This is a genomic window from uncultured Sanguibacteroides sp., from assembly GCF_900543425.1.
Lineage (GTDB): Bacteria > Bacteroidota > Bacteroidia > Bacteroidales > Marinifilaceae > Gabonibacter.
The window spans coordinates 1-57671 of sequence record NZ_UQRQ01000001.1; the positions used below are offsets into that span (position 1 = coordinate 1).

At 42.9% G+C, this 57671-nt stretch carries 37 protein-coding genes and 1 riboswitch (1 of these 38 running past the window's edge); of the genes, 29 read left to right on the top strand and 8 right to left on the bottom strand.

Annotated features, from left to right (window positions below; all coding sequences use genetic code 11):
• The 18 genes from QZR76_RS00005 to QZR76_RS00090 all read left to right on the top strand — a co-directional run.
• On the top strand, positions 1-890 hold an 890-nt coding region (locus QZR76_RS00005), incomplete at its 5' end, for a ribonuclease Z (RefSeq protein ID WP_294139265.1).
• 230 nt (positions 891-1120) lie between these two features.
• Positions 1121-2050, top strand: coding sequence for an ABC transporter ATP-binding protein (locus tag QZR76_RS00010; RefSeq protein ID WP_294139275.1), 930 nt, complete (start codon positions 1121-1123; stop codon positions 2048-2050).
• 11 nt (positions 2051-2061) lie between these two features.
• Positions 2062-4350 (top strand): Gldg family protein, encoded by a 2289-nt coding sequence (locus QZR76_RS00015; protein ID WP_294139278.1) that lies wholly within the window; start codon positions 2062-2064, stop codon positions 4348-4350.
• Positions 4351-4389: 39 nt separating this feature from the next.
• Positions 4390-6663, top strand: coding sequence for a Gldg family protein (locus tag QZR76_RS00020; protein ID WP_294139280.1), 2274 nt, complete (start codon positions 4390-4392; stop codon positions 6661-6663).
• A 477-nt stretch (positions 6664-7140) separates the two neighbouring features.
• Complete coding sequence (locus tag QZR76_RS00025; RefSeq protein ID WP_294139282.1) at positions 7141-7695, top strand: sigma-70 family RNA polymerase sigma factor; 555 nt, start codon at positions 7141-7143, stop codon at positions 7693-7695.
• A gap of 54 nt (positions 7696-7749) precedes the next feature.
• Entirely contained in the window at positions 7750-8940 is a 1191-nt protein-coding gene (locus QZR76_RS00030) for a FecR domain-containing protein (RefSeq protein ID WP_294139284.1), read from the top strand.
• A 250-nt stretch (positions 8941-9190) separates the two neighbouring features.
• Complete coding sequence (locus QZR76_RS00035) at positions 9191-12547, top strand: SusC/RagA family TonB-linked outer membrane protein (RefSeq protein WP_294139286.1); 3357 nt, start codon at positions 9191-9193, stop codon at positions 12545-12547.
• 24 nt (positions 12548-12571) lie between these two features.
• Positions 12572-14059: a RagB/SusD family nutrient uptake outer membrane protein gene (locus tag QZR76_RS00040; protein WP_294139288.1), complete on the top strand. Its 1488-nt coding sequence runs from the start codon at positions 12572-12574 to the stop codon at positions 14057-14059.
• A gap of 29 nt (positions 14060-14088) precedes the next feature.
• Positions 14089-14781 carry a DUF4843 domain-containing protein gene (locus QZR76_RS00045; RefSeq protein WP_294139290.1) on the top strand — a complete coding sequence of 231 codons (693 nt, stop codon included), beginning with the start codon at positions 14089-14091 and terminating at the stop codon, positions 14779-14781.
• 17 nt (positions 14782-14798) lie between these two features.
• Positions 14799-16436, top strand: a complete 1638-nt coding sequence (locus QZR76_RS00050) for a PKD-like family lipoprotein (protein WP_294139292.1) — start codon at positions 14799-14801, stop codon at positions 16434-16436.
• A gap of 121 nt (positions 16437-16557) precedes the next feature.
• Positions 16558-19188, top strand: coding sequence for a zinc-dependent metalloprotease (locus tag QZR76_RS00055; protein WP_294139295.1), 2631 nt, complete (start codon positions 16558-16560; stop codon positions 19186-19188).
• Between the two features lie 75 nt (positions 19189-19263).
• Complete coding sequence (locus QZR76_RS00060) at positions 19264-21909, top strand: zinc-dependent metalloprotease (protein WP_294139297.1); 2646 nt, start codon at positions 19264-19266, stop codon at positions 21907-21909.
• A 31-nt stretch (positions 21910-21940) separates the two neighbouring features.
• Positions 21941-24568: a zinc-dependent metalloprotease gene (locus tag QZR76_RS00065; protein ID WP_294139300.1), complete on the top strand. Its 2628-nt coding sequence runs from the start codon at positions 21941-21943 to the stop codon at positions 24566-24568.
• Positions 24569-24586: 18 nt separating this feature from the next.
• Positions 24587-27193, top strand: a complete 2607-nt coding sequence (locus QZR76_RS00070; RefSeq protein WP_294139301.1) for a zinc-dependent metalloprotease — start codon at positions 24587-24589, stop codon at positions 27191-27193.
• A gap of 32 nt (positions 27194-27225) precedes the next feature.
• Positions 27226-29814, top strand: coding sequence for a zinc-dependent metalloprotease (locus QZR76_RS00075; RefSeq protein ID WP_294139303.1), 2589 nt, complete (start codon positions 27226-27228; stop codon positions 29812-29814).
• Positions 29815-29916: 102 nt separating this feature from the next.
• Positions 29917-30837 (top strand): ABC transporter ATP-binding protein, encoded by a 921-nt coding sequence (locus QZR76_RS00080; protein WP_294139305.1) that lies wholly within the window; start codon positions 29917-29919, stop codon positions 30835-30837.
• Between the two features lie 6 nt (positions 30838-30843).
• Positions 30844-33129, top strand: coding sequence for a Gldg family protein (locus tag QZR76_RS00085; protein ID WP_294139307.1), 2286 nt, complete (start codon positions 30844-30846; stop codon positions 33127-33129).
• Positions 33130-33243: 114 nt separating this feature from the next.
• Positions 33244-35529 carry a Gldg family protein gene (locus QZR76_RS00090; protein ID WP_294139309.1) on the top strand — a complete coding sequence of 762 codons (2286 nt, stop codon included), beginning with the start codon at positions 33244-33246 and terminating at the stop codon, positions 35527-35529.
• Positions 35530-35680: 151 nt separating this feature from the next.
• On the opposite strand, the gene thiH is transcribed toward QZR76_RS00090, so the two are convergent.
• From thiH to QZR76_RS00120, 6 genes are all read right to left on the bottom strand, one after another.
• The gene (thiH, locus tag QZR76_RS00095) at positions 35681-36787 is read right to left on the bottom strand and encodes a 2-iminoacetate synthase ThiH (protein ID WP_294139311.1); all 1107 of its coding nucleotides are present in this window, start codon (positions 36785-36787) and stop codon (positions 35681-35683) included.
• Between the two features lie 33 nt (positions 36788-36820).
• Positions 36821-37591: a thiazole synthase gene (locus QZR76_RS00100; RefSeq protein WP_294139313.1), complete on the bottom strand. Its 771-nt coding sequence runs from the start codon at positions 37589-37591 to the stop codon at positions 36821-36823.
• The gene (locus QZR76_RS00105) at positions 37573-39582 is read right to left on the bottom strand and encodes a thiamine phosphate synthase (protein ID WP_294139314.1); all 2010 of its coding nucleotides are present in this window, start codon (positions 39580-39582) and stop codon (positions 37573-37575) included. Before QZR76_RS00105 ends, QZR76_RS00100 begins: the two co-directional genes overlap by 19 nt.
• Before the next feature lie 54 nt (positions 39583-39636).
• Positions 39637-41388 (bottom strand): phosphomethylpyrimidine synthase ThiC, encoded by a 1752-nt coding sequence (thiC, locus tag QZR76_RS00110; RefSeq protein WP_294139318.1) that lies wholly within the window; start codon positions 41386-41388, stop codon positions 39637-39639.
• A 56-nt stretch (positions 41389-41444) separates the two neighbouring features.
• Positions 41445-41645 carry a sulfur carrier protein ThiS gene (gene thiS, locus QZR76_RS00115; RefSeq protein WP_294139319.1) on the bottom strand — a complete coding sequence of 67 codons (201 nt, stop codon included), beginning with the start codon at positions 41643-41645 and terminating at the stop codon, positions 41445-41447.
• Between the two features lie 62 nt (positions 41646-41707).
• Positions 41708-41843: riboswitch (TPP riboswitch) on the bottom strand.
• A 558-nt stretch (positions 41844-42401) separates the two neighbouring features.
• On the bottom strand, positions 42402-42722 hold the full coding sequence (locus tag QZR76_RS00120) for a hypothetical protein (RefSeq protein ID WP_294139320.1): 321 nt from the start codon (positions 42720-42722) through the stop codon (positions 42402-42404).
• Between the two features lie 53 nt (positions 42723-42775).
• Between QZR76_RS00120 and QZR76_RS00125 the strand changes: the two genes are divergently transcribed.
• The 4 genes from QZR76_RS00125 (at position 42776) to QZR76_RS00140 (ending at position 48499) form a co-directional block, all read left to right on the top strand.
• Positions 42776-43861, top strand: a complete 1086-nt coding sequence (locus tag QZR76_RS00125) for a DUF3575 domain-containing protein (protein WP_308572917.1) — start codon at positions 42776-42778, stop codon at positions 43859-43861.
• 18 nt (positions 43862-43879) lie between these two features.
• Positions 43880-44782, top strand: coding sequence for a hypothetical protein (locus tag QZR76_RS00130; protein WP_294139323.1), 903 nt, complete (start codon positions 43880-43882; stop codon positions 44780-44782).
• 48 nt (positions 44783-44830) lie between these two features.
• Positions 44831-46657, top strand: a complete 1827-nt coding sequence (locus tag QZR76_RS00135) for an SUMF1/EgtB/PvdO family nonheme iron enzyme (protein WP_294139325.1) — start codon at positions 44831-44833, stop codon at positions 46655-46657.
• A gap of 144 nt (positions 46658-46801) precedes the next feature.
• Positions 46802-48499, top strand: coding sequence for an SUMF1/EgtB/PvdO family nonheme iron enzyme (locus tag QZR76_RS00140; RefSeq protein ID WP_294139327.1), 1698 nt, complete (start codon positions 46802-46804; stop codon positions 48497-48499).
• A 47-nt stretch (positions 48500-48546) separates the two neighbouring features.
• Here QZR76_RS00140 and QZR76_RS00145 read toward each other — a convergent pair whose 3' ends face one another.
• Entirely contained in the window at positions 48547-48708 is a 162-nt protein-coding gene (locus QZR76_RS00145; protein ID WP_294139329.1) for a hypothetical protein, read from the bottom strand.
• 77 nt (positions 48709-48785) lie between these two features.
• Here QZR76_RS00145 and QZR76_RS00150 point away from each other — a divergent pair, with 77 nt between their 5' ends.
• Complete coding sequence (locus QZR76_RS00150) at positions 48786-49445, top strand: lipocalin family protein (RefSeq protein ID WP_294139331.1); 660 nt, start codon at positions 48786-48788, stop codon at positions 49443-49445.
• A gap of 11 nt (positions 49446-49456) precedes the next feature.
• Positions 49457-50635, top strand: coding sequence for a DUF4468 domain-containing protein (locus QZR76_RS00155; RefSeq protein ID WP_294139332.1), 1179 nt, complete (start codon positions 49457-49459; stop codon positions 50633-50635).
• Here the strand turns inward: QZR76_RS00155 and QZR76_RS00160 are convergent, their stop codons facing one another.
• Positions 50636-51640, bottom strand: coding sequence for an AI-2E family transporter (locus QZR76_RS00160; protein WP_294139333.1), 1005 nt, complete (start codon positions 51638-51640; stop codon positions 50636-50638).
• A gap of 169 nt (positions 51641-51809) precedes the next feature.
• Between QZR76_RS00160 and htpG the strand changes: the two genes are divergently transcribed.
• From htpG to secA, 5 genes are all read left to right on the top strand, one after another.
• On the top strand, positions 51810-53861 hold the full coding sequence (gene htpG / locus QZR76_RS00165) for a molecular chaperone HtpG (protein ID WP_294139335.1): 2052 nt from the start codon (positions 51810-51812) through the stop codon (positions 53859-53861).
• 109 nt (positions 53862-53970) lie between these two features.
• Positions 53971-54594 carry a DUF308 domain-containing protein gene (locus tag QZR76_RS00170; protein ID WP_294139337.1) on the top strand — a complete coding sequence of 208 codons (624 nt, stop codon included), beginning with the start codon at positions 53971-53973 and terminating at the stop codon, positions 54592-54594.
• A gap of 67 nt (positions 54595-54661) precedes the next feature.
• Positions 54662-55315 (top strand): uracil phosphoribosyltransferase, encoded by a 654-nt coding sequence (upp, locus tag QZR76_RS00175; protein WP_294139593.1) that lies wholly within the window; start codon positions 54662-54664, stop codon positions 55313-55315.
• 74 nt (positions 55316-55389) lie between these two features.
• Complete coding sequence (locus QZR76_RS00180) at positions 55390-55716, top strand: hypothetical protein (protein ID WP_294139339.1); 327 nt, start codon at positions 55390-55392, stop codon at positions 55714-55716.
• 101 nt (positions 55717-55817) lie between these two features.
• Positions 55818-57671 carry the 5' portion of a preprotein translocase subunit SecA gene (gene secA, locus QZR76_RS00185; protein ID WP_294139341.1) on the top strand. The gene runs 1431 nt beyond the window's last position, so only the first 1854 of its 3285 coding nucleotides appear in the window; its start codon is at positions 55818-55820; its stop codon lies off the right edge, out of view.

The following is a 57671-nucleotide window of genomic DNA, read 5'->3' on the forward strand; positions in this document are numbered from 1 at the left end:
TTCAAAGAAATGCTGCCGCTCAGGTACTTAATGTACTTGAGCGGTACTTTCTTATAGATTGCGGTGAAGGTACCCAACACCAACTTCGTCGCTTCAAGGTCCCCTATAATAAAATCAATCATATTTTTATTTCTCATTTGCACGGGGATCATTTCTTTGGTCTGATTGGTTTGTTGTCTACTTTTTCCATGCAAAATCGCAGGGGCGAGTTACATATCTATTCGGACAAGCGGTTACAGGAGATAATTGAATTTCAGTTGAAACTCATGAACTCCCGGTTAAATTATCCCCTGATTTTTCATTATTTGGGACGGGATCCGGAATTAATATACGAGGATAAGACGGTTACCGTTCACTCTTTTCCTTTAAAACATCGCTACGAGGCTCCGGTAAATGGTTTTTTGTTTGCCGAAAGAGAGAGAGAGAGAAATATCTGCCGGGAGATGGCAGAGGCTTTTCATGTACCGGTGGCTTTTATGCATCGATTGAAAAAGGGAGAAGATTTTATAACTCCGGAAGGAGAGATCATTTCCAACGAACGTCTTACGGCAGCTCCCCCGGCTCCCCGTTCTTATGCCTATATGACGGATACTCTTTTCCGGGAATCTTTTGCCGAATACGTGCGAGGTGTCGATCTTCTCTATCACGATGCCACGTATGGAGATGAGTATACGGATCTGGCAAAAGAAACTTACCATAGTACGGCTACTCAAGCAGCCCGAATGGCACTGTTGGCCGGGGCCAAACGACTTTTATTAGGACATTTTTCTTCCCGTTACACCGATCCTACTCCTTTGTTGGAACAAGCCCGTTTGGTCTTTCCTAATACTGAACTTTCCAAAGACGGAGCTGTCTTTGAAATTCCTTTGACAAAGCGATCTCGTATCTGAATTTTTGTAATGACTTATTCATACCTGTACAAAAGGACCGTACGGGGAATTTTTACTGCAATTGAATTTGTCTTGTTGATCTTGTTTTTGGCAGGATCGAAGTTTTTAGGGAGAGCATATCTCTGTTACTTCTCTTAAAAATTCTTTAGAAATAATAGTACCAACAACGGTTTTGAGTATTCTATATACGTGGTAAAAAAGATAAAGTCATTTATTCAAAACTATAGTATATGGAAGAATCAATTGTGAAGGTGGAACATTTGTCCCATCGTTATAGTGTGCAATGGGCTATTCGGGACATTAACTTCGAGATAACCCATAACGGTATTTACGGTTTACTGGGTTCTAACGGCGCCGGAAAATCTACCACGATGAATATTATGTGCGGGGTGTTGAAACAGACGGAGGGAGAAATCTATATTAAAGGGATAAGCATGCGGGAAAATCCGGTAGAAGCGAAGAGATATATCGGATTCCTACCTCAGAAACCACCTTTATACAATGATTTGACCGTAGAGGAATTTTTGTCGTTTACGGCTAATATCCGACGAATTCCGGCCAATGAAGTGGCAGTAGCGGTAAAGAACGTAATGGGACGTTGCGGATTATCTCATTTCAGTAAACGTTTGATCCGGAATCTCTCCGGCGGTTACCAGCAGAGAATCGGTATAGCACAGGCTATTATCCATAACCCTGCCTTTGTGGTATTGGACGAACCGACCAATGGGTTGGATCCGAATCAAATCGTGGAGATTCGTCATTTGATAAAAGAGATAGCAGAGGACAGAACAGTCATTCTTTCCACCCATATTTTACCTGAAGTACAGGCTACCTGTGATTATATACGGATGATAGAAGAGGGACAGGTTGTCTTCACCGGAACCGTGGAAGAGTTTGATAATTACATTGTACCCAGCAGTATCTTCGCTTCTTTGGCTTCGATGCCAAGCGTGGAAGATTTAAAATCTCTTCCGGGAGTGATCGATGCGGAACATTTAGGAGGTATCAATTATCGTATTCGATTCGCAGATGCGAGGGAGGCTATATCCCATGTTGTACGGGCGAGTGTGGCTAATGATTGGCAATTATTGGAAATTCGGATGGAAAAGAGTTCGTTAGACAACATTTTTGCCGAATTATCTACCAAGAGTAAAAAATAAAGAGATCGCATATGAAGATGATATTTAAAATAGCCAAGACTGAATTACAGTCTTTGTTTTATTCTCCTGTAGCCTGGTTGATACTGGTTATTTTTACCTTTCAGGTCGGAACGGTAGCTTCTGCCTTGTTTGAAGATATTGTTCGTAATCAATCTATGGGATATACCGGTGGCGGAAAAACTTTTTTATATGGAAGTATATTTGATGTCGTGCAAAGATATCTCTATTTCTATATTCCTTTATTGACGATGGGAGTCGTAAGCCGGGATCTGGGAGGAGGCACGATTAAATTGTTGCAATCTTCTCCTTTGCGTAACAGCCAGATCATATTGGGCAAATACTTAGGTGTCATGGTATTCGGTTTGGCTATGATAGGAGTGTTGGTATTTTATGCCGTTTTGGGTCTTTGTACGATTCATCTGATGGATGTTCCCTATGTGTTGTCCGGACTGCTGGGAGTATTTTTATTGTTGGGCGCTTATGCGGCTATCGGTGTCTTTATGTCCAGTATTACTTCCTATCAGGTGGTGGCGGCATTGGGTACATTAGGTGTATTGTCCGTGTTGAATTACGTGGGTATGGTATGGCAGGATATGGAGTTTGTACGGGATCTCACGTATTGGTTATCCATCAGGGGGCGAGCGGAGGAATTTATCCGGGGATTGATATGTAGTGAAGATGTGATTTACTTTCTGGTTGTTATCGCGTTATTCCTTACTTGGGCTATTCTTCATTTACGTTACCGGGTGCAAAAGAGTCGTTGGTCCGTACGTTGGGGGGCTTATACGGGGGTGTTGGTTTTTGGCGTGCTAATCGGTTATCTTAGCTCACGACCGAAATTGATGTCCTATTACGATGCAACCCGAGCTAAGCGGAATTCTTTGTCTTTGGCCAGTCAGGACATTGTAGCCAGGGCGGAAGGGGGACTCACGATTACGACTTATACCAATATTTTAGATAAGGATTTCTGGTCGACGTTGCCCGGCAATATCAATAATGATAAGCGGGAATTCCGTGAGTTTGTTCGATTTAAACCGGAAATTAAATTGAAGTATGTTTATTTCTATGCTAACGCGAATAATGAGGAGTTGGATCAGCGTTTTCCGGATTTGAACGATAAAGAGAGGGCGGAAAGATTGTGTGATCAGTTGGATCTGAATTTCTCGAGATTTCTTTCTCCGGAAGAGATGCGGGAAAAAGAGGATCTGAGTGAAGAGGGGAACAGAACCGTACGAGTCGTGGAACGGGAAAACGGGCAAAAAACATTTTTGCGTTTTTATGATTTTGGCGGTTTCAGGATGGGCCCCGGAGAGGCTGAGGTTTCTGCCTCTATTAAGCGCTTGATTATGAGATTACCTCATGTCGGATTTCTGAAAGGACATGGCGAACGAGGGATATATAAAGAGGGAGACCGGGAATATAAACGTTTTTCGAGTGATAAGAGTTATATATCGGCTTTGATTAATCAAGGGTTTGATGTGGAAGAGGTAACGTTGGAAAAAGAGATTCCGGACGGGATAGATATTTTGGTTATTTCGGAATTAAGATCGGCTTTGACACCAATGGAAAAGTCCTGCTTGGACCGTTATATCGAAAAAGGAGGAAACTTATTGATTTTGGGAGAACCGACAGCACAGAAACTGATGAATCCTATCGTGGAATCTTTTGGGGTTCAGTTTATGCCCGGAAGATTGGTGCGACCGACCGATGTTTATCAGGCAGATTTAATTCAAAGTACTCCTACGGATGCCGGAGTCGCTTTATGGGAAGGGTTGGCATATATGAAAAAAGTGGAGGGTTGTGTGGCAATGCCCGGAAGTGCAGGATTGACTTACACTCCTGAAAAAGGATATTCCATGATCCCTGTTCTTATTAGTGATACAATAGGGTGTTGGAATGAAACGGGAACAAAAGATTTTATAGAGGAGAAGGTTACGTATGATTCTTTGTCCGGGGATAGGATGGGGCCTTTTGTTACGACGATGGCTTTAACCCGTAAGGTGAATGGTAAAGAGCAACGGGTGGTTATCGTGGGAGATTCCGATTGTATCAGTAACGGAGAGTTTGCTTCCGACAGAAATGGTATACCTGCCATGAATTATACTTTAGTGCGGAGTGCTTTTTATTGGCTTTCCTATGAAGAGGTTCCGGTGAGGATAAGTTATCCGGAGTTAATCGATAATTACCTTTTCGTAAGCGAAGATGCCATGGAGTTTTTGAGCGTACTGTTCATGGGAATATTGCCGGCTTTGTTGGCTATTGTAGGTATTGTTATTTGGATTCGCCGGAAGGGCCGGTAAATTGTTAATTATTTATGTTTTGATGTGATGAAAATGATAATGAAAATCGCAAAAACCGAGTTACAGATGTTGTTTTACTCACCTGTTGCCTGGTTGATTCTTATAATTTTTACCTTTCAATCGGGGTTAGTCTTTTCCGAAGGAGTTTCGCGGATGGTTCTTGAAAAGACAATGGGCTGGGGCTTAATGGGTGTCAGTACGAGTATTTTTTCCCGGGTACTTTACACGATGCAAGAATATCTTTTCCTGTATATTCCTATCCTGACCATGGGGTTGGTGAGCCGTGACCTGTCCGGCGGAACCATGAAGTTATTGCACTCTTCTCCAATGACCAATGCCCAGATTATTTTGGGGAAGTATCTCTCCATGATGATTTTTGCTCTGGTATTGGTAGGTATTTTTTTAGTGTATCTGCTTTTCCTTTTGTGTTTTGTTGAGCATGTCGATGTATTAACCATTCTTACGGGAATTCTCGGAATTTATCTATTGATATGTACTTATGCGGCTGTCGGACTTTTTATGTCGTCCGTTTCTTCCTACCAAATTATCGCTGCTATCAGTACGTTGACGATTTTATCCTTTTTGAATTATATCGATCAGATGTGGCAAGAGATCGAGTTTGTACGGGACGTGACTTTCTGGTTATCTATTCGCGGTCGAACAAGTGGGCTTATCGGAGGATTAATTTGTAGTGAAGATATCATCTATTTTATTATGGTTCCGGCTATGTTTATCACTTTTGCAATCATACATCTCTCTTCCAGGGTAAAACACGTATCGTGGGGAAGAAACGCCATGAGATATGTGGGGGTATTTTTAATTATTGCTTTCGTGGGATATTTGAGTTCCCGTCCTCGCTTGATGGGATTCGTAGATGTCTCCCGGGAGAAGAGCAACACGTTGACGCCCCATAGCCAGGAGATCGTGAAACTTTTGAAAGGAGGTTTAACGATTACCACTTATAATAACTTGATGGATAAAGACTATATGAAGGCATTGCCAAAGTATGTGAATTCCGATAAATATAATTTCTGGAGATACATACGGTTTAAACCGGAGATTAAATTGAAGTACGTGTATTATTACGATACGGTAGCCAATAAACAGTTGGAAAACTTTTATCCGGAACTCTCTTTTGAGGAGCGGGCCAGAAGGTTTGCGGGGATTCATAGATTGAAGTTCTCCCGGTATCTGTCTCCCGAACAGATAAGAAACGTGATAGATTTACGTCCGGAGGGCAACTATTTTGTTCGTCAGATAGAGCGGGAGAACGGGGAAAAGATGTTTTTACGTCTTTACAACGATATGTACCGGGATCCGGGTGAAGCAGAGATTTCTGCCGCTCTCAAACGTATGGTAATGGAATTGCCTACCGTGGGATTTTTAACGGGACACGGGGAGCGGAACATCAATAGGGAAGGAGATCGGGACTATATCCGTTTCGCTCAAGATAAATGGTTTCGTCAAGCCTTGGTTAATCAGGGATTTGATGTACAAGAAGTTGAACTTACCGGGGAAATACCTGCCGTTGTTAAGATTTTGGTGATTGCCGATATGAGAAAAGCGCTGACGGAAGAGGAAAGGGAGAGATTGGATCGTTATGTCGAGAAGGGAGGAAATCTGGTTCTGATTGGGGAAAACGGATACCAGGAGTATATGAATTCATTGGTCGAACCTTTAGGAGTTTCTTTCGTGAAGGGAGTATTGGTACAACCCACGGAGAATTATTCTCCGGATATGGTATTGAGCAGACCTACCCGGGAGTCGTGGGAGTTATCTTATTATTTTAAAGGGATGGCGAGATGGAACTCGTGTGCTACGATGCCGGGGTGTATGGGATTGGAATATGTTACAGATAGAGGATTTACGGTAACTCCTCTTCTGGTGACCGATTCGATAGGCGTGTGGAATGAATTGGAAACGACTAATTTTATAGATGATACGGTAACATTGAATCCGGCGGTAGGGGAGAGAGAGCAACGCTATGTAACGGCTTTGGCTCTGTCCCGGAAAATCGGAGAAAAAGAACAGAAAATTGTCGTGCTGGGAGATGCTGACTGTATCAGTAATATCGAGCTATTTAAAAGGAGAGAGGATATTAATGCTGAAAATTATTATATTATTTTAGGTTCTTTCCATTGGTTGTCGGATGGAGAGGCCCCGGTTGACGTTCGCCGTCCTCTTCCCATAGATAACGATATCTTTTTGGGAAAAGAAGGAGCCAAGGTCACTAAAGTCGCTTTTATCTGGGTAATTCCCGGATTAATATTACTGTTAGCTCTTTTTGTCTGGATCAGAAGAAGGAGTCGATAGGTTTAGTTTCTTATGTTTTTCATGGTGTCGTTTTGCGGCACCATGTTTTTTTTAATTAGTAAAAAAACATAATAAATAAAAATAGAGAATTGAACTTTAAGATATTATGAGTATATTGTTTAATAGTAATAATTATAGGTGGAGGAGACTACGCGTATGAAAAGTATTTAAAAAAATCCGATAATCGGATAATACCAAAAAGGTATTCACGTATTCTATATTTAGAAAGGGGTAAATGAGTGCTGATCTGTTGTTGATTTTGTTATAAAAATAAACGAATAATTTTAATCTATAACCGATATCCATTGCTCTTTTTTAAAAGTGTTTGATTCAGAGAATCAATAATTTATAGCTTTTATAAAGTTTTATTCCGTATCATTAAAATCATGTTTTTTGATAGGGCTGGGGGAGGTATACGCTATTAAAGTTGTTGATGTGTAGTGTACTAATAAAAAAATGAAAGGGTGAATTCCAACAATGATTAGACTCGAAAGCATTTTGGAAGGAATTAATAGAAAAGATGAACAGAGCTGGGAGCAATTGTATGCTGCCTGCTATGCTGCACTATGTACCTATACGGAATCCATCGTATCTGATATGGATACGGCCAAGGATATTGTGCAGGAACTGATGGTGGGCATATGGAATTCCGACGTGTGTTTTTCTACCTCGGCAGAATTATTAAGCTATTTGTATAAGTCTCTATACAATAATTCTTTAATATACGTGAGGAATAAAAAAACACGGGAACGGATTTTAGATAAACTGACGAAGAGTGAAGAGGTGGAGGAAGATCATGATTTTTCGATCAGAGTCGTGCGGGAGGAAATTACGAGATTATTGTATATGCATATAAAAACCTTGCCTCGGATGCGAAGAAAGATTGTAGAGTTAAGTATAAATGGTTTTTCAGGAAAAGAGATTGCGAGTAAGTTGGGTATTAGTATTAATACGGTGAAAGTCCAGAAAAATAGAAGCATAAAGTATTTACGTGATTGTTTAATAAATGTGAAAACAGAGTATGATCTCTGATTTTTTGAAAAAAAGAGTAATACCGAGTAAAGATTTAAGTATTCTATGATTGATATGAAGAAGGAAAAGCGATATATAGAGTTGATTCTTAAGTCCTGGGCAGGAACACTAACGTTAGCGGAAAAACGGGAGTTGGAGAAGTTATTGAAGAGGGAAGAGTGGGCGAAGCTGAAGGGAGAGTTGGAGAATGACCGGGTTTTGATGGGGCGTTTTAAGGAGTATGGAAAATACGATACGACGGGAGATTTTTTATTGTTTTTGGAACGAGTGCGTACGAATAAAAAAATTACGAGAAAACAAAGATCTGTACTCCAAATAGTGACTTATGCTGCTTGCTTTATCTGTTTAATCATGGCTTCGTGGATATTTATGCATCAAGGGTTATTGCCGGTTCACAGTAATATCGCGAAAGTTCCGCCTATGGAATCCATAGACCGGAATAGTATTCGTTTAATTTTAGATAACGATTCCATGATTGCTTTATCGGGCGAGTCGGAAACCAAAAAGTTGGATACGTTAGGAGTTGCATTCGTGACAGGTATACAGACTTTGGATTACACGCGGGTGAAGCGGGATACTTTAATCGATTCCTTGGCGTATCATACTTTAATTGTGCCGAAGGGGTGTGTGTTCAACATTGTTTTGGAAGATAGCACGAAGGTATATTTGAATGCAGAGACGGTAATAAAATACCCGAGGTATTTTGCCGGGAATATGCGGGAAGTTTATGTAGAAGGCGAAGCCTATTTTGAAGTTAATAGGGATGAGGAAAGACCTTTCATTGTAAAAGGAAATAATTTCTTCGTGGAGGTGTTGGGAACTTCATTTGACATAATGAACTATGAGAATGAGCATGAATCGCGGGTAACCCTGTTATCCGGTAGGGTAAAGATGTGTACCGGAGATACCGTTTTACAATTGACACCCGGAGAACAGCTCTCCCTTTCTGTTGCTAACGAAGTAAGCATACAACGTGTAAATGCCAAAAATGTGATATCATGGATGGATCGTAAGTTCAATTTTGAAGGGGAAACGCTGGAAGTGATAATGAAGAAGATTTGTCGATGGTATGACGTGGAAGTGTTGTTTGAAAAACCTTCTTTACGGGAATCGCGTTTTACGGGGACTCCGCCGAATTGTATTTCGTTACAGGAGTTATTGGATGAATTTCTAAACCACACTACGGATATAGAATTTACGTTGCAAAACGGTGTAATAAGTGTAAAGGAGTTAAAGCATATTTAAGTTTATTGATAATTAGTTATTTGATAGAGTCGAGAGATGTCTAAATGGGGATTTACATCTCTGATTGAATGTGATTTAAAGCAAATTTAACATTATGAAAGGAAGATTTATCATGCTTTGTTGAAAAAGTGCAGTACTCAATTTTCAACAAATACTACAAACCAATCTACAAACAGCGGTGAAACCCGCATAAAAGGAGGTAAACGAATGGAATGCGGGTTTCATTTTTAGTAATTTAAAACTAATCTACATGAAAAAAAAGAAGTCAAACTTATTGATGATGGGGAAAAAGATAAGTAGGGTCTTATCTCTTTTTATCTTGCTTCAAGTGTTCGGGTTCGCTATTTGTCGGGCACAGTCTCCGACAGAGCCGAGGTTAACCGTGGAATTCGAGAAGGCGACGTTTATGCAGGTGTTGGATTACATAAAGGAAAACACCGATTACGATTACATGTGTAATAATGAGGAAATGAAAAAAATTCCTTTGATTACGCATTCGTTTAAGAATACGCCGGTATCCGAAATACTCGAAGAGTGTTTAAAAAATACGGAATACACTTTCGTTATTACCCGGAATGTGATCGTTATTCAAAAAAGCCAGCCAAAAGCTGCTGCTTTGGAACGGATCACGATTCGTGGAAAGGTATTTGACGAGAAAGATATTCCTCTGCCTGGAGCGACCGTTCTTGTGAAAGGGACTCGTTTGGGAGTAACTTCCGACGTGGATGGAAATTTTAGTTTACCTCTTCCCAAGATGGATACGATCCGTTTAATGGTGAGTTTTGTGGGAATGATTACCCGGGAAGTAACCGTTACTGATTTTCAAAAAGAGGTTATTGTTAAAATGGAACCAGAGGTAAAACAAGTGGAAGAAGTTATTGTTACCGGATACGGTAATATTCGGAGGTCTTCTTTTACGGGAAATGCGGTGAGTGTGACTCGTGAAGAGCTTTTGAAGGTTTCCAAGACAAATGCCATTGCCGCTTTACAGGTTTTCGATCCCTCTTTCCGGATCATAGATAATAATTTGTGGGGTTCGGACCCGAATGCACTGCCGGAAGTCCGACTTCGCGGACAAGCCAGTATCGGTGTGAAAGATCTGGATCGGAGCAGCGTATCCAAGTCCGTATTACGTAATAACCCGAATCTGCCTCTTTTCATCATGGATGGATTTAAGGTATCGATCGAGCGTGTGTATGATATGGATCCGAACCGTATCGAGAGTATGACAATCTTGAAAGATGCGGCAGCCACGGCTCGGTACGGGGCAGAAGCTGCCAATGGTGTTGTTGTTATTACTACGTTGGCTCCTAAAGCCGGGGAGGTTCAGTTTACCTATAATATGACGGGTATTTTGGAGATGCCTAATTTGCACGGTTATAACCTGATGAACGCCAAGGAAAAAGTCGAGGCCGAAAAAGCCGCAGGTTTGTATGATTTTACAGATCCTTCTTCTCGAGCCTTGTACAATGAAAAAATGAAACTTTTGGCCCGTGGCGTTGATACCTATTGGTTAAGTAAACCTTTGAGAAACAATTTCAACCATACTCATAGTTTGACCGTAGAAGGCGGAACCAAAGAGATGAGGTATGGACTTAATTTTGCTTTTGACGATCAGAAGGGAGCCATGAAGGGGTCTTACAGACAGGGGCTCGATGCCTCTTTTGATTTCCGCTATTTGACGGAGAAGGTACAGGTCTCTAATGTAATCAGGTATGGTGTGGTAAAAAGCCATGAATCTCCTTATGGAAGCTTCTCCGATTATACGACCTTATTACCCTATCTTGAATATAAGGATGCCGACGGAAAGTATTTGAAGTCGTTGAAAGATTTTGATTTACGTTCGGACAGTTTTAATCCGAATCCTCTGTACGAAGCAGAGATTGGAAACTATGACAAGTCGAAATACAATGAATTGACCGAACAATTCAGTATCAGATGGTATATCGTTCCGGAACTTCAGTTGGAAGGAATGTTACAGGTAAATCAGAGAAGGGACAGAAGAGATAAGTTCACCCACCCGGAGTCTTTGTATAGTGAGAGAGAAGCGGGTGATGACATGTCTTTGCAGGGACAATTAAGTCGTTCCGATGGTGATGACGTTTCATGGCAAGGTCGTGTTTCTTTAACTTATAATGAGTTGGTGGGTAATCATAATATAAATCTTGCCGCCGCTATGGATGTCTCGACTTCAAAGCTGGAGAATAGCGGGGCTTTCTATCGGGGATTCCCTTCCGGAGACTTTACCTCTATCAGTTTTGCCAAAGAGGTGGTGGATAAACCGACTTCAAGCGATGAAAAAAAGAGGAAACTTGGCTTTACGTTGATGCTGAATTATTCTTATAATGATATCTATTTGGGAGACGTTTCTGTTAAGATGGACGGTTCTTCCGAATATGGTTCTGATCGTCGTTTTGCTCCTTTCTGGGCATTTGGTGCCGGTATCAATATTCACAATTATTCGTTTATGAAGAATTCCGTAATTTCTAAATTGAAAATTCGCGGATCATACGGAACCGAAGGATCTTTGAACTTCCCTTCATATGCGGCAATTCCGATGCATCAAATTGATATTTCGCGTTGGTATGCAACCGGTCCGGGTGCGTCTTTGATGGAGACGAGAGGAAACACGGACTTGGAGTGGCAAAAAACAAAACTGTTTGATGTCGGACTTGAATTGGGAATTTTGAATGACCTTATCTATATCAATCCTTCTTACTATATAAAGATTACCAATGGATTGGTGGATAATGTTACATTGCCTTCTTCAACCGGTTTTAGTACTTATATCAGTAATGTCGGTAAAACCGAAAATAAAGGTTTCGAGATTGAACTTAGAAGTAACGTCATTAATCGGCAGGATCTCTATTTGGCCGTATTTGCCAACTTAGCTCATACGACGAATAAGATTAAGAAGATTTCGGATGCATTGAAAGCTTATAATGATCAGGTAAACGAATACTATTCGGATGAAGATAACGATGTGACGCGTGTATTGACCAAATACGAAGAGGGGCAATCCACGACTGCCGTTTACGGAATGAAATCCCTGGGTATCGATCCGGCAACGGGAAAGGAGCTCTATATTTATAAAGACGGAACCGTGGGTTATGACTGGAAGGCTACGGAGATGCGGGTTATCGGAGATAAAACACCGAAGGCAGACGGTTCGTTCGGTCTTAATTTCAGGTATAAAGGTTTCTCTTTGTTTACGGCCTTTACTTATAAGTTCGGGGGAGATTTTTACAATACTACTTTGATATCAAAGGTTGAAAATGCCGATTTCAACAAGAATGTGGATAAGCGGGCTATGGAATTACGTTGGCAAAATCCGGGTGACATCACCATGTATAAGGATATAAAAGATCGTGAAGTCGATACGAAACCTACTTCTCGTTTTATGCAACGTGATAATGAATTGAAATGGAATTCTTTGACATTGGAATATGATTTCTCGGGAGAAAAATTGCGGAAATTTGGTATCAATATGTTGCGATTCTCTGTTGGTACGACAGATATCTGGAGACTCACTACGGTGAAGACAGAGCGGGGAACAAATTATCCTTACGCGAATTCAGTGAACTTCACTTTGAATATTGGTTTCTGATCGATGGATTAAAAGTTGCAAAATATGAAAAGAGTAAAATATATATTGTTTTTTTTAAGTATCATCACCTTCATGTCATGTGAAGATTGGTTCGATGTAAAACCTGACAATCAGGTGAGTAGTGATGATCTATATTCGACTGGTACCGGCTATCGGATGCAGTTGAATGGTATCTATATGGGTTTGTCCGAAACCTCTTTGTATGGAGAAAATCTAAGTTGGGGTTTTATGGATATTTTAGGACAGTACTATACGGAAGTATGTTTGACGGAAGATCAAAAGGATATCAATAATTTCCTGTATCGAGGGAACGCTGTAAAAAGTATTGCCCAAGATATATGGAGTAGAATGTATCATGTGATTGCCGATTGTAATGATTTGATAGATCATGTGTCCAAAGAGAGTGCCGCTACGTTTGAATTCGGAGAGATAGAGAAAGCCAAGATTCATGGGGAAGCTTTGGCCATGAGGGCGTTCGTGCACTTCGATTTATTACGTTTGTTTGCTCCTGCTAAAGATGACGGTAACAGGTACATTCCTTATGTGACCGATATTAACAGTACGATAAATATGCCGTTAACCGTGAATCAAACGTTAGAAAGAATCGTGAATGATTTGAAAGAAGCCCAACCTCTATTGGTACAATGGGATTCTTCATATCGTATCGAGGACGACCAACCTGTTATGCGTATTCAAAAGGTTTTAGATGGTAATAGGTTCACGTTGTTTTGGAATGAATATGAAACGAAGGCTGTTTCTTTCTTTGAGAAACGACCGGGATATCGTATGCACTATGCTGCAGCAAGAGCTATTTTAGCCAGGGTTTATTCCTATATGGGATTACAAAAAGAGGCCTATGACGAGGCTTATGCCGTATGTAACCTGAAAGATCCGGAACAATGGTGGTCGACTCCGTTTGAATTTAATTATGAATGGGACATTGAAGGATCGAGTGAGTATGGAAATAAAAAACTCCTGGGTGATGTTATCATGGCATTATATAACGAAAAGAATGCGGATAATTTTAAACCTTACTTGAGTACGACTCCTCTTTATTACAGGAACCTGAATGGATTATTCAGCGGAGATGCTTTGGGTAGCGACGTGCGTTATCTCTATCTGACCATGAATTACCGGGACGGTGGACGTGTTTCCGTAAAGAACAGACAAGGTACTACCGACGTGGAAGCTATTCCGGTTATTCGTAAAGCCGAATTGTATTATATCATGGGAGAATATTTGGCATCGCACGGTGATGTGGAAGGTGCATGTGATTTGTTACGGGAGCTTAAAGAGCGTCGGAACGATATTACCCTTTGGCCGAATATAAACAGCGCCTCCGAATTCATGAATTTTATGTTGATCGATGCCCGGAGAGAATTTATGGGCGAGGGGCAGTCTTTCTTCATGTATAAACGATTGAATCGTTCTTTGTGGGATGGTGCCAGTTCGATAGACCTGACCGGAAGGAGCTATTTGCCGATTCCTGATAGTGAAAACGTATTATTATGACGTTAATTAATAAATTAAAATGTAGTATTATGAGATATATATTCATATTAACAATACTGTTTTCCGTTTTTTATTCATGTAGTGAAGATAAACTGGATACTTATGATGCGGAACGATATGTCTATTTTTCCAATACTTCCGCCGATAGTATTGTAGAATCATTTTTCTTCTATCCCGGGGTAAACAATAAAGAGGTAAAAATCGAACTTGGTTATGCCGGAAAAGAGATTGCGAGTAATTGTAATTATCGGATAGAAGTAGATCAGGATTTGACGACTGCAGCAGCAGGTGATTATGATTTCAGCAATGATCAAGTCTGGGAGGCAGGGAAGAATAAGGATACCCTCGTACTCACCTTAAACAAGACTCCCAATTTGGATAATAAACGCGTGCGTTTGGTTTTGAAAATTGTTGCAAGTAATGATTTTCACGTTGGTCCGCTTGCGAATACAAGGTTAGTCGTCAATTTTACCTCGATGGCCATTACGCCTACCTGGTGGGATGAGCGTGTTGTTTCTTCCTATTTGGGCAAATATACGGAGACCAAATATGCCGAGTTTATCAAGGCAACAGGTATAAGCAGCATGGAAGACATGAGTGCGGGCGACAAGAGGTATTATTCATTGAAGTTTAAATATTACTTGATTAATATCAAAAATGAGACGGGTGTGCCGGTTATGGATGAAGGAAACGTGGAGATGACAGTTCCTGTTTTAGGTTAATTATAAAATGATATAGTATGAAAATAAGAATATTATTAGTCTTATCCCTTTTTATTTTTCTTTATAGTTGTTATGAAGATAAAGGGAGTTATAACTATAAGGCCATCAATGAAGTTCATATAAAGAATTTTATAACGAATGAATTAGAGGACTACCCTGATGGATATATGATAGGTTCTACGGTGAAAGTTTCTCCTGAATTGTCGTTTGAATTGGATGAAGAGAATGTCCGTTTAGGCTTTCAGTGGGTTTTGTGCGGTGAAGTGGTTAGCAGGGAGAGAGATTTGGTATGGATTGCCGATACGGCCGGTATTTTTTCAGGAAGCGATTGCTATCTTATTATTCAGGATAGTGTAAGTGGTTTGGAATACCTGTCCGGTATATATTCTAATGATGCGAATGCCACGTTACAGTTATACATTCGTGCGGATGATTTGACAGGTGGATGGATGGTTGTAACCAAACGTAACGGAGAGTATGTGATCGATTATGTCAATGTCGACTATAGATACGATCCGATAACAGATGAATATGTTCCTGTACCTTATTCTATCGAGAATGTTTTCGCGGAACGCAATCTCGGTTTGGAGTTGGGAGGAGAGATAAAGGATATCGAGTGTTTCTTCGTGGAGAACAGTTGGAGAACGGCTTGTCAGGTATTAATCCTGCAGGAGGGAGGAATCGGACCGGTATATGTTGACGGAGCGACTTTCCAGAAGAGTATATTCCTGGCTGAAGAATTTGTAGGAGGAAGCCTGCCTCAAGGTGTAAACTTTGTCAGAGCTTTTGATAAACCGAAGGGAAGTATTTTACTTACCGACAACGGTCAGGTGTATTTGAAAAGAAAAGAGGATACCGAAGCTTACTTCACCGGAAGATTCCCGGATTATCCTGTCGCTATTGAAAAAGGAATGGATGCCGGTCCTTTCATGACTTATCGCTACGATGAGTTGGTTAACCTGACATTCGATAAGAAAAATAATCGTTTCCTGATGTTACAAGACCGTTTCGATTATTACAGCGGAGCAGTTGACGGAGGAGTAATTTCTCAGGTATATCAAGCTCCGTCCGAGGAGTTCACTATGATGAATAACATGGGTGATGTGGAGATGCTTTATTACGGAGGTTATAAAGACGGAGATGATCTGAGATTTATTACTCTATACAAAAATAACAATCCGGGAAAAGACGGAAAGTATTATTATATGATATTCAGGTATTATGAGGATTGGCAGACAGGCCTTTGGGAGGTAATACCGTTGGTAGAGAAAGTTTTCCCGAGTAGCGAGCTGATAGACGGAAAGAACATATTTGCAATCTCTCCTAAAGATAAGCAGTATTTATTGTTCTCGGGAGGTGCTCAGCATGATAAATTGTACGGTTATATGTACGCCGGAGACGAAGGAGGAGTAGCCAATGCAAGATTGCTTTATGACTTTAAGGGAGCGACGATTAAGAATATCGAGGTAACCGGAGCATCGAGCCGGGGTGTGTATGCGGGAATTGGTTTGTCGAATGGGAAAGTGTGTGAAATAACCGTTTCAGCAGATGCCTTTATTAATGGAGTTACTGAAGATAATATTGATATTTATCCTCAGGATTTTGGAGATATTCAGTTTATTAGAATGTTGAAGACGAGTAGTACTTCTTGGTAAAAATAAGGGGAAGAGCTTTATGCTCTTTCCCTATTTCCATATTGGGTGTGTGTATGTTATGTGAATCGATTTTCCGATAATAGGGTCGGAATTAACTGTTAAAATTATTAAACAAAAAAGTATGAGGAACAAAACGATTTTTTTTCTGATCGTTGCATTTTTGCTGCCCGGTGTCGGAATGGCGGGTAGTAGGAAAGACAAAAAGACTAAAAAAGAGACTCCTTACCAACAGCTTTTTAAGGATAAAAAGTACGAGACGGTAAAGGGGGTGATTACTATTCACAAAATGGATGACAAGGTCTATTTTGAAATTCCTTTACATGTATTTGGGAGAGAGATGTTACTGGGATCCACGATCACGGAGATTACCAGCAATTTATTCGGTAGTGTAGGAGAGAAACCTTTTGATCCGCTCCACGTGGTATTTGTAAAGGATGATTCGGCCACCGTCAGTTTGCGGGAGGTTAATTCCATTCAGACCACTAATACCGAGCGTTACAAAGGGTTGTTAAATGAAGGAAGTATGCCGGCAACCATGGAGAGTTTTGACGTGAAAGCCTATACTCCGGACAGTTCTGCCGTTATTATAGATATGACGCGATTCCTGCTTAGTGATAAGGGGGAGTTAGATCCTTTTACTCCATGGAGCCCGATATTGATGATGAATCGGGATATGAAGATGGAAAAACAGTATAAAAATCAATTATCCTGCGTGGGAGAGATTAAATCTTTTGAAGATAATTTTAGTGTACAGTCTCTGTTGACTTATGAGATGAGTGTGCGGGATAAATGGTTTTATTATTTATATAAGATGCCTTTCTCGGTCGTTATGACCCGTAGTTTTTTACTTTTACCGGAAACTCCGATGCGTCCTCGTTTGGCGGACCCGCGTATCGGTATTTTTGTCGGAGGAAAATATGCTTTTGACGAGGGAGAACAGACCAAAATTAATTATTATGCTACTCGTTGGAGATTAGAGCCTAAAGACAAAGAGGCTTACGAGAGGGGAGAATTGGTAGAGCCGGTTAAACCTATCGTTTTTTATGTGGATAACGCTTTTCCCGAGAAATGGAAAAAGTACGTGAAAAAAGGAGTGGAAGAGTGGCAGGCTGCTTTTGAGAAGATCGGTTTTAAAAATGCTATCGTGGCCAAAGATTTTCCTACAGACGATCCGAGCTTTGATCCGGACAATCTGAAATATTCCTGTGTGCGTTATTCTCCGTCTCCGATAGCTAATGCTATGGGGCCTTCTTGGACTGACCCGAGAAGCGGGGAGATTATCCAAGCTAACATTTCGGTTTACCATAATTTGATTCAGCTGGTTCAGGATTGGCGTTTCTTGCAGACATCTGCAGCTGATCCTTCCGTCAGAAAAGTCGATATGGACGAAGAGACCTTGGGTGACTGCATCCGTTATGTTATCTCTCATGAGGTGGGACATACCTTGGGATTTATGCATAATATGGCTGCTTCGGCTGCTATTCCGACGGACTCTTTGCGTTCTCCGTCTTTTACGCGACAATACGGCACGACTTATTCTATTATGGATTATGCCCGTAATAATTACGTGGCTCAACCGGGTGATGCTGCCCGCGGCGTACGGATGACACCTCCCGTATTGGGACTTTACGATTATTATCTGATTCATTGGTTGTATACTCCTATATATACGGCACAATCTTCAGAAGAGGAGGTACCCGTGTTGGACAGATGGATTTCCGAAAAATCGGGGGATCCTGTTTATCGTTACGGGAAACAACAAATTTTAGCACATTACGATCCGAGTTCTTTTGAAGAAGACTTGGGGGAAGATCCGGTTAAGTCCGCTACTTACGGCGTACAAAATTTGAAGTATGTCTTAAAACACCTGAATGAATGGACGGCTGCCGATGATAAGGATTTCAGTTTCCGGCAAAACATGTACAACGAGTTGTTGTATCAATATATCCGTTATATGAATCACGTGTTGGCCAATATTGGCGGAGTATACCTGAATGAACGTTATGACGGGGATGTACGTCCGAGTTTTGCCATTGTGGCGAAGGATAGACAAAAACAGGCCCTCCGTTTTATGCTTGAACAAGTAAGGGATATGGAATGGATCGACGATAAGGATTTTCAGGCACAGATGCCGATTATGGGAACCTTCGCGCAGACCATTCAGGATATCGTATTGCCCGTCGTTTTGAGGCGTGCTGAAATGGTGGGTTTCGGAACTAAATATACGGAAGAAGCTGTACCGTATACTCCCGAAGAGTATTTCAATGATATTTATGAATTTGTTTTTGCTCCGACTAAAGCAGGTAAAGATTTAACCGGGGCGGAACGGAAACTTCAAATGGCTTTGTTATCGGAACTGATCAAAGGATCCGGTGCGACAAGTGCCCAATTGGGATCCGGTGGTGGCATGGGATTCCGGGATCAGAATCTGATAACCGTTCCGGAAGCAATCCTTGCGAAGAGTAGGGATGTTTATGGATTTACCGGGGAGTATGATTTAGGGTTGCTGCGAAATCGTTTCATGGTAAAAAATGAATTGCAGAATCGATTCGACGGTTCACAAGTGGGAATAAACGGATTCAGTTTCTGGGTTCAATTACCTATAGAGAACTATTCAATGGAACCTCTTTATTTGTCGACTTTGCAACAAACATTAAGTTTATTGAAAGCTAAAGCGAAAACAGGTTCAAAAGAGACCCGGCAACATTATGAGTTATTAATTCATAAGGTAGAACAGGCTTTAGGCAAATAATCACCGAATAGATTCAATAGAGTTTGATTTTTCGGATGAATGCGAAAAATAAAGTGAATAAAATAAGTAGAAATTATGAGAAAAGTTATATATGTCATATCTCTTTTTGCTCTTCTTTTTGCGTTTTCAATGAACGTCGATGCGAGTAACCGCAAAAAGAAAAAAGAGAAGAAAGGTAAAGAGCAGGTAGAGGAATTGACTCCATACCAGAAGTTATTTAAAGATAAAAAGGTAACGACCGTAAAAGGACTGATGACCGTACATCAGGTAGATAAAAAAGTGTACGTGGAATTTCCTCTTCGGTTGTTGGAGAAAGATATGTTATTGGCTTCCACGATAGATAAGATTACGGATAACGGTGAAGGTTCCGTGGGAGAATTTGTAGGAGGAGGTTTTTCCTTGCGTTTTATTCGTCGGGATTCTGTTATTCAGGCCCGGATGGCTATTGAAACGGATTTTTTACCCATAGCTCCTTCCAATAGCAGTAAGGATCCGGCTATAGAAAAAGCCTTGGAACAATCTACCTTACCGGGAGTTTTCGGTACGTATAAGATTGAGGCGTGGACCCCGGACAGTTCGGCCGTAGTGATCGAATTGACCCCTTTGTTCACGAAGCATTCCATTTATACCAATCCGTTTCCTCCTTATGCGCCGAATGCGATGTTCGGTTTTATCGGGCGGAGACATAAATTACAGGAGAACCGTACGCGTTTGAAAGGGATTAAGGCTTATGATAGTAATATCGTGGTAAAATGCGAACAGGGATACGATGTGGATTACCTGGCTTTCTTTGGCGGTTATCTGGCACAGGACGTGAAGGTTTCGGTAATTAGTAACAAGATATTGATGTTGTTACCGGAAGAACCCATGATGCCTCGCCTTTCGGATTCCCGTATCGGCGTGAATTACGTGATGGGTAGTGATTTTGCGAGTCCGATGAAGGGGTTGGAAAAAGTATTTTATACCAGTCGTTGGCGGATTCAACCTTCCGATCCGGAGGCTTACAAAAGAGGCGAGTTGGTAGAACCGACGAAACCGATTGTATTTTATATGGATACCATTATGCCTCAGGCATGGAAGAAATACATTAAAGCCGGCTTAGAAGAGTGGAACGGTGCTTTTGAAAAGATCGGTTTTAAAAACGTGATAGAGGTTCGGGACTTTCCGAAAGATGATCCTGATTTCGATCCGTTTAATATTGAATATTCTGTAATTCGGTATGTTCCTGTTAATTGGTTTTTTGCCATGAATCATGGAGTGGTAGATCCCCGTACGGGAGAAATTTTAAGTATGTCTATTTGTATTCCGGATAATTTTATCGGTAGTTTATACGGAGAGCGGGTTCTTTCCACGATGAATGCGGATCCTTCCGTACGTCGGGCGAAGTTAACCGAGGAACAGCTGGGAGAGATGATTCGTTTGGAAATGGCTTCTACCATGGGATTTAATCTCGGATTAATATACAATTGTGCCGCTTCTGCCGTGTATCCCGTCGACTCTTTACGTTCGGCTTCGTTTACACAAAAATACGGGTTAAGTCCCTCCGTTATGGATATTGTTCCGAGTAATTATATTGCTCAACCGGGAGACGTGGAGAAAGGAGTAAGGATGACGAATAAAGGCATCGGTGAATACGATGAATATGCCATTAAATGGTTGTATAAGCCGATAGAGGGAGCTCAAACGCCGCAGGACGAAAAAGCTACTTTGGATCGTTGGATCAAAGAGTCCAGAAATAATCCGAATTGCCGTTATCGCTTGTTCGAATATTACGGTGCTTTTGATCCTTCCGTATTCCTTTCCGATTTGGGGGACGATCAGATTAAAGCATTTGAATATTTTCTTCAAAACATGAAGGGGGCACTGGCTCATTTTTACGAGTGGTATAAAGAAGATGATAAAGATATGTCGAAGCGGGCAAATATTTACGAAGGTTTGTGTTCTAACCTGGGAGGAAGTCAACTGGTTCAATTATCCAATTATATAGGTGGAATCCGGATGATAGAGGCCAATGCCGATGAAGATGTGAAGAAATACGAAATGCTTCCGAAAGAGGAACAACGAAAAATGGTACATTACTTATTGGATTTCTCCAAAGATCTTTCCTGGTTGGAAGATTTGGATTTGATCCGTCAAATGGGACCGGGACGCGGTTCTATGGTAGATGCTATGCATAGTACGGTTTTTGGTCTTCTCTATTCTAAGATGGGTCGTTTAAAACTGTGTGAAGCCAAGTTTGAGAACGCCTATACTTCGAATGAATTTTTGAAGGATATCTACCAGTTTGTTTGGGAGGGAACCTTGAAGAACCGTCCTTTGACGAAAGAGGAGATGAAATTACAAACCTCTTATCTGGCAATGGCTTTGAAGAATTCTACCTTGGGAGAATCGGCTGCTACCCTGAAGGCTTCTGGTGATAGGTTTTTAAACGCAAACCAATTGGCCTGGAATACCAGTTTGAAAAACGGGATACAGATAAAAAGAAATAGTCCCATCGGTGAAAATAGATTCGAGATGGAAAATCCTGCCCGTGAAGTGGGAGCTTATTGGCTTCCCTGGTGGATTCGTGTTTCGGATTACCCGACTTCTCATGAATTTTATGCTATGGTTTTGCAGGTACAGGACTTGTTGAAAAAAGCCAGCATAAAAAGTTCGGGAGAAACAAAACAGCATTATGATTACTTACTCTATAAGATTAATAAATCTTTGGAGAAGAAATAATTAACGGATGAAATGTTAAATAAATGAACAAATGAGAAGCAGAATAATATATTTATTGGTAATTGTTTTGTTACTGCCTTGTCTGGCACATGCTCGGAAGAAAAAGGAGAATCCGAAAGAGGCGGTAACGGAAAAGAAAGACAACCGTTACGAGGAGTTATTCAGAGATAAAGCTTGTGAGACGGTGAAGGGGTTGATTACCTTGCATAAGGTAGACGGCAAAATCTATTTTGAAATTCCGATGAAGCTGATGGATCGGGAAATGTTGCTGGGATCCACGATTACAGGAACAACAGACAATATGTTCGGCAGCATAGGAGAACGTCCGTCGGATCCTCTATTGGTGACTTTTACTCAAAAAGATTCTACTTTGGTTAGTCTCGGTTTGATTCAAACGACTTATACGACCGAGAATGAAACATTGAAGGATCGTATGAAACGCGGAAATATCCCGGCTGTCATTAAGAATTTCGAAGTAAAAGCCTATGCTCCGGATAGCACGGCTGTCGTTGTTGATATGACAGACTTTTTATTGAGTGATGACGAGACATTACCCTCTTTTTCTCCCTGGTCTCCGATTTTGTCCATGATGTGGGGGAACTCTCTGAATAAGAATTTTATGCGGGAGGAGTCTCAGGTATTGAAAATAAAAGCTTTTGAAGATAATGTAACGGTTCAGTCCCAATTGGCATATCGCTTATCGGCTGAAACTTCGTATTTCCGTTATTGTTCAGACAAACCGGTTACGCAGATCATGACCCGTAATTTTATCCTTTTACCGGAAACTCCTGCGCGTCCTCGTTATGCAGATCCGCGTATAGGTGTGTTCTATCAGGGGATGTACGTGATGGGAGAGCCGAAGAAAGGAATGGATGTTTCGTATTATGCCACCCGTTGGAGATTAGAACCTACCAATGAGGAAGCTTACCGGCGGGGCGAGTTAGTGGAACCTAAGAAGCCGATCGTCTTTTACGTGGATAATGCATTTCCCGATCAGTGGAAAAAATATATCAAAGAAGGAATTTGCGAGTGGAATGCTGCTTTTGAGAAAATAGGGTTTAAAAACGTCATGCGTGCGGAAGATTTTCCAACCGACGATCCTGATTTTGATCCGGATAACCTGAAATATTCTTGTATCCGCTACTCTCCTTCTATCGTTGCGAATGCCATGGGGCCTTCTTGGACGGATCCCCGTACGGGAGAAATTTTGAATGCTTCCGTCTACGTGTATCATAATCTGGTGGAGTTGGTTCAGGATTGGCGGTTCTTACAGACGGCCGCGGCGGATCCTTCCGTCAGAAAGATCCGGTTGGACGATAAGGACTTTGGTGAATGTTTGCGTTATGTGTTGGCTCACGAAGTTGGACATACGTTAGGTTTGATGCATAATATGTCTGCCTCTGCTGCTATTCCGACGGATTCTTTACGTTCTCCGTCGTTCACGCGGAAATACGGTACGACTTATTCTATTATGGATTATGCCCGTAATAACTATGTAGCCCAGCCGGGAGATGCCGCTCGCGGTGTAAAAATGACTCCCCCTCATCTGGGATTATATGATTATTATGTTATCGAGTGGTTGTATAAGCCTCTGTTTGATATAAAGACTGCAAAAGAAGAGATTCCTGTCTTGGATCGGTTTATCACGGAAAGGTCTGATAATCCTGTCTATCGTTACGGAAAACAACAATTCTGGGATTATTACGATCCTCGGGCCATGGAAGAAGACTTAGGGGAAGATCCCGTGAAATCTGCTGCTTATGGCGTGAAAAACTTAAAATACGTGTTGAAACATATGAACGAATGGGTGAAGGACGAGGATAAGGATTATAAGTTTCGCACGAATATGTTGAATGAAGCGCGTTATCAGTTTGCCCGTTATATGAATCATGTGATATGTAATCTGGGTGGTCTTTATTTAAACGAAAGGTATGAAAACGATAAGGTCCCTGCTTACGGGGTGGTACCCCGGGAAAGACAAAAGGAGGCTTTGCATTTTATGCTGGAACAGATTCGGGATTTGTCCTGGTTGGACGATATGAAGGGATTGCCTTTGGGACGGGAAGTGGCAGATGAGTTTCAGAAAGATATTCTTCGCGGCCTTCTTATGGTTGTCCATAAAGTAGCGATGACACAAACCTTTTCTGATGAGAAGAGACCTTTTAGTAGAGAAGAGTATTTGAGTGATGTATATAACTTTATAATGGCTCCGACATTGCAGGGTAAGAAGCTCACAAAGAGCGAACAGAAACTACAAAAGGGGTTGTTAGCGGCTTTGTTGGATGAATCCGGTGCGCAAAATAAGGATATGGGTATGAAGCCTTTCGGATGGAGCCTGAAGACTCCGTTGGTACAGGTACCGGAAAGCGTGAAAGCCTTAAGCCGGGAGAAGTACGGAGAGATCGGAGAGGATGTGATGGGACGTTTCACGAACCGGAGAACATGGGGAGAGAAACGAAGTATTCAAAATCCTGCAGAAGTTTCCGGATTCGGAGATCCTTTCTTCCTCTTTAAGGCTTTCCCGATGGAACCGGATAATTACTCTTTGTTACGGAAAATGTATTCTGCTTTTAAGAGTAAACAAAACGTGGGGACTCCTGAGATGCAACAATACTATAAATTGATGGTGCGTCAGATGGATAATATTTTCAATGATTGAGATATAAAATAGAAAGTTATGAAAAAGATCATATATATACTATTTCTTTTTACTCTTGCCTTTGGCGTGTGTGATGCTTCTGCCGGGGAACGAAAGAAGAAGAAAGAAAATAAAAAGAAAAAAGAGTTGACTGCCTACCAGAAATTATTCGAAGGTAAGCAGGCTCAGACAGCTCGTGGTTTGATGACTCTTCATAAGATCGGTGATAAAGTTTACGTGGAATTTCCGGTAAACTTATTGAACAAGGATATGTTGTTTACCTCTTCCGTGGAAAGAATTAGCGATTGCGGAGAGAGTGCCGTGGGAGAATTTTCCGGTCCGGGAGTACCTCTTAAATTTACTCGTATGGATTCTCTCCTTCAGGCCAGATTATTACTTATGAATCCGTTCAAAAATATGACGGATGATTTAGGTGTAAACGAGGCCTTTAATCGATCTGCTATGCCCGGAGTATACGGAAGTTATAAGATCGAGGCGTGGACTCCGGACAGTAGTGCTATGGTAGTGGATATGACCTCTTTGTTTATGTCTCATAGTATTTACACGACTCCTTTTGCGGATTATGCCGGAAATTCATTTTTTGGCTTAGCCGTTCGGGATCATAAATTTCAGGAAGATCGTAATTTCTTGAAAGGAGTAAAAGCTTATCCGACAAATGTTGCGGTGACTTGTGAGATGGGATACAATGTGGATATATATCTATTTGGCATGTTCATTATGGCACAAGATATGAAGGTGTCTATTGAGGCCAATCGGATATTGATGCTTCTACCGGAACAAACGATGTTGCCTCGTTTGGCGGATTACCGTGTAAATGTAGAGTATAACCGGGAAAATAGCTTCGAGTCTTCCATGAAAGGAGTGAAATCGGTATATTTCACGAATCGTTGGCGTATGGAACCTTCGGATCCGGAAGCTTACCGGGAAGGAAAGATGGTCGAACCGAAGAAACCCATTGTTTTTTATATCGATACGTTAATGCCGGAATCTATAAAGCCTTATGTGATTGCCGGTGTAGAAGAGTGGAATGCCGCTTTTGAGAAAATCGGTTTCAAAAATGCGATTCAAGTGAAAGATTGTCCGAAGGATGATCCTGATTTTGATATGGCAGACGTGAGTTATTCTACTATTTTATATGCTCCGATCAAGATGTATGATGTAAAATCTCAGAAATATTGTGATCCTCGTACGGGTGAGATCTTGTCGGCTTCTATTCTTGTTCCGGTGGGATATGTGCCTACTTATGAACTGAAAATGAGTATGATGTCCGTCAATCCTCAAGTTCGTAATAATTACATTTCGGAGGAAGTCTATGGAGATGTGATTAAATCCGATGTAGCCAAACAGATGGGGATTTGTTTAGGATTTACTGAAAACCTGATAGCTTCTTCTGTCTATCCGGTAGACTCTTTACGTTCTGCGACGTTTACTCAAACCTACGGATTAACGCCTTCCGTCATGGATCTCGTGGCTTGTAACTACATTGCACAACCCGGGGATATGGAAAAAGGTGTTCGCATGTTCTCTAAAGGGATAGGTGAATTTGATTATTTTACCGTTAAATGGTTGTATCAACCCATAGACGGGATTGTAAAACCTCAGGATGAAACAGAGGTTTTAAACCGGTGGATTGTCGATGCTAAAAAGGAATTGAATTATAGGTATAGTCCTATGATATGGAGTTTTTACCGTTTGTTGAAAGATCCCCGTCGGGCGTGGGGTGATTTGGGAGATGATCCGATGAAATCTCTCGAGTATCGGATCAGCAATGTCAAATATGCCATGGAACATTTTAGGGAGTGGTTCAAGGATGACGATAAAGATTTGCGTATGAGGACTTCTCTGCACTCCTCTTTTTCCAATCTGCTATCGGGTGAAATGAATAACTTATTGGATTACGTGGGAGGTATCTACCTGAATGAAGTTACCGCGGACGAGGATATGCCGACGTTTACCGTTGTACCCAAGGAGCGTCAGCAAGAGATTGTACGTTATGCTTTGGAGATGTCTAAAAAGTTCGGATGGTTAGATGATAAAGAGTATATAAAAGAGACCGGATTGGGTTACGCGACGGTTCCTTCTCAAGAGATTCAGTTAGCTATTATCGGCGGTCTACTCAATAAGGTCGGCGATTTGAAACTATGTGCTGAAAAATCGAGTGATGCTTATACTCCGGATGAATTTTTGGATGACCTGTATGCCTATATTTGGGAAGGGACGTTGAAAAAACGTGCCTTGACGGAGGATGAGCGATTCTTACAAAGGAGCTTTGTAGGTATCGTGATGGCTTCTTCCGCTGTTGCGGAATCTCCGGCTTCTTTTGAAAAGGAAGAACAGAGATTCCCCTTTATAGCCAATCAGAATTTGGTTTATTGGAAACCGGATATGCGGGAGTTCAATCGTATGGAGCAAAAGTGGAGGACCGATTATTTGCCGTCGCAACGTAGTGGTTATCATGGATATATCGCAACGGCTAAAGGATACAATGCGGCTCCGGAATATTATGCCATGTTGGTACGGATCCAAAAGTTGTTACAGGGGGCTGTTCTTTCCAGTAGCGGTGATACGAAAGCCCATTACGAATATTTGTTATATCGGATTCGTAAAGCCATGTCTAAAAAATAAACAATAGGTAATAAAGCTAAAAAAGAAATATCATGAAAAACAACACGATTATTATACTGCTGGTTGTTTTGTTGATGCCATTCCTTGCAGAGGCTCAGAAAAAGAAAGGGAAGAAGGGTAAAGCAGAGATAGAGCAAGAGGTAAAAGCACCTGAAAAGGAATCGGCTTATGACAAACTTTTTAAAGATAAAGCTCACGAGAGTGCAAAAGGAGTAATGACGGTTCATAAAATAGACGGTAAGGTTTATTTTGAAATTCCTTTGAATTTATTAGGTAGAGAGATGTTGATCGGATCGACGATAGCCGAGAACTCGAGTAGTTTGTTCGGGGCGGTAGGTGAAAAACCGCACGAGCCTCTTCACGTGGTTTTTACTCGTACGGATTCTTTGTTAAATTTGCGGGAAGCTAACTCCATACATACAACAGATAATGAGCGGATGCGTCAAAACGTGGAGTTAAGCGCCATACCGGCTGTTATTAAAAATTTCGAGATTAAGGCTTATTCTCCGGATAGTACGGCTGTAGTCATCGATATGACGGATTTTTTGACCAGTGAAAATGAAAAGATGAATCCTTTTTCACCATGGATGCCGATTTTAATGGAATATTGGAGAGATGCCAGGTTGGAAAAAGAGTTTCAACAGGAACACACCCAGATCGGAAAAATCAGTGCGTTTGAAAATAATGTGAATGTGCAGACCTCTTTTACTTATACCGTAAGCATTAATGCTGATAATTGGTATTGGCTTTATAAAATGCCCTATACGGCAACCATGAGTCGAACTTTTCTTCTATTACCGGAAACGCCGATGCGTTCCCGGATAGCCGACCCCCGGATTGGAGTATTTTTTGGAGGAAAATATCTGTATGGCGATAAAGATAGGGGAGTGGAAGTCGTCTATGATGCCAATCGTTGGCGTTTGGAACCGAAAGATGTGGAAGCTTATAAACGAGGTGAGTTGGTCGAACCGATAAAACCTATCGTTTTTTATATAGATGATAATTTCCCTGCAGCATGGAAGAATTACGTGAAAGCAGGTGTAGAGGAATGGCAGGCTGCTTTTGAGAAAATCGGTTTTAAAAATGCTATTGTTGCCAAGGATTTTCCTAAGGACGATCCCGATTTTGATCCGGAGAACCTGAATTACTCTTGTGTACGCTATTCGCCTTCTTCCGTTGCCAATGCTATGGGACCCTCTTGGACGGATCCGAGAAGCGGAGAGATTCTTCAGGCTAATGTGTCTGTGTATCATAATCTTATCCAGTTGGTACAAGATTGGCGCTTCTTGCAGACGGCCCCGGCGGATCCTTCTGTCCGTAAAATGCAACTGGATGATGCGACTATTGGAGATTGTATTCGTTACGTGATTGCTCATGAAATAGGCCATTGTCTGGGCTTAATGCATAACATGGCGGCTTCGGCGGCTGTCCCGACGGATTCTTTACGTTCTCCGTCGTTCACGCGGAAGTACGGCACGACCTATTCTATCATGGATTATGCCCGTAACAATTATGTGGCTCAACCGGGAGATGCCGCTCGCGGTGTGAAAATGACACCCCCCAATTTGGGATTATATGATTATTATGCCATCAAATGGTTATACACGTCGCTTCCGGATGCCAAAACGGCTAAGGATGAACTTCCGACATTGGAACGTTGGATTTCTGAAAAATCGGGAGATCCGATTTATCGGTATGGAAAACAACAAATTTGGGCGCATTATGACCCGAGTTCGTTCGAGGAAGATTTAGGAGACGATGCGATCAAATCGGCAACCTACGGTGTAAAGAATCTTAAGTATGTATTGGCTCATTTAAACGAGTGGACGGCTGCGGAAGATTTGGATTATTCTTTCCGGGAAAGGATGTATAACGAGCTGATATACCAGTATGTACGTTATATGAATCATGTGGCGGCCAATATCGGAGGAATTTATTTGAATGAAAGTTATCAAGGGGATAAACGTCCGAATTACGCTTTTGTTCCGCGTGAAAAACAAAAACGGGCATTGAGGTTTTTGTTGAATCAGATAAAGGATGCCGGATGGTTGGAGAATCCTGATTTTCAAAAAGAGATGCCCCTGATGGGAAATATCTCCAGGGAATTGGAAGATAAGATTATGAGCGGAATCTTTGGGCGTTTGGGGGCCGTTGCTTATTGTGCGGAGAAGGCTCCTGCCGGTCAGGTGTATACTCCGGCGGCCTATTTGAATGATATCCATGATTTTATTTTTACCCCTACAAAACAAGGAAAAACCTTGTCTAACGTGGAAAAGAAAATGCAATTGGCTCTTTTGAGTCAGGTGATCGGCGGTGCCGATGTGGAAAAAAATTCTAAAGGAGGAAGTCGAGGACGTATGATCGTGGAAGTCCCGGAGGCTGTTAAAGCTAAGAGCCTGGAGTATTACGGACAGGTGATGGGAAATAAGAGTCCGGTGAATAAGCAGGGATTTAGTTATTACGTGGATATCCAAATGGGTAACGCGGATATGGCTCCTTACTATTATGATTTAATGAAAAAAACATTGAATCTGCTAAAAAATCAGGCAACGACCGGGTCTTCAGATACTCGGCTTCACTATAAATTACTGATCCATAAATTGGAACAGGCTCTAAATTAATGTTTCTTCTCTAGTTTCTCTTCGTCGTTATTCTACATTTCATGAATGACGACAAGAGAAACCCAGCTAAGAGATGTTCAATAACTAAAATATAATAATTGTATGGAAGAATCAATCGTAAAAGTTGAAAATTTGTCCCATCGCTACACGGTTCAGTGGGCTATTCGGGATATTAATTTTGAGATCAATACTAATGGTATATATGGTCTTCTCGGATCCAACGGAGCCGGAAAATCGACCACGATGAATATCATGTGCGGTGTTTTAAAACAGACAGAGGGAGATGTTTATATCAAAGGAATCAGTATGCGTGAAAATCCTGTAGAGGCTAAAAAGCATTTGGGGTTTTTGCCGCAGAAACCGCCTTTGCATATGGATATGACGGTAGAAGAATACCTAACCCATTGTGCCAATATGCGTTTGATGCCTTCTAAAGAAGTGCGGAATGCCGTAAAAGATGCTATGGGACGTTGCGGTATTTCTCATTTTAATAAACGGTTGGTGCGTAATCTTTCCGGAGGATATCAACAGCGTTTGGGAATAGCTCAGGCTATTATTCATAATCCGGAATTTGTTGTATTGGACGAGCCGACGAACGGATTAGATCCGAACCAAATCGTGGAAATTCGTCATTTGATTAAAGAGATTGCAGAGGAACGTACCGTAATCCTTTCGACACATATCTTGCCGGAGGTTCAGGCTACCTGTGATTACATCCGTATGATCGAGGAGGGTAGATTGGTTTTCGCCGGAACAGTAGATGAGTTCGATAATTATATCATCCCGAATACCATATTTGTTTCTTTGATCGCTCCTCCTGCTACGGACGAATTGGCTAAGGTGCCGGGAGTGGTTAACGTGGAGGAGTTGGGAGGAACAAAGTTCAGACTTCAGTTTTCCGATGCTCAGGATGTTATAGAACGTGTGGTGGAAACGAGTGTGGCCAGAGGATGGCGGTTGAATGACATACATTTGGAGAAGAGCTCGTTAGATGCTGTATTTGCCGAATTATCCAAAAAATAGGAAACGATGAAGACCATATATAAATTAGCCTGGGCAGAATTACAGACGTTATTCTACTCACCGGTAGCCTGGTTGATCCTGATTATTTTTACTTTTCAGGCAGGAATGGTTTATACCAATCTTTTTGGAGGATTGGTACGTGCTCAGTCGTTGGGGTATCCTCTATATAGTGTTACCTCGGAAACTTATTTTTGGTTTTTCAGGGCCATGCAGCAATATCTCTATTTTTACATTCCCTTGTTGACCATGGGGATCATGAGCAGAGAGTTAGGGAGTGGTTCTATTAAATTACTGTATTCTTCACCGGTCACCAATACACAGATCATATTGGGAAAATATCTTTCCCTTATGCTTTACTGTTTGGTGTTAATAGGTGTGTTAATGATATTTGTACTTTACGGTATATGTACCATGAAGATGGCAGATGTCCCTTATATGCTTAGCGGTCTTTTAGGACTCTATCTGTTGTTGTGTGCTTATGCGGCTATCGGACTTTTCATGTCCAGTATTACCTCCTATCAGGTGGTTGCTGCTATGGGAACCTTGGCCGTTCTTGCCGTATTGAGTTTTGTGAAAGGGATGTGGCAGAATATAGAATTCGTGAAGGATATTACTTTCTGGTTATCCATAGACGGACGAGCTGACGAGTTTATCGGCGGATTGATATGTAGTGAAGATTTTCTCTATTTTATCATTGTGATTGTAATGTTCTTAACGTTGTGTATCCTGCGTTTACAAGCGAGAAGACAAAAAATATCCGGGGTTGTTCGTTGGGGAAAATACTTAGGTGTCGTTGTTATTGCCATGTTGCTGGGGTACCTCTCTTCCCGTCCCGTGTTTATGAGTTATTACGACGCTTCCCGGACCAAATTCAATACATTGACTCCTAATAGTCAGGAAATTGTTGAAAAGTTGGACGGCGGATTGACGATTACGACTTTTACCAATATTCTGGATGAACATTTTTACCAAACCTTGCCCGAAAATGTAAATTGGGATAAGCAGGTTTTCAAACAATACGTGCGTTTTAAGCCGGAGATCAAGATGAAGTATGTCTATTTCTATGCTAACGCCGAGAATAAGGAGCTGGATAAGATGTATCCGAACATGACGGATAAGGAGAGGGCCCGTAAAATGATAGAGTCTTGGGGAATCGATTCCACAATCATACTTCCTCCGGAAGAGATAGAGAAAATTATCGATTTGAAAGCGGAAAAGAATCATTCTGTTCGTTTGGTGGAACGAGAAAACGGACAACGGATTTTCTTGCGTTTTTACGAGGGTTTTGATCGGAATCCCCGGGAAGGCGAGATTTCGGCTGCCTTTAAACGGTTGATTATGAAATTGCCTGTTGTCGGCTTCTTGCAGGGACATGGGGAACGCGATCCGAAAAAGGAGGGAGATCGGGATTATAATCGTTTCTCTCAGGATAAGTGGTTCCGCTATGCTTTGCTTAATCAAGGTTTTGATGTTGCGGAGGTGACTCTGGATAAAGATATAGATCCGGAAATAGAGATATTGGTGATTGCCGAGATGAAATCATCGTTAACTCCGGAGGAGGAAGCTAAATTGAATGCTTATATTGAAAGAGGTGGAAACTTATTGATTTTAGGAGAACCGAGGCGTAGGGAAATCATGAACCAAGTGGTAAAAACCTTTGGTGTAGAGTTCTTGCCCGGAATAGTGGTGAAGCCTACGGAGAATTTCCAGGCGGATTTAATCATTACGACTCCGACGAAAGAGGCGTGCGAGCTCTCTTACCCTTTCCAAACGATTATTGATTATCAAGGATGCGTGACGATACCGGGAAGTTCTGCTTTGGCTTATAGCACAGATAAAGGGTATACCGTAACTCCTCTTTTCATGAGCGATACGGTGGGAAGCTGGAATGAATTGCAGACTACTGATTTTATTGATGACGTTGCCTCTCTGGATCTTTTGAAAGGAGAGAAAGAAGAGAGTTTGCCGCTGGCTATAGCTCTGTCCCGAAAAGTGGGAGAGAAAGAGCAAAGGATTATGATTTTCGGTGATGCCGATTGCATCAGTAACGGAGAGTTAGGTATGCAACGGAAAGACATTTGGGCGATGAATTTCAATATTATTACAGGTTCTTTTTTCTGGTTATCGCATGAAGAAGTTCCTATCGATACACGACGGCCTACTCCTCCGGATACTGCCGTTTATGTTGGCGAAATCGGCATGTCTGTCACGAAGATCGGATTTTTGGGAGTTTTTCCTGCAATCTTGATATTCTTCGCTTTATTTATTTGGATGCGTAGACGGGGAAGATAATATCGCAGGTGTTTTTGTATAGAAGTTTCCGGGAAGTGCGTGATCCCGGAGCTTATTGAAAATTCCTGTTTCGCGTGTGATAAGAAAACAAAATTATTAATTAAAACGAAGCTGATGAAAACGATCTATAAATTAGCGATAGCGGAATTACAGACCCTGTTCTATTCGCCTATAGCTTGGTTGATTCTGATTATATATACATTTCAGGCAAGTATGATGTTTACTTCAAGTATATCCGACATGGTACAAAGCGTGTCTTTGGGATATCCTTTGAGGTCCGTAACGGGTAGAGCCTTTGGGTATATGTTGTGGCAAATGACGGAATATCTTTACCTTTATATTCCGTTGTTAACCATGGGGTTAATGAGCCGTGAACTGGGAAGCGGTTCCATTAAATTATTGTATTCTTCGCCTGTAACCAATACTCAAATTATTTTGGGAAAGTATCTTTCCATGATGATTTACGCCTTGGTTTTGGTCGGAGTTTTATTCCTGTTCTTCCTTTATGGTGTGTTTACTATCAAGGATATGGAGATCGGGACTCTTTTGACCCAGTTTCTGGGAATTTATTTGTTGATTTGCGCTTATGCGGCTATCGGACTCTTTATGTCCAGCATAACCTCCTATCAAGTCGTTGCAGCTATGGGTACTTTAGCTATTTTGTCTGTTTTGAATATGGTAGGAAATCTATGGCAGGATATTGATTTTGTAAGAGATATTACCTATTGGCTCTCCATGAGAGGACGTGTCAATACTTTCTTGAGAGGAATGATATGTAGTGAAGATTTTCTCTATTTTATCATTGTAATAGCCATGTTCTTAATGCTGTGTATATTGCGTTTACGGGCACGGAGACAAAAGATCTCTTTCTGCGTTCGTTGGGGAAAATACGTCGGAGTGGTTTGTATCGCTATGCTGTTGGGATATTTTTCCTCTCGTCCGATATTGATGGGATATTACGATGCAACCTCTACCAAGAGCAATACATTGACTTCTAATAGTCAGGACATCGTAAAGCGTTTGGACGGCGGTTTGACAATCACGACTTATGTCAACCTGTTGGATGAGAATTACCGTTACGGTCTGCCTCGAATGATGAATATGAACAGGGGACATTTTGAAGACTATGTACGTTTTAAGCCGGAAATCAAAATAAAATACGTTTATTATTACGATAAAGCGGAAAACAAACATCTGGATGAACGTTATCCGGATCTAAGCGATAAGGAGCGGGCTAAAAAATTATGTGAAATCTGGGACTTGGATTCCAATATGTTTTTACCGCCTGAAAAGATTCGGGAAATAGTGGATTTACAACCGGAAGGAAATCGATTTGTTCGTTTGATAGAACGGGAAAGCGGAGAAAAAACATTTTTACGTATCTATGACGATATGCGGAAGTTCCCGGGAGAGAGTGAAATTACGGCGGCGTTGAAGCGATTGGTAATGGACTTACCGACCGTCGGTTTTTTGACGGGACACGGAGAGAGGGGTATCAATAAGGAAGGAGATCGGGACTATAAACGTTTTGCTCAGGATAAAAAATTCCGTTATGCCCTGATAAACCAAGGATTTGATGCCAGAGAGGTTACTTTGGATCAGGATATTCCGGACGATATACGTATTTTGGTGATTGCAGAAATGAGACAATCACTTACACCGGAAGAAAAGGCCAGATTGGATGCATACATCGCGAGGGGAGGAGATCTGCTGATCATATCGGAACCTAAACGCAGGGAGATCATGAATCCGATAGTCGAACCGTTTGGTGTTCAGATACTACCGGGAATATTGGTGAAGAAGAGCGAAAATTTCCAACCCGATCTGATTATGGCGACTCCTACCGATGCTGCCTGTGAGTTATGTTATCATTTCGACGGAATTCGGAAATGGGAAGGATGTGTGACTATGCCCAGTAGTAGTGCTTTGGCATATACGGAGGATAAAGGATACGCGGTTACACCTCTTTTCATGAGCGATACCGTGGGAAGCTGGAACGAATTGCAGACTACTGATTTTATCGATGATGTTCCTGTTTTAGATGAAAAAGCAGGAGAAGTGGAACAGGCTTATCCTACAGCCCTTGCTCTTTCGAGAAAAGTGGGAGAAAAGGAACAGCGTATTATTATTTTGGGAGATGCCGATTGTATCAGTAATGGAGAGGTCAGCATGAACAGGAAAGATGTAATGGCTATGAATTACTCTGTCATTATCGGTTCTTTCTATTGGCTATCCCATGAAGAGGTTCCGATCGATATACGTCGACCGCAAACAACGGATGACGAGTTGTACGTGAATGAGACGGGTGCCATTGCAACCAAGATCGGTTTTATGGGTGTGTTAACCGCCTTCATGATCTTTATGGCTCTTTTTATCTGGATTCGCCGGAGGGGAAGATAAGAGTTAAATTGTGCCGAAAATAGTTTCGGTTTTGAAGAAATGTTGAAAGAATGGAATAGAACCGGAATCTATTTTAGGCACTTTTTGTTTTATTAGATAATTTAGTGTTGTAACAGGATGATTTGTCGTTTTCAAATCATCCTGTTTTTATTTACATCCATTTATCCCAATCTTTCCATACCGGTTCATAGCCTTGTGTTTTGATGGCTTCCACCATTTCCTGAGGCGTGCGGTCGTCGTTGATAGCGAATTGTTCCAACTCTTTGTGGGGGACGACATACCCTCCCGGTTCGGTACTCGATCCTGCGCTCATGGAAGTGGCCCCGAGATGCATGACATGGTCTCTAAATGCTCGACTTTCTCTGGTCGAGATAGATATCTCCGCTTCTTGATCCAACAGGCGATAGGCACATATTAATTGAACCATCTCCCGGTCGTTGATCGGATCGTTGGGCATAAAAGCTCCCGCGTGCGGACGTAGACGGGGAAGAGAGATGGAATATTTGGTTCGCCAATAAGTTTTTTCCAGGTATTTCAGATGTAATGCCGTGAAGAACGAATCGGTTCGCCAATCCTCTAACCCGAGTAAGGCCCCTATGCCCATTTTTTGAACTCCGGCCCTACATACCCGGTCGGGAGTCTCCAAACGGTACCGGAAATTGGCTTTTCGACCCTTGGGATGATATAGAGGATATTGTTTCTCGTTATAGGTTTCTTGGTATACGCAGACGAAACTGAGTCCCGCTTCGGCCAGACGGGCGTATTCTTCCTCATCCAGGGGTTGTACTTCTAAAGCTATCTGTGAAAATTTATCCCGGATGGAACGGATAACTTGTTCGTAATAATCCGCGTTAGTCTTGGCGGGAGCTTCTCCCGATACGAGTAAGATATGTTTAAATCCCCATTGGGTGATGACCTTGGTTTCCGCTTCCACCTCTTCCAACGTCAGCATCTTGCGGTGAAGTTCGTTATCGTGGTTGAATCCGCAATAAACACAGAAATTGGTACAGTAATTGGAGACGTAGAGGGGGATATAGAGTTGAATCGTATTTCCGAAGCGAGCCAATGTCAGTCGATTGGCTTCCTGTGCCATCTCTTCCAATAACGGAGTGGCCGCAGGGGAGATGAGAGCCATAAAATCGTCCAACGTGCGATGCGGATTGTTGATCGCGTTTACGGCATCGTTTTTCGACTTGTCCATGATGTTTTTCTTTACATCTTCCCAGTCGTAGGTTTGTAGGATATCATAAAAAGACATATTGATACTGTAATTTAGTGATTCGAGCAGACGTTATAAATTCAAAAATTCGGTCAGCGGAGAACTGGCTTGCGCGTGTCGGTATTGTTTGGCCAATTTGGCCTCGAATGCCATCCGGCCGGCTTCCACGGCTAATTTGAAAGCTCGTCCCATCTCTACCGGGTTGGGAGAAACGGCAATAGCCGTATTGACCAGAACGGCGGCTGCTCCCATCTCCATGGCTGCCGCCGCGTGGGAGGGAGCTCCGATTCCGGCATCCACAATCACCGGGATGTTACTTTGTTCAATGATGATCTCCAGCAGGTCTTTCGTGACTAATCCCTTGTTCGTGCCGATCGGGGCACCCAAAGGCATAACGGTAGCAGCTCCGGCTTCCTCTAAGTGTTTGCAGAGTACGGGGTCGGCCTGAATATAAGGAAGTACGACGAAACCTAATTTTGCCAGTTCTTCGGTGGCTTTTAAAGTCTCTATGGGATCCGGTAACAGGTATTTGGGATCCGGATGGATTTCCAGCTTTAACCAATTCGTTCCCAAGGCTTCCCGGGCAAGCTGGGCGGCAAAAACAGCTTCTTTGGCCGTTCTGACCCCTGATGTGTTCGGTAAAAGGGTGATATGCGGAGCTTTTAAATGAGCTAAGATATCGTCCTCTTTTTCTGATACATCCACTCTTTTAAGGGCAACCGTTACTAATTGGGATTCGGATACTTTAATGGCCTCTTCCATTAAAGCGTTGGACGAAAATTTGCCGGTTCCGGTAAATAATCGTGAAGTAAATACTTTATCAGCTATTTTAAGTGGTTCCATGTTTCTGAATTTTTATTGATTATAAGATGTATGATTTCTTCTGTTTTAGTCGTCGGATCCTGACTGTTTTTGATGAGGGAAGAGAGGGCTATTCCGGATATCCCCGTGGAGAATAAAGGAGAAATATCCTTTTCTTTGATTCCCCCGATAGCATGTACCGGAATCGTTATTCCTGTTTTTCGACAAGATTCCATGATGTTTTGATATCCTTCCAATCCCAAAACGGGACTTAATTTTTTCTTGGTTGTCGTATAGGTAAAAGGCCCTAAGCCGATATAATCGACCCGTTGGCCGGAGCGGATCAGTATATCTTCGAATGTGTTACAGGTAGCACCGATTATTTTGTCATTTCCCAGTATTTTACGGGCTTCGAGCGGGTTCATGTCTTCTTTTCCCAGGTGTATCCCGTCCGCATCCAACTCCAAGGCTATATCGACTCGGTCGTTAATAATGAAAAGGGCTTTGTATTTTTGACAAATGGCCTTTACTTTTAATCCGGTTTCTATGAATCCGGACCGATCGGTTTCTTTCATACGCAGTTGTATCCAGCGTATTCCTCCTTTACAAACGGCTTCGACTTGCTCCGGTATGCTCATATCCTCCCTAAAATCGGTAATATATTGTAGCGGAAATTTATGCAGGTCGGTTGTAAAAAGAGGATAGTACGGCGGATGGTGTATTCCTAAACGGGTATCGTTGGATTGAATGAAGGCGGAAACGTAATCTTGTCCTTCCCGACAGGCTTCCGGCAAGGAGTAACCTTGTGCCAGCCGGGAAGTAATAACGGCCGAAAGCACACATCCCGTACCGTGCTTGTCGTGTTTGTTACGAGAGACCGAGTAAGAATATCCACGTGTTGCCGTTATCAATCGATCGGTAGAACATTCTTCCCGGTTATGCCCGCCTTTCCATAAGATATTTGTTTTTAATTCCTGACAAATGCTTTGTAATCGAAGTACGGTCTCTTCAGGGTCTTCTAACGAAAGGGAGAATAATTTGCTTAGTTCTTCCGCGTTCGGGGTAATTAAGTAGATTTTCCGTAAAATACTTATCAATTTGTTTTGGTCGTTAAGCTGATGAAATTCAAAGCCGGTACTGGCTTTTAGAATGGGATCCCATATTATTTTTGTTTGGGGAAGTTTTTGCTTCAAGTAGGTAACGATCTGGTCCAAAAGATTAAAATCTTTAATCAGGCCGATTTTGATAACCCGGGGAGAAAATTCTTTTAAAATAATATCGCCTTGCCGGATAATTTCCTCGAAGGTCGACCAATGGGTTCCGAGGTATTCGTTTTGATTCTGAAACGTGATAGCAGTGCAGATACCTAATCCGTATACTCCGCAATTTTCAAATGTTTTGATATCGGAACTGATTCCGGCTCCGGAACTGGGATCGAATCCGGCTATACTTAATACCGGAGTGGGAAATAATTTCAGGAAACGAGAGATGGTTTCATCGGGCTTACTCCATAAATATCCCAACAGGGCTACGCCCGCGAATCCCATTTTACGGCATAATGAAACACGGTCCGCATCGACTCCTCCCAAAGCTATGATTTGTTTGTCCGTGGATCTTAAATACCTTTTTAAAGTATCCGGATCAAACTTCGATTGATAGCCGGGTTTCGATATGCTATCGAATACGGGACTTAAAAAGAGGTAATCGGTGTGAAACGGAATACGGTCGATTTCTTCCGTGGAATGACAGGAAACACTAACGTGACGATACTCCTTTCGTTCTTTCCATAGAACGACTTGTTCGTATTTCAGATGAACACCTTTTAATCCGTATGTTTTTACCAGATCAAAATGGTTGTGTATGACTATTCTGCTCCGAAACGCGGGAAAAATTTTTTGGATAAGATTCTCGTAATCCTTGTGACTTCCTTCCGGTTTTCTCAGGTGTAACAGATGTAATCCGTTTTCGAATAGTCTGTTTATTATCGATTCTTCTCGGGGGATAAATTCGGGAGGAGTTATAACAATAATCATAGAGTTATCATTAGGGAAGGAGAAATATACATTTGATATCTCTCCTTCGTACGGTTATTGATTTATTTTTTTCCTTAATTTTTCGCTTGCTCTCATGGAACAAAAATGTTCTCCGCACATGGAACAGAAATGGGCCTCTTTATGACCTTCGGCCGGTAATGTTTCGTCGTGGAAACGCAAAGCCTTCTCCGAGTCCAGGGCCAGATGAAACTGATCTTTCCAACGGAATTCGAAACGAGCTTTGCTCATGGCGTAATCGCGCCAATAAGCGGCAGGGTGCCCTTTGGCTAAGTCTGCCGCGTGGGCGGCTAATTTGAACGTGATAACGCCTTCCTTAACATCGTCCCGGTTGGGTAAACCGAGGTGTTCTTTTTGTGTCACGTAACAAAGCATGGAGGTTCCGTACCAGCCGATCATGGCTCCGCCGATAGCGGATGTAATATGATCGTATCCGGGGGCAATGTCCGTTACAAGAGGGCCAAGGGTGTAAAAAGGAGCTTCGTTACAATAATCCAGCTCTAATTCCATATTTTCCCGGATTTTTTGCATGGGAACGTGTCCCGGACCTTCGATAAGTACTTGTACATCGTGCTTCCAGGCAATTTTAGCCAGTTCTCCGAGTGTTTTTAGTTCGGCAATCTGTGCTTCGTCGTTGGAGTCTGCAATACATCCCGGACGGAGTCCGTCTCCGATGGATATGCCCACGTCGTATTTGGCCAGAATTTCACATATGTCTTCAAAATGGTCATACAGGAAACTTTCTTGTTTGTGGGTGGTACACCAATGTGCCATAATCGCTCCTCCCCGGGAAACGATTCCCGTGAGACGCTTTAGGGTAAGCGGTACGTGGTGCCACCGTAAGCCGGCATGGATCGTAAAATAGTCTACACCCTGTTCGGCTTGTTCGATCAGGGTATCTCGGTATATTTCCCAATTGAGGTCTTCCACTTTTCCCCGGACTTTTTCCAGGGCTTGATACAAGGGAACGGTGCCCACGGGAACCGGGGAGTTCCGGATGATCCATTCCCTGGTTTCGTGGATGTTTTTACCGGTAGAGAGATCCATAATCGTATCGGCACCCCAGCGGAAGGCCCATACGGCTTTTTCCACCTCTTCCGAGATGGTCGATGTAATGGGTGAATTTCCGATATTGGCATTGATCTTTACTAAAAAATTGCGACCGATAATCATCGGTTCGCTCTCCGGATGATTGATATTAGCCGGGATGACGGCTCTTCCTGCCGCCACTTCCTGCCGAACAAATTCCGGCGTGATGTATTCCGGAAAATGGGCTCCTAAAGGTTCTCCCTTCTCTTTTTTATAGTTTTCCCTAATTTTGTCTACCTGTTGGTTTTCCCGGATAGCAATAAACTCCATTTCCGGCGTGATGACTCCTTTCCTGGCATAATACATTTGTGTTACGCCCCGACCGGGTTTAGCTACCCGCGGATGTGTGTTCACGTGTTCGAAACGAAGGTGATCCAGCGAGGGGTCGTTTTGTCTCATTTGTCCGTATTCGGAGCTTAACCCTTCTAATTGTACGGTATCGTTTCTTTCTCTGATCCATTGTTCCCTGATTTTGGGGAGACCTTTATTCAGGTCGACCGTGTAAGCGGGATCCGTATAGGGTCCGGATGTATCGTATACGACAACCGGTTCGTTTTCCACTTTTTGACCGTCAGAATCGATGGTCGGGGATAGATTGATCCTACGCATGGGAACTTCGATATCGAATATCTCTCCTTTCACGTAAAATTTTTCGGACCCTGGCAGCGGGCCGCGGGAAACTTCCATTTCTTTTTCCATAATATGATTTTGATTTAATGATTTCTTCTGTTTTTGCCGGTAAGGGATTTCTTTTTTTATCCGCCTTGTACGGCTTTAATGATGATGATCTTATTTCCGTTTTGTAGTTTTGTGTTTCCCCATTCAGTTTTGGGAATAACGGAAAAGTCGATGGCAACGGCAATGTTTTCAAACGGTATACCGTTGTTTTTCAATACCTCTTCTAAGGTATTTTCCGGGGAACAATCTGTTGCTTTGTCGTTGATGAAAATTTGCATAACCTTCTTCTTTTTTGTTCGGTTGAACATGAGCTCCAACCGTCTTTTGTTAATCAAAATTCAAAAAGGGAATGCTCTCTACCTACGCCGGCATTACCCGGATCAGGTTATAGGGTATAATCTCAGCCCGTTGTATTGATCTGTATTTACAGATAGAAATGAAATCATCTCATTTCTTAGGCACCCCTTGTTGAAAAATGTCAAGACAAAGCTAAGCATAATTTTAATAAAAAAGTAACGAAAGGAATATTTAACGAAAGAATTATTCGGAAAGCTAAGTAAGTTGTAAAATGTCTGGATACATTTTGTTTTTCATGTTTTCGAATTACGCGAGGGCAGATTCTTTAAGGAATCTACACGATGATCCATTGTCTCCCGTTCGGAAACTCGTGGTTTGAGGTTCTCAATACGGTTTCTTTTCACGTGGATAACGCTCGAGTATAGGGTCTGTACTTCCATGTCTAAGTACATGATTTTTACCGTGTCATCTTGTCATTTTATTGTCTAAAAATGCCATTTCGGACCTTTTTGTATTAAAATCACGTTTTGGTATATAAAAAAATAGCCAAATGACGGATCGATACGCAATATTTTGTCATTTTTTTTACTATCGAATTTATTTTTAGTGTAAATTTGTGGTGATATGATGATGTTTTTGTTTTTTGGAGCAGAGGTAGATAGCAGGAGTTAATAATTTTTATCGCGCGAAAACACAAAAGATTTTATGAATCATTTACATAAAACAGAATTTACCCGTTACCCGGAGGTATCGCCCCCGGGTGTTCCCTCGTGCGCATGCCGGGTGAATTTTCCACGATTGGGAAAATGGTGTTTTTTTGTTATTTCGTGTTCTGAAAATTTGGAGGTTTCGGAAATTTGTTTAAACACACACAGCCACCGCCGCAAATGCACGTCAATATACTTATTTACCAGCGAGTTTGCAAGAAAGGGAAGTCCCGATTTTGCAAACTCGCTTCGTTTTCCCCGTACCTTTCCGTGACGCCGGGCACTTTTACCGCGGAAAGTTATTACCACGGGCAGGAAATAGTAACGAACTAAAATACAATTACCGGACATGGATGAACGAATCCCCGGCCTGAAAAATGAAAAACTTGTAAAACATGAAGAGTATGAAAAAACATCTTGCGTTTCTAATTCTTTTTTTGCTGGCGGTCTCGGCCGTTTACAGCCAACCGGTCGTGCCGGACACGACGGGTAAAACCGTCACGTTCCGTTTCCGCCCCGGGCAGGATCTGTTTACCCTTCGGGGCAACGAAATCGAACTGAAGCGCCTTTACTCGCTGGTAGATGAATACCGCACGGAAATAATCTCCGGGACGATGCCCGTTCACGTGAACGGGTATTGTGCATCACGGCACACGGAAAAAGCGAATCTGCGTACGGCTCGCCTGCGTGCCAACCGGGTAAAATCGGAACTGATCACGCGAAAGAAGTTAAAAGAGGCCTATTTCGTGACGGCTAACCACGCGACAGGTTACAACGGGAATAAAGATGTAGTTGTGGTGACCCTGCGTGTCCCCGTTAAAACAGCGATACCGGAACCGGTAGTGGAGGAAGCTCCTGTTCTTGCCGAACCGGAAGCGGTAGTGGAAGTCGTGCCGCCGGTGGTGGAAGAACAACCCGCCGAACCAGCGCCGGAACTCGTAACAGAACCGGAGGCCATTCTCGCGCCCGTGAGACCTTATTCTTTCGCCGTGCGGACGAACGTATTGTATGACGCTATACTACTGCCGACGTTGGGCGTGGAGTGGCGTGTAAACCCCGATCTGGGCGTGAAGCTCGACGGCAGCTTGGCATGGTGGGGCGGTGAAACGGGCAAGACTATGAAGGTCTGGCTGCTCAACCCGGAGGTGCGGTGGTACTTGCTCGGCAACAAACGTCTGTATGCGGGTGTGTCGGGTAGCTATGGAAAGTACAATATCTATAAATACCCGCTGGGTAGCCTCCTCTCGAAAGACACGGGTTACCAGGGCTCGCTGTGGGGAGCGGGACTGACCGTGGGCTACCAGCTATCCCTCTCGCGCGGTTTCTCCGTGGATTTCAATCTGGGTCTGGGCTATACCCGGTTCGATTACGACAGTTTCGGGATGGACGAAGGGGAGCGCGTCTATAACGAGCGTGAGAAGACCAAAAACTTCTGGGGTCCGACGCAGGCCGGTATCAACCTGATCTGGACTATCGGATGTAATAAATAATATAAAACAGAAATAGATATGAGAACGAAAAATATATTGTTTGCATCGGTAGTGGCTATATTGCTGCTTTCGGGCTGTGACGTGAAAGACCCGATCTACAACACCGCACACCCCGAAAAGGGACAGATAACCCTTACCACGGACTGGAGCGCCCGTACCGTTGGCGTGGACATCCCGGCCAGCTACACGGTAGCGGTCGGTAAATATTCGGGAACGGTAAGCGGCGTTACCAACACGCTCGACAATCTTTTCGAGCCGGGACTCCGCCATCTTCGCGTCTATAACACGGCGGAGCATATTTCTATCAACGAAGCCACGGTTACCGTTGCCCCTGCGTCCGGAAATATAGCCGGCGTGGGGCAATTTGTCGAAGAAATGCCGGGGTGGTTGTTTACCTCTGCGCTGGATGCCGCGATAGAGGCGGACACCGACCACGAGCTGACTGCTGTCATGCGGCAGCAGGTACGGCAACTGACGCTTTTTATCGAGCCGACGGGCAGCACGGCGGGTAAGATCGAGCGTATCGAAGGTTATCTCACGGGAGTCGCCTCGACGCTTAACATGGACGACGACACGCACGGCACGCCGCTGAACGCGACGCTGGCCTTCACGAGGGTGACCGAGGGCACGGACGCCGGTAAATGGGCGGCCACGGTGCGGCTGTTGGGCGTGGCGGGACCCGAACAAAAGTTGCACGCCAAAATCTTTTTCGAGGGCGACACCCCGAAACCCGTATCGCTCACCGATGCCGACGGCATCGAGGGCTGTATTTTAACCGAAGCGCTTGCCGACTTCAACAAGGACAAGAAAACACCGCTCGCGCTGGGCGGTAAGGTAGTCGAGACACCCACGGGCGCGGGATTCACGGCAATTATTAATAAATGGATACCCGTGACGGGCGGCCCGGTAGTGGCCGAGTAAGCAAAGCGGGAACAACGACAATCGACAATAATAATATAATATACAAATATGAAAATTACGATTAAGAGAGCGCAAAGACGACCTTGTTCGGATTTGCCGAACGAGAGTAATTTGGAGGCAGCGGAGCCGACTCAATATTCCGGTGGGGGAAGAGGATCAAGCTCGTTTTTGTCGAGCGTGAGCAATCTGCACGACGAAGGAACGAAAACTAAAAATGGGATTACACGCGCCGTCCGGTTGCTGCTGCTGGCAGCGGCACTTCCGGCTTTCATGGTGGCCGGTTGCGGTAAAGAAGGTTTTGACGGGGACACGGGCGTAACGACCGGAAACGGGGATATACGTTTTGAAATCGGTTTTACTCCCACCGCGAGAGTGGCGACCGGGGCAGACTTTGAAAGTTCCTGGGAGACGGGCGATGCCATCGGTATTTTTGCTTATGATGCCGATAATGTTCTTGTTTTCAATAACGAGAAGCTGACCTATAACGGTTCCGAATGGGTAAGTAGTAACGATTTGTACTGGAGGGGCAAGACATTGAAATTCTATGCCTATTATCCTTACGATGCGTCGGTCTCCGATCCGACGGCCATCGTGTTTGTCGTAAAATCCGACCAAAGCGGCACGACGGGCGACGATAAAAAGTCTAATTACAACCTTTCCGACCTGATGACGGCAACGGATGTGCGGGGTATATCGGCAGGCAAAACTGTTTCCCTGATGTTTAAACACGAGTTTGCCATGATTCAGGTTGAAGTTCCGGCGTTGGGTAAAGGCTGGGGGCCGGGCGATGCCATGACCGTAAGCCTCACGGGAGTAAAAACGGGAGCGACGCTGAATCTTACGGGTGGCGGCACGCCCGCCGTGCAAACGGGAGCCGGCACGGGAAACGTGAAAATGTACCTCGCGGGAAAACCCGGGGATAACGGTTATAGTAATTATACTTACCGTGCCGCAATCCCCGTGCAGACATTAAAAGACGGTTCGAATTTGTTCCTGATCTCTAACGAGGGAGTGCTTTACAAGAGTGGCGGCCCTGATACGGAATTGGAATTGAAAGCCAATAACGCTGAAATCTTTACCCGTTCGTTGCCGAACGCTATTAAAAGTTTGCACAAGGTATTTATTCCGAAGGGAACTTTTACGATGGGAAGTCCGGATGATGAAGGCGGACGAAAGAATGACGAGACACAGCATAAAGTAACATTGACCCGGGATTTCTACATGAGCAAATATGAGATCACGAACGCCCAGTATGCGGCATTTTTGAACGCCAATAGCATAGGTCAGGACGGCAAGTGGAACGGTTGGAGTGATGATGCTAATAAAGGTCAGGTGTTGATAAAGGAGTATTCATCGTATGGCCTGGTATGGGATGGCGGTAACAACGAGTGGAAACCTGCCGCTGGTAAAGGTGATTTACCAGTCGTATATGTAACGTGGTACGGGGCCAAGGCATACGCCGATTGGATCGGCGGTAGCCTGCCGACCGAGGCGCAATGGGAGTACGCTTGTCGTGCGGGGACTACAACGGTTTATTCTTTTGGGAATAACGAGAGTGATTTAGGCACATACGCCTGGTATAATCTTAATTCCGGAGAAGCGACGCACGAAGTAGGAACAAAAGCTGCTAATCCTTGGGGATTGTACGATATGTACGGGAACGTGTGGGAGTGGTGTTCGGATTGGTATGGCTACTATTATTATAACAATTCTCCTGATACTGATCCTACCGGGCCTGACACGGGTTCTCTATGCGTTCTTCGCGGCGGCTCTTGGAGCAGTAGTGCGCCGTATTGCCGGTCGGCTTGTCGCAACGGCACCCTCCCCGGCAATTGCAACCGCGATCTCGGCTTCCGCGTGGTCTTTGTTCCTTAGTTCGTTTCGTCTGAAATGAACCGGTCTGTTCCCGATCCCTGTCAGTAGGTTATCGCCGATGGCGAAACTCGAACACCGGACGGTTTTAAAGAGAATGATTGAAGATAGATATATAACGAGAACAAATTTTAAACTTGTACAGATATGACAACAATACTAAAACTTCCTCTCGGGCTGCTGTTGATGGCGGGGCTGCTGTTCATTGGCGGTTGTTCCGAAGAGGATGAGATTACCGGCGACGGCAACCAGACGGCGGTACGTTTCAATGCCGGTATCACGGCCACTACCCGGACGACAAACGGGGGCGACTCGTGGAAACAGAACGATCCGGTCGGTGTCTTTATGCTCAAAACCGGCGGGACATTCTCCAAGGCTGCCGATATTGAAGCATCCAACGTGAAGTACACGGTAAATGCCTCCAACGGTGAGCTTACCACTTCAACGCCGATTTATTACCCGACAGGTGGTGCGGCGGTGGACTTTATCGCCTACTATCCTTATAGCAATAGTATCACGGATGATTACAAGTACGATATTTCGGTAGCCGGCCAGAGCGATCCGGCGGCAATCGACGTGCTTTACGCCAAAGTGCAGAATAAAAATCAGGCTTCGGGGGCTGTTTCCCTGGGGTTCGATCATGTATTGAGTAAAGTGACATTCAACGTGAAACACGGAACCGGGTTCGATGCCCCAACCATAGCGGGATTGACGGGCGCAACCATAGCGGGGATGCCCGCTTCCGCGTCGATGGCTTTGCAGGACGGGGCGGTAACAGCCGGAGCAAACGGGAATATCGGTATGCTTAAAGCAACGACGGCTGCCGACGGTTACGACGCGACGTTTTCGGCGATCATCGTTCCGCGAGGGAGTGGTGCCGGGCGTAAGGTGGTATTCACGATAGGCGGCATAAAATACGAGGGTACGCTTCCGAACGATGATGTTTTTGAGAAAGGCAATCACTATACCTATCCGGTAACTGTCAATGAAACGGGTGTCGTATTCGGAACGCCGTCTATCGGGCGATGGACTTCAACCCCCCGGAACACGTCCGAGGCGACGGAAATTAATATAGAAACCGTATTTATCAAGGCGGGAACTTTTACGATGGGAAGTCCGGCAGGTGAAAGTGGACGATTCGATGACGAGACTCAGCATCAGGTAACATTGACCCGGGATTTCTACATGAGCAAACACGAGATCACGAACGCCCAGTACGCGGCGTTTTTGAACGCCGTGGGCGTGGGGTATGAAAGCGGTTCCGGTTATTACGAGACAGCCACGGGTGGCAGGCAATTATTGATACGTGAACATCAATGGGGATTGAAATACGATAATGATTCCTGGAAACCTCAGGCCGGTTACGAAAATTATCCTGTCGTTAATGTAACCTGGTACGGTGCGGATGAGTTTGCTCGTTGGATCGGCGGTAGCCTGCCGACCGAGGCGCAATGGGAGTATGCCTGTCGTGCGGGGACTACAACGACTTATTCCTATTGGGATCATAGCGGTACGGGTGTTGATGAGACTTTGGGTAATTACGCCTGGTATGATTCTAATTCCAGAAATGCGACGCATGAGGTAGGAGCGAAAGCTGCTAATCCTTGGGGATTGTACGATATGCACGGCAACGTGTACGAGTGGTGTTCGGATTGGTATGACTACCGTTATTATAACAATTCTCCTGATACTGATCCTACCGGGCCTGACACGGGTTCTGAACGCGTTCTTCGCGGCGGCGGCTGGTACGATCTTGCTCGTCGTTGCCGGTCGGCTTTTCGCTACTTCAGGAACCCCGGCGATTGCAGCTACACTTTCGGCTTCCGCGTGGTCTTTGTTCTTTAGTTCGTCCGGGAGAAATTCCCCCGGACACTTTGAGCGAAACGAGCCTGCTAAAAGGCGGAGTGAGGACGAACGAAGCAAAAGGGCAGGCGGGAAACATCACTCCGCAAATTACAATGGATAAAAACCCGGTGAATGCGGAATAGAGTTGCCGTGAATATTCCTCTCTCGTTTCCTTTCCGTTCTATCGGGTAGACACTTACTATATTCATTCGAATTTTGCCGATTTTACGCGAAATCTTCGTATTTTTGTATGACTGGAAACGAAAACGGATAAAATAATTTGGATATGAAAAAAGTGATTTACCTGCCTTTGTTTTGGTCCCTGCTGATCGTATTGGGAGTGGGTGGCTGTCAATCTTCGGATAAGGCTCAAACGCTTAGCGGTATCGTGTTTGATGCTTCGATGAATAATATTGTCGTAATTACGACAAAAGGCGATACGGTCGATATCAGCACGATGGATACCGATCCGGCTAAGGTTCCCGGTGTGTTGATCGATGATTCCGTTAAGATTACCTATCGAAAAGAACAGATGAATAACGGGACTGTTTTAAAAGCACAGCAACTTATCGTGACCGTGCATTCGCCATACTATTATATTCAGGGCACCTGGCTCGAACCGAATCCGATCGATTCCGCTGAACGGCAGGGATTTACGCTGAACCAGGACGGGACAGCTTCCTCTGTCAATATGGCTACCTTAGAGATACGGGATTGGAATCTGAATAACAGAGTGTTGATATTGGGTTATAAAAGTATAGGTAACGGACAGTCTTTCGAAGGACAAGATACATTGAATATTGTAAAATTAAACGCGGATTCCTTGGTACTATCGAGAAATAATATAATACGCTGGCGTTTACCCGGGAAAAATAAAATGATCAATTTTAACGCTTCTAAGCCGGAAATATCGTTAACTCCTGCTATCTTTGCTTATTATCATTAAGTAATAAATCTATGAAACAGCTTTTATTTTTACTTTTGTTTGTGCCGGCAATACTTTTTGCACAAGAAAAAAACGATAAAAAATACTTGGCCGGAGCGGTTCCGGTAGTGGATGGTGTGGTTACTTTTACTAAAGTAATTGAAGCTCCTGGACTTACCAGGGATCAAATTTATGAAAAATTGAGTCAATGGGCGGAAAAACGTTTCGTCGCTAACAAAGAATTGGAGAGCCGGGTTTTATATATGGATCCCGAGGGGGGAACTATTGTTTGCCAGGGACAGGAATACTTGGTATTTGCCGATAAATTGCTGGCATTGGACCGGGCTGTGATAACTTATCAAATGTCATTGACGAGTTTCTCCGGGAATTGCTACGTGAAGATCAGTTCTATTCTCTACTCGTACAATACGGGACGTACGAACGGCATGGAGTTGTTACGGGCCGAGAATACGATCACGGATGAAAATACATTGACGAAGAAGAAAGATAAATTAATCCGGGCGACCGGTAAATTTAGAATTCATACGATTGATTTGGTCGATCGTATGTACGATGATATCGCTAAAGTATTGGAAGGAAATGTCAGTCAGACAAGAGTAAATGCTGATACTCCGTTAAAAGAGGTAGCTCCGGTTGAAATAGCCAGAGAGATGGTTGCCAATGTGACCAATTCATCCGGTCAATTGGAAGGTTATAAACAGATCTCTCCGGATAAAATTCCCGGAAATATAATTAAGATGCTTTCGGAAGGTTGGTCGTTGATTACGGCGGGTAACGATGAAAAGTTCAATATGATGACGGCCAGTTGGGGCGGTTTGGGATATCTATACAATAAGCCTGTCGCATTTTGTTTTATATATCCGACTCGTTATACCTATCAACTGATGGAAAAAGGAGATACTTACACGATCTCTTTTTACACGGAAGCCTATCGGGAAGCTTTGGTGTATTGTGGGAATCATTCGGGAAAAGATGCCGATAAGGTAAAGGAAAGCGGGTTAACTCCGATTACGACTCCTTCCGGGAGTAAGGCGTTTTCCGAGGCATGGATGATTATCGAATGTCGTAAAATGATTTCTCAGTCTATTACTCCGGAAGCTATCTTCGACGAGCAATTGAAAGAAAAGTGGACAGGAAAACAACTTCATAAAGTTTATATCGGTGAAATCATAAACGTGTGGGTGAAGTAATCATTTGTCCAGGTACTCTTCTTTGAATATATTTACACAAAGAATAAAGATGGATAAAAGAAGAGGACCGAAGATCACGCCCATAAAGCCGAATAGAGAAAGGCCGATAACTACTCCGAAGATCGTGATTAAAGGATGGGTATCGGCCATTTTCTTTTGCAAGACGAAACGGATCAGATTGTCTACATTGGCTACAACGACAATAGCGTAGACGGTTAATCCGATCGCATGTCCCCAATCTCCGCTTAGCCCCATGTACAAGGCTAATGGTACCCAGATTAATGCTGTCCCTATGATGGGAATGATCGTTGCGAAACAACTCAGTATACCGAAAATCAACGGGCTGGGTGTCCCGAAAATATAATATCCTAACATGGCGATGGCTCCTTGAATAACGGCTAACAGGGGAATGCCGATCGCATTGGATTTTACAATCATGTTGATTTCATGCAATACATTCCGGGAATTCTTTTTGTTGAAGGGAAGTATATCATTAAAATAGGCTTCCATTTTAGTTCCGCCGATTAACATAAAGTAGAGTATAAAAAGCAAGACCAGTACGTTCATGGCAAAACTGCTGATACTTCCCATGAGGAATTGTCCTATTTGGGGTAAAACGGAGACCATCGAGGCGATATTATCTTTACTCAAGGCGTAATATCCCGTGTGTTGCTGGATAAGATCCGCCAGTCGTTCAATAGGAGCGATAAGCGTTTGGGGAGCGAGATTTATGGCGTGTAGTTGATTAACAAGTAGCCAGATAACCAGAAATAACGGAATTAAGAAACAAAGGATGGTTTCGCATAACATGAGAAATGCCATTAATCCTCTTTTCATATGTTTTTTTTCTGTTAGGTACAGCATCTGTTGTCTGAGGAGAATATATATGGTTATTGCACCTAAAATACCGCTTAAAAAAGGAATAAATTTGATAAACAGGATGATTCCCAACACGAGGATAATCATAATAAGCGAATATTTCCAGTATTGTTCTTTTGTATTCATAAGTGTTTCTGTTTATTTTAATAAATATCGACTAATTAACGATAAACGAAGGAAAAAAGTTATACAAAAGTAATAAGAACTGTCAAATCGTCACTTATCGGGATTTGGCATAACAATTGCCTGAAGTATTGCGTAAATTCAGAAATAACTAAATTAAAAATATAGAACTATGTCAACAGGAAAGATTGGTGTTTCAACAGGGGATTTGTTCCCGATTATCAAGAAATTTTTATATTCTGATCATGATATTTTCTTGAGAGAGATTGTCTCTAACGCGGTGGATGCTTCTCAAAAACTGAGAGTACTGGCCACTAACGGAGAGTTCAAAGGGGAAATGGGAGAGTTGAAAGTAAGAGTGAAAGCTGACAAAGCGGCAGGAACATTGACGGTTTCCGATAATGGTATCGGAATGACGGGGGAAGAGGTGGAGAAGTATATAAATCAGATTGCTTTTTCCGGAGCAGAGGAGTTTATGGCAAAATACAAGGATAACGGAGCGGCAATTATCGGTCATTTCGGATTGGGATTTTATTCCTCATTCATGGTGAGCGATAAGGTGGAGATCGTTACCAAGTCCTATAAAGAGGGGGCAAAAGCCGTGAAATGGTCTTGTAGCGGAACTCCGGAATACACGATGGAAGAGACGGACAAGGCGGAACGGGGAACGGATATTATCATGTATATTAATGAAGAGGAGAAAGATTTTCTGGAAGATAATAAGATCAACGAGTTGCTGACTAAATATTGCCGGTTCTTGCCTGTCGAGATTATCTTCGGAAAGAAAAAAGAGTGGAAAGACGGAGAATACAAAGATACGGAAGAGGATAATGTAATCAATGATATTAACCCGGCCTGGACACGTAAACCTTCGGATTTGAAAGAAGAGGATTATTCGAAGTTTTATCATCAACTGTATCCGATGGCTCAAGATCCCTTGTTCCATATCCATTTGAACGTGGATTATCCGTTTAACCTGACGGGTATCCTGTATTTCCCTAAAATTGACAATAAATTCGAAATACAAAAAAATAAGATACAACTTTATTCGAATCAGGTTTATGTAACCGATTCTGTAGAAGGTATTGTTCCCGAATATTTGACTTTGCTGCACGGGGTGATCGATTCTCCGGATATTCCTTTGAATGTTTCCCGTTCTTACCTGCAAAGCGATCGTAACGTGAAAAAGATTTCCAATCATATCACGAAGAAGGTGGCAGATAGTTTGAGCGATATTTTCTCGAACAACAGGGAGGAGTACGAGAAAAAATGGGACGATTTGAAGATTTTTATCCAATATGGAATGTTGACGGATGAAAAGTTTGATGAGAGAGCCAAGGCTATTTTCCTTTTCAGGGATACCGACGGAAAATATTTTACGCTTGAAGAGTACGAGAACCTGATCAAACCGAACCAGACGGATAAGGATAATAAGGTCGTTTATTTGTATGCTACGGACGTACATGAACAATATACCTATATTGAGAAGGCTAAAAATAAAGGGTATGATGTTCTTTTGATGAATGGTCAACTGGATACTCATTTTATCAATCACCTGGAGCAAAAAAATCAAGATCACCGTTTTGTCCGGGTGGATTCGGATGTCATTGATAAATTGATTCAGAAATCCGAGACGAAGGAGACGACGTGGAGTCCCGTGGAACAAGAAGAGTTACGTGCCGTCTTTTCTTCACAACTTCCGAAAGATAACGGTATGTTTATGGTTTCTTTCGAGGCAATGGGAGAGGATAATGAGCCGGTTGTCGTTACCCGTGCCGAATTTATGCGCCGGATGAAGGAGATGGCGGCCATGAATCCGGGAATGAGCTTCTACGGAGCGATGGGAGATCAATATACCCTGGTTGTAAACACGGACCATAAGTTGGTCAATGAGGTTTTGGAAGGAGAGAAAAAGGAGATGGAGGCTAAATTGGAGCCCCTGAACTTCGAGATCAAGGAGACCGAAAGCAAGAAAACGGAGTTGGATGAATTGAATAAAGGAAAGAAGGAGGACGAAATTCCTCAGGTAGATAAAGATCGGAAGGCCGAGTATGATAAGACCATTGCCGATTTGAAGAAGCAAAAAACGACTTTGTTGGAAGAGTATGGACGTGGAAATAAGATCGTAGGACAATTGATAGACCTGGCTCTTCTCGCTAATGGCCTGTTGAAAGGCGAAGCGTTGAATAAGTTTGTAAAGAGAAGCATAGAATTGATTAAATGATTTGCATAAGAATGAGCCGGATAAAAAATCCGGCTTATTTTTTGTTATAAGAAAACAAAAAAGAGTTACCTTCGTTAAATATAATGGATATAATTTTATACATAACTTTATGCAGATTATTTATTCTTCAACAAGCTACAAAAGATCGGTAATAAAGTCAATTATTGCGATCGTTTTAGGACTTATTCTGGTATTATGGCCTACGGAGGTGTTGAACTATACGGTGAAAATCATCGGGGCTGTATTTTTTATAACCGGATTGGTGTCTTTGATCGTCTCTTATAGAGACAGGGGTGAAGATTCTCCTGGAGGATTAACATCCTTTAATGGAATCGGAAGTATTATTCTGGGTCTTTTATTCTGGTTTATGGCGGACTTCTTTACCAATATGTTAATGTATTTGTTGGGATTTATTCTGGTTATTGCCGGTATCGGACAGTTGGTATTACTGACTTCCGCACGGAAATTCGGTCCGATCTCTGCTGTAAATTATTTGTTTCCCGTGCTGATTTTGTTGGCCGGATTTATTGTATTTGCCAACCCTTTTTCGGCCAAAGAAGGCATCATTACTTTCTTCGGAATTACCACTATTTTTTACGGAGTGACCGATTTGATCAATCAGCATAATATCAATAAACTACGTAAACAGAGACAAGAGGAAGAACAACGACAGAAGATGGGTGGTGGAGAGATCGAAGATACGGAGTACGAAGAGGTCAAAGAGGATAATTGAATTTTTCACGTTTTCGAATTTTATTGTTTTCTTTGTGGCAGAATTAAAAAAAGATCTACAAAGTATCATGGTGAAAGTAATCAATGAAGAAAATTCGGTTTATAATCGTTTTTTGGCGGAATTACGGGATGTGAACATTCAAAAGGATCCTTTGCGTTTTCGTCGGAATCTGGAACGGGTGGGGGAGATTATGGCTTACGAGATCAGCAAGACGTTTCGTTACAATACATGCAAAGTACGTACCCCGATTGATGTCGCTGAAGTTATGCTGCCGGCCGATAAGGTCGTTGTTGCTTCTGTCATGAGAGCGGGGCTCCCTTTTCATCAAGGATTTTTAAACTATTTTGACGGTGCGGAGAATGCTTTTATTTCGGCGAGAAGAGCTTACCGTGAAGACCATCGTTTTGAGATCCGGTTCGATTCGATATATACGCCGGATCTGAGAGGGAAACAACTACTGCTGGTTGATCCCATGTTGGCGACGGGCGCTTCGCTTGTAATTGCTTATCGTGAGTTGTTGAAACAAGGAGGAAAACCTGCCCATACCCATATTGCGGCGGTTATAACCAGTAGACAAGGATTGAATCGTGTGACCGAAGCATTGAAAGATGAACCGATTACTTTGTGGACCGGGGCTGTCGACGAGCGGTTGACCGATAAATCTTATATCGATCCGGGAATCGGAGATGCGGGAGATCTGGCTTTTGGAGAAAAGTTATAAGAAAGTGAAGCGATTTTTCTCTATCTTTTTCTATTAACGTTTAGTTTTTAACTTTATTGTATTATCTTTGGCTTGTGGAAATGAATAAATACCTGTTAGCAGCACTTTATGTCGTGGCCGGATGTGTCGTGACAATACCTTCCGGAGGACGTAATGAAAGTGTACCTGTCGGAAGGGATAGTTACAGGTTGTTGATTTCTTCTACCCAAAAGATTATTACCGTTGCGTTAGAGAAAAAGTCAGTCGATGAACTGGCTTTTGATATGTTTGGAAACTCAGGCTTAACGGTAATAGCCGATTTAATTGCAGATCATTTTTCTTATTCGTTGGTTGCGCTTCCCGGTTTCGGGTCTCCTGATGTAACGGCCAATCCGATCCGGGCTCCCGGAAAAGCCTCGTAATTCAAGGTTTGATTCTTTATGGTTTTTGATTGTGATAGATGACGCAATCGTGTAAAACCGTTTTTAATATAAATTTCAATTTTCATAAATACAAAAGAAATATGGGTTTTAATGATATATTAAAACAACTCTTCGGTAATAAATCAGATCGGGATTTAAAAGAGTTGTTGCCTATTGTGGCCAAGGTGAATGCCGAGTGGGAAAAGGTAAAAAAATTAAGCGATGATGAGCTCCGGGCCCTCTCTGCGGATTTGAAAGCTAAGGTACACGCCTATGTAAAGGAGGAAGAAGAAGAGATTGCAGCGTTAAAGGCAAAAGTCGAAAATGAAAAGCCCTCCATTGAGGAACGGGAGGATATCTACGCGAAGATTGATAAGCTGGAAGAACAGATCGATAAAAAAATAGAAGAGGTTTTAAACGAGATCATGCCGACGGCTTTTGCCGTCATGAAAGATACGGCCAGACGTTTTACCGAGAATAAGGAGATTGTAGTCAAAGCGAACGATTTCGATCGTCAGTTAGCCGTTACGAAAGATTTTGTGGAAATCGACGGTGACGAGGCTGTCTATTTCAATTCCTGGATAGCGGGAGGGAACGAGGTTACCTGGGATATGGTACACTACGATGTACAGTTGATCGGTGGTGCCGTGTTACATCAGGGAAAAATTGCGGAGATGGCTACCGGAGAGGGTAAAACCCTGGTGGCGACCTTACCCGTTTTCCTGAATGCTTTGACCGGCCGGGGAGTGCATGTCGTAACCGTGAACGATTACCTGGCTAAACGTGACTCGGAATGGATGGGCCCGCTCTATATGTTCCATGGGCTGTCCGTGGATTGTATCGACAAAACGGAACCTAACTCCCCCGAACGTAGAAAAGCTTATCAGGCGGATATTACCTTCGGAACGAACAATGAATTCGGTTTCGATTATTTGAGGGATAATATGTCTATTCATCCCGAAGACCTGGTACAAAGAAAACACAATTACGCCATTGTCGATGAGGTGGACTCCGTGTTGATCGATGATGCCCGTACCCCGTTGATTATTTCAGGTCCGGTACCCAAAGGGGACGATCAGATGTTTGACGAGTATAAACCTCGTGTGGAAAAATTGGTCAAAATGCAGCGGGATTTGGTGACCCGTATCTTCAATGAAGCAAAAGTGCTTTTGGCTAGTGATGATAAAAAGAAAGTGGATGAAGGAGCGATTCTTTTGCTGAGAGCTTTTAAAGGGTTGCCTAAATACAAACCGTTGATTAAATTCCTGAGTGAACAGGGAAATAAGGCTATTCTGGTTAGAACCGAGAATATCTATATGCAGGAGAATAATCGCCGGATGCCGGAGATTACCGATGATCTTTATTTTGTAATCGATGAAAAACAAAATTCCATTGATCTGACAGATAAAGGACATGATACGATTACAGCCGCAGGTGAGGATCCTGATTTCTTTATTTTACCGGATATCGGCTCGGAACTGGCGGAGATCGATAAGATGGGGTTGTCGGATGAGGATAAGATTTCTAAAAAGGATGAGCTGATCCAAGGATATGCTGCCAAATCGGAACGGGTACACACGGTAAATCAATTGTTGAAGGCTTATACTCTATTCGAGCTTGATGTGGAATACGTGGTGATCGATAATAAAGTAAAAATCGTGGACGAACAGACGGGACGTATTATGGAGGGACGTCGTTATTCCGACGGTTTGCACCAGGCTATCGAAGCGAAGGAAAATGTAAAGGTCGAAGCTGCTACTCAGACATTTGCCACGATTACGTTGCAGAATTATTTCCGTATGTACCATAAGCTGGCCGGTATGACCGGTACGGCCGAGACGGAAGCGGGTGAGTTCTGGGATATTTATAAATTGGATGTGGTGGTAATTCCGACCAACCGTCCGGTAGTTCGTAAGGATGCCAATGATTATGTTTATAAGACCAAGCGCGAAAAA

Coding starts and splice junctions, on each gene's coding strand:
- QZR76_RS00045 (WP_294139290.1), top strand. CDS start 14,089: ATGAGATATATATTCATATTAACAATACTGTTTTCCGTTTTTTATTCA.
- QZR76_RS00170 (WP_294139337.1), top strand. CDS start 53,971: ATGCAGATTATTTATTCTTCAACAAGCTACAAAAGATCGGTAATAAAG.
- QZR76_RS00100 (WP_294139313.1), bottom strand. CDS start 37,591: ATGGAACCACTTAAAATAGCTGATAAAGTATTTACTTCACGATTATTT.
- thiH (WP_294139311.1), bottom strand. CDS start 36,787: ATGTCTTTTTATGATATCCTACAAACCTACGACTGGGAAGATGTAAAG.
- QZR76_RS00010 (WP_294139275.1), top strand. CDS start 1,121: ATGGAAGAATCAATTGTGAAGGTGGAACATTTGTCCCATCGTTATAGT.
- QZR76_RS00080 (WP_294139305.1), top strand. CDS start 29,917: ATGGAAGAATCAATCGTAAAAGTTGAAAATTTGTCCCATCGCTACACG.
- QZR76_RS00155 (WP_294139332.1), top strand. CDS start 49,457: ATGAAACAGCTTTTATTTTTACTTTTGTTTGTGCCGGCAATACTTTTT.
- QZR76_RS00015 (WP_294139278.1), top strand. CDS start 2,062: ATGAAGATGATATTTAAAATAGCCAAGACTGAATTACAGTCTTTGTTT.
- QZR76_RS00050 (WP_294139292.1), top strand. CDS start 14,799: ATGAAAATAAGAATATTATTAGTCTTATCCCTTTTTATTTTTCTTTAT.
- thiC (WP_294139318.1), bottom strand. CDS start 41,388: ATGGAAAAAGAAATGGAAGTTTCCCGCGGCCCGCTGCCAGGGTCCGAA.
- QZR76_RS00090 (WP_294139309.1), top strand. CDS start 33,244: ATGAAAACGATCTATAAATTAGCGATAGCGGAATTACAGACCCTGTTC.
- thiS (WP_294139319.1), bottom strand. CDS start 41,645: ATGCAAATTTTCATCAACGACAAAGCAACAGATTGTTCCCCGGAAAAT.
- QZR76_RS00120 (WP_294139320.1), bottom strand. CDS start 42,722: ATGTCCGGTAATTGTATTTTAGTTCGTTACTATTTCCTGCCCGTGGTA.
- QZR76_RS00125 (WP_308572917.1), top strand. CDS start 42,776: ATGAAAAAACATCTTGCGTTTCTAATTCTTTTTTTGCTGGCGGTCTCG.
- QZR76_RS00030 (WP_294139284.1), top strand. CDS start 7,750: ATGAAGAAGGAAAAGCGATATATAGAGTTGATTCTTAAGTCCTGGGCA.
- upp (WP_294139593.1), top strand. CDS start 54,662: ATGGTGAAAGTAATCAATGAAGAAAATTCGGTTTATAATCGTTTTTTG.
- QZR76_RS00160 (WP_294139333.1), bottom strand. CDS start 51,640: ATGAATACAAAAGAACAATACTGGAAATATTCGCTTATTATGATTATC.
- QZR76_RS00135 (WP_294139325.1), top strand. CDS start 44,831: ATGAAAATTACGATTAAGAGAGCGCAAAGACGACCTTGTTCGGATTTG.
- QZR76_RS00040 (WP_294139288.1), top strand. CDS start 12,572: ATGAAAAGAGTAAAATATATATTGTTTTTTTTAAGTATCATCACCTTC.
- QZR76_RS00020 (WP_294139280.1), top strand. CDS start 4,390: ATGAAAATCGCAAAAACCGAGTTACAGATGTTGTTTTACTCACCTGTT.
- QZR76_RS00035 (WP_294139286.1), top strand. CDS start 9,191: ATGAAAAAAAAGAAGTCAAACTTATTGATGATGGGGAAAAAGATAAGT.
- QZR76_RS00150 (WP_294139331.1), top strand. CDS start 48,786: ATGAAAAAAGTGATTTACCTGCCTTTGTTTTGGTCCCTGCTGATCGTA.
- htpG (WP_294139335.1), top strand. CDS start 51,810: ATGTCAACAGGAAAGATTGGTGTTTCAACAGGGGATTTGTTCCCGATT.
- QZR76_RS00025 (WP_294139282.1), top strand. CDS start 7,141: ATGATTAGACTCGAAAGCATTTTGGAAGGAATTAATAGAAAAGATGAA.
- QZR76_RS00070 (WP_294139301.1), top strand. CDS start 24,587: ATGAAAAAGATCATATATATACTATTTCTTTTTACTCTTGCCTTTGGC.
- QZR76_RS00055 (WP_294139295.1), top strand. CDS start 16,558: ATGAGGAACAAAACGATTTTTTTTCTGATCGTTGCATTTTTGCTGCCC.
- QZR76_RS00145 (WP_294139329.1), bottom strand. CDS start 48,708: ATGAATATAGTAAGTGTCTACCCGATAGAACGGAAAGGAAACGAGAGA.
- QZR76_RS00130 (WP_294139323.1), top strand. CDS start 43,880: ATGAGAACGAAAAATATATTGTTTGCATCGGTAGTGGCTATATTGCTG.
- QZR76_RS00060 (WP_294139297.1), top strand. CDS start 19,264: ATGAGAAAAGTTATATATGTCATATCTCTTTTTGCTCTTCTTTTTGCG.
- QZR76_RS00075 (WP_294139303.1), top strand. CDS start 27,226: ATGAAAAACAACACGATTATTATACTGCTGGTTGTTTTGTTGATGCCA.
- QZR76_RS00140 (WP_294139327.1), top strand. CDS start 46,802: ATGACAACAATACTAAAACTTCCTCTCGGGCTGCTGTTGATGGCGGGG.
- QZR76_RS00065 (WP_294139300.1), top strand. CDS start 21,941: ATGAGAAGCAGAATAATATATTTATTGGTAATTGTTTTGTTACTGCCT.
- QZR76_RS00105 (WP_294139314.1), bottom strand. CDS start 39,582: ATGATTATTGTTATAACTCCTCCCGAATTTATCCCCCGAGAAGAATCG.
- QZR76_RS00085 (WP_294139307.1), top strand. CDS start 30,844: ATGAAGACCATATATAAATTAGCCTGGGCAGAATTACAGACGTTATTC.